Raw genomic sequence first — 57,671 nt, forward strand, 5'->3', positions numbered from 1 at the left:
GCGTCGCTCACATCGCTGGGGTATCCTTGTCTAGGCATTTTCTACTCTTGCGTTCTTTATCCCCTTTTTCCCTCTTTTGAGGCTTTCACCCCCCTCTTCTTTATCTTTTCTTCACAGATACCCTCTAAGCTTTCATCTGAACTAGAGATCTCAATATAAGTCATCTTTATATTTTTATGAAAATACAAAACTGCGTTCAAAAAAGTTAGTTTATATTGCACAAAGCTTCTTTATCCTGTGGAATAAAAATAGCTCGCATCTCGTCTAAAAAATACACGGTAATTTTTCTCATAGCACATTTCATAAAGGTGAGAACAGCAGAAATTCTGCTGTGAAAAATTTTCAGAATTTTATGCGTACTTCATGTTTGTGAAAACGGCTATATGCTCTTAACAACAATTTGAATTGAATCAAAACCGATTAGAGAAGAATTTTCTATATTGCAGCCCTATAGGTGATTAGGTGAACAACTTCAGTATACTGGTTCTGCCAACTAAACATCCAGGCTTTTTAGGATTAACTTAATATTTCTTAATGTAATCATTCCTAGACGATGCAGATCCCTCTCAGGCAACTACTCGATATTCTCTGCTTGACTCCTGAGCGAAAACAAACTGTCGAGTTTGCTCTCGTTCTTTAATCCCACCTTGAATTTACAGAAAAATGTTGTCCTAATAATTCAGAAAGTGTCCTTGCCGCTGCCTGGGCAGCAGCTTCTGCTACCCTTAAAGCCTGCTCAGTATCTATGCCAGATGTTACCTCATAAATAAAATAGCACTCTCCATCACAAGGAGAAGCATAATTTAAGCTAATTAATGCATCTGTAATTTCAGTATTAGCATCTGAAGTAACGACTGTTGCAAACCCACACACATCGCAAATGTAACCATTTTTATTGCGTGGTGCAATTTCTTTATCTTTCTGTGCGGCTTTTTTTGCTTCATCCTTCGCCTTTATCAGAGCTTTTTTTACCTTCTCAAGAACTTCGCTAGAAGGAATTTTCGGTGATATATATGAAAAATTTTTCAAGGGTAAATCATCCAAACGAATTGCTGATGAACCACTTAACTGCCGATCAATTTCTTCTAAAGACACCACTACCGTATTTTTGAAGTTTTCGCGATCATAAGTGGAATCATAAATATTTACTCGCGCATCGTAATGGGTTTTCATTGAGTTGAGAAAGTCCTCTACTTCCCATACTTCTTTTACTATTACAAGAATTTGGCTCAGCTTCAGATTTTGACTCTCTACCCATATAGGGAAGCCAGGAACCTCATGATTTTCTTTAGTATCAGCCCATCTCCACTCACGCTCATGAGTCCAATCTATCCACTTATTTTTATCCAAATTCATTGCTACATAGCGATACTGCTCATTTAGTGCTACGCCGCAAGAGGAGGCTAAACATCGAAATCCTTTTTCAAAATAGGAATCACCGCTAAATGCTTCTTTGTGATTTCCAGATAACCCATATATTACAGGTCTGCCACCAGCTTTGAATAATTCTTGCTTACGCAAAGCAATACCGTAAGCCTCAACTGAAGAAGGATTATTTCTTTTAGATGCATATGCAAGAAGGGCATAGAGGGGCATTTCAGTAAAACATACAGCCGATCTTGGGCCATAGATACTGGCTCTTCCTCGCCGAAATGACCACCCCGATTTTATATAGCCATCAAATAAAATTCTTTTCAATACAGAGTATGCACGTGCATTAGCATCTAACCCATATGGATGATCAAGACTATTTTCATAAATCAGTTGATCGTCATAAGCAGTTTCATCTAAGCTATGAATTAAAGGCTTTCCCAGTCTGTCGAAACAAAATGGCAAAGGCAAATTCACATCTTTAGGGTAATGGTTTAGAGATCTATCATGGACAAAGTGAATTACCCACTCGGATAAATCAATACGATCTTGATTCATTAAAGACTCCATAATGCTGATTTTTGGTTATGCTACCCAACTTCATTAAACCTTAAAGACCTTGCAAATATGCTGAAACACATTCTTTCGAGAGTGAAATCTGTAGGTAACGTTATTCTCCGGTTAACCCCCCAGCTAAAACAAACTGAGATTAAAGGCAACGGTGGCGCGGGTGATCCCTTCGCGGCTTTCCGTGGTCGTGAGGGAGAACGATCGCACCCGCTCCAAAATCGGTTTCCCCGCCACTTCTAACACCTTCAGGACAGGAAATTTTTGCGTGATCAGGGGGCGGACTTGGGGCCAATTGAGATAAACATAGCCACTATTGGGGGTGGGAAGAGGGGCGATCGCCTTTTGCCATTCTTGGCTTTTGCTCAGATTTGCTGTGGGTGAACGGAATAGATTGCTGATCACATTTAAGGAATTAGAAATCACCGTATAATCCCCAATTTGCGTATGCGCTCCCCGCACTTGGGCGCTAATTTGTCCCCCCGTTGCCGCCAACTCTGCCCAAGCCGTAACGGGTTGTTCTTGAATCATTAACGTCGTGGTATTTAAGGCTTGGGCTTCCGCCAAACGATCCAACTCCGTTAACGCCTTATCCGTTGCCGGACTATGGCGCGTCACAAACACCCAATCCCGATTGGGTAAGAGGGAAAAAGCATAGTCCGCCGTTACCCAAGGAAAGATCTGAGCCGGTAAATCCAACTCAGGGCTGAATTGCCCTAACACCCCTTGGAGGAATTGGGTCACGGGACTCTCTGCCCCTAAACGGGTGGCGATCGCCGTCCAAAATTGCTCTAAATCCTCACCCGCCACCACAAAACTCGTTTTCGGGGGCAGGTATTGGAGGGCCGGAACCGGAGCAGTGAGTCGCCCTTCCGTATTAACGGCACTGGCTAAACCCGTGACCGCAGTATCAGCAATCAGACCCTCAGGGCTGAGGGTGAGGGCAAGGGTGACAGCGGGAGCGGGGGCCGTGGGTTCCGTTGCAAAGCCGTCGGCGAGGGCGAGGAGATTGACATAGGCCACACCGATGCGGGGACGGGTGATGGGGGCAAGGGCCTGCTGATAGGTTTCACTGGCCGCCAGATTCAGACTGGGGACTTGGACATTGTTGATCGCATCCCGGAGCACCTTGGGATGATTGGCAATCAGGACATAGCGATCGCCCACCACCGCACTGGCTAAACTCGCCCCCCCCTGCCGGCCCTGGCGATAAATTAAATTCACCCCTTTATATTGCTCAAACACTAAATCCGCTTCACCGGCGATCGCCCCCTTCGCATAGAGCAACTGTAAAAACGTGCGGGCCGCCGTTGCACTCTTCGCTTCAGCCGCCAGGAGATAACCCAATTGCGACCCATTTTCAGGATTGCGATCGTAGTCCAAACTGGTGATCGCCAGCGTGATTTCCTCCCCTAACCAGGGCTGAATTTCCGAGCGATAGGTTAAATTGACTGGCGATAATAACCCGGCTTTCAGTTCCCGCAGTTCCCGTTGGGTGGCGGGGCGATCGCCTAAGGGTGTGGCCCAGGTGAGCAGGGATTCGAGGCGATCGGGGTTGACCAAAAGGGACACCATCAGCGGAGCCTGCTTCGGCACAAACATGGCAGCGGTAGGCGTGGCATTCACGCCCCCATCCTTGAGATTGAGGGGGCTTTGAGCCAAAACCCAAGCCACACCGCCCCCGGCCAACATCAACAGGGCCAACGCCCCCGCCAGTAATATCGTTACAAATCTACGCCACTGCATCGGCAACCCTCGGTCAACTTGCTTCCATTATTCCACGGCCTTTCCGCAACCGTTAGAAATTTTCCCCGGAGATAAAGGGATCAGCGGGCGAATCCGCCGCTTCCCCCACGGGTGGCTCATGACGATGGATGCGAATGGTTTGCAACCTTGGCCCCTGGGCATCCCACACCGTCAGTTCTAAATTGTCATAGGTGAGGGTTTCCCCCTGTTGGGGGATTTTTTGGAAATGGTAGAGGAGAAAACCGCTCAGGGTTTGGTATTCATCGGTAAAGGGCAGATCTAAACCTAAGAGATCATTCACCTCTTCAAGATCCAACTGAGCCGGGACTAAAAAGGTTTGATCATCCACCGGATGAATGCCCGCACTTTGATCCTCCGGTACGCCCAAATCATCGCCAATAATTTCCGCAATCACATCATTGAGCGTCACCAGGCCCGCTGTACCGCCAAAATCATCCATGACCATCACCATTTGCAGGTGCGATCGCTGCATCAGTGTTAACAGTTCATTGAGGGGAATGCCTTCCGCCACAAAGCGAGCAGGCTTCACCCAAGGGCGAATCGCCATCTCCGGGCTGAGGCCATTTTCCGCTAAAGGTAGGGCTAAATCTTTAAAATCAATAATCCCCACAATGTCATCGAGGGAATCCCCGGTGAGGGGATAGCGGGAATAACCCGTTTTCACCAACAGATCGAGCAATTCCCCAAACGTGGCGCTGTGGTGGAGGGCGGTGAGTTGGGTGCGGGGAACCATCACCTCAACGGCGGTGACTTCCCCAAAGGCAAAGACGTTTTTGAGCAATTCCCGCTCTTCCACCTCTAGGCCCATGGATTCCTGCTCGGTGGTGATGATCAGTTGTAATTCCTCCGGCGTGACGCGGTTATACCAGCCTTGGCCGCTATATTGCACGCCCCCCATCCGCAGCAGCCAACGGGTGGATTGGTTGAGAATCCAAATAAAGGGGTTGAAGAAGCGGGCGATCGCCAAACTCGGCGGCGCTAAAAGGCGGGAAAGTTGTTCCGAATAGCGCAGGGCTAAGGATTTCGGGCAGAGTTCCCCTAAAACAATTTGCAGATAAACCAAACTGAAAAATGCTAGGGGGGTGGCGAGGGAATGGGCCAGCATCCCTTGGCCCCAGAGGGGCAGGGGGAGCCGACTAATCAGATAGCGTAAAAAGAGGGCGATCGTTCCTTCGCCAATCCAGCCCAGGGCAAGGCTGGAGAGGGTGATGCCGATTTGGGTCGTGGAGAGAAACCGCTCAATACGATTTTGAAGGGCCTGCACCATCCGCGCTTGCAAATCGCCGGATTCCGCCAGTTGGGTGATGCGCGATCGCCGCACCGAAACGATCGCAAATTCCGCCGTCACAAAAAAGGCATTAATCGCAATCAGCAAAGCCACCGATAGTAAACGCAAGCCCAGACCCTCCGTCGTTAGGGGGAGGGTCACAGTTGAAAAACTGATCAAAGGTAAGGTCATTACGCTAATGGGAAAAGGCCATCATTAACGAATCACCGGAATAGCAGCAACCGTTAACTGGAGGTTTTGATCAGGATAGTCCGTCAACGTCAGCGTCAGCGTCTCCGCTTCATCGAGGAGGGCGCTGGGAATGCGGATCGTGCCGTTGAATGCTTCCCCATTGGCGGGGAGTTCCCCCGGTAAACCATCGGTAATCGCACTGAGCGATCGCCCCTGTTGATCCCGAACTTCCAAAAAACTGTACAAAAATTGTACTGCTGCACTACTTTCGTTTTTCAAGTTCACATCTAAAACTAAACCGCCATCCCGTTGGGCCGCATTGGTCACTGCTAGGGTAATGCCCTGATCTGCTCCGGTGATCGGCTCAAAATCCGGAGCCGCTGTTGTATCGTCGGAATCGTCTGCTTCCGGTTCGGGGGAGGCTTCTGGTTCAGGGGTGGGGGGTTCAGGAACTTGGTTATCGCCTTTGATAATCTCTTCTGCGGCTTTGATCAACTGCGCTTCATCGAGGAGCAGGCTGAGTTCAGCTTCGGGATTGCCTTCTGTGTCTAGGGTTTCTGGGTTGGGGTTGGTGAGTTTTTTGGCAGGACTCACATCCGGTTGACTCACCCCCTTGAGGGCAATATCCCCCAGAACATAGGCAAACCACCCTGAGGCAGTACCCGCCCCGGCCATGAGCAATAACAACACAAGGGTCAGGATAATCGTCGGTTGAATTTTCATGATCTTCCTCCGAGCAATCCCATCCCCTGATGGGTCGGGCGGGATAGGAGTGGCAATTGAGTGGGGTTAAATCCCTCCGAAATTGCCCATTCCATAGCCATAAGCGTCGTCTCCTGGATCTGTATAACGTGAGGTTGGTCGGATTGGGGGGGCGATCGCCCCAGTTTGCGGCAAAAATTCTAACCCTAGTTCTGGTGAGCTAAGGCGAAATTGACCCCATTATAGCGATTACTGTGGAGATACTGTTAGAAGTTACCACTGCGGACTTCAGTGCGCTCCCTCGCCCCTTAAGCATCGCCGGATTGCGGGTCAGGTCTTGGATAACTGATGCCGGCGATCGCACTCAACAGCAACCACCCCAACACATTCCCCCGCAGGTCAAACAGCGACACATCCAAAAGGTTAAACACCGTAGCGGCCCCAAAGGCGATCAGGATTGTTAGGAGGATTAGGCGATCCTCCCCCTTGAGGTGCATCGCCCGCCGTACCCCTTGGGCGACAATCCACCCCACCCACAGCGTCATCAGGATGGCAATGGGGATGCCCCATTCCACCCCCCAGAGCAAAAATAAATTGTGGGGATGGGCGACCCAATGGCCTGTTGCGGGTTCGTAGAGGAATTCAAAACTGCGATTCCCCCAACCGAGCCAGGGGCGATCGCCCATTAAATCCAGGGCAAATCGCCAAATCGCCGTCCGGGAAAGGGCATCGGGCAACTCATACATCTTCCCCGCCAAACGGCCCCAAAGGTGAAAGGGAACCACTGCCCGCAACCCCGTCCCGCCCCATTGGGGCAAAAACGCCGCCCACAACACCGCCCCCCCCAACCCCGCCAACATCCCCAAGGGGAACCACCACCGGGCGATCGCCATCAGCATTACGATCCCCACCACCGCACTCGCCCAACCATTGCGAGATTCCGTCATCCACAGCGTTGAGGCATTGCCCAACAGGATCAGCCCTAAACCCAACCCCCGGATCAATAGCCCCTGCTCATGGGTGCGCCGCCAATTTCGCCAAGTCAGCAGCCCCAGCCCAAAGGTTAAACACAGCACAATCACAAGATAAAACCCGTAGGTGTTGGCATACATAAAACCCGCAGCCGTTCGCCCCCAAGGTTTCCCCTGAGCCACCACCGACCACCCAAAAAAATTGTTCCACCATACCGGCGTAGTCCAATTCCCAAACATTTCCCCCCAACCGAGGACAATATGGGGAATAGAACCGAGGGTGATTAACCAAGCCAGGCGTTTTAACTGGTGCGGCGTGCGAAATAATTCAGCAAAGGCGACGCAGAGCAGATAAAAGGGGGCAAAATTGCCCACACCAAGGAGGGCATCCAGGGGGCGATCGCTCCCCACCACCGTTAACAGTTGCAGGAGCAACAAACCCAGCAAGGCTTGATTGAGGGGCCGTTGGCGAATTTGGGGCCATTCCTGTTTCAGCATTCCCACGAGGGCAAGGCCCAGGAGCAAAAAGCTCGGGCTGGGAAAGATGAAAAAGAGCAAGATCCCCCACTGGAGAATCCACCATTGCCATTCCGGTTCGGGGGAGCGGTGTTTAAGAGGTTCAGGTGCAAGGGGGAAAGCCATTGGGAGGGAGCGAAGAAGATTGCCGTTCTGTACTATAGCGATCCGTGATCAATTATGAAACTTCTGAGGTCAAACCGTCGCGCCGCCAGAAGCACAATGCTCATCCTGCCTTCCCAGGGTGTGCTCCCCTCCTTTAATCGACCCGCTCCAATTGCCAGAGAATTTGATTCCCCTCCCGACGCACCCGGGAAATTACCCAATTGCGCCAAGACCAATGATCGCCACGGCTCGTCACCGCGCTGGCATTGACATCCATCAAATCTGCAAGCTCAGAGCTACTGATTAAATATCCTTTGGTGGCCACTTCTTCGGCAATGCGGAGCGTTTCAATCAGATGACTCAGTTGCATCATCCGGGTTTCCCGGGGCAAGAGTTGGTCATCCACTATTCCGGAGTTGAGGTCATTCATGATCGATGGCATGTCAAACAGATGAGTTTGTATCTCTTTGTAAAGTATCGTTAACGGTTGCAATCTGTCTGATAAGCCTGCTACCGGATTTTCACTGATTTTCTGGCCAAATTGTAACGAAGTTTTCCGGAACGTCACCGCGTAATTTCGGTTTTCGCCCCTGGGCAAAGGCGGAAGCGATCGCATCGGCGGCTTCATTGCCGACAACGCCGCGATGGGCAGGGACGTTCTCCCATTGCAACGGGGGGGATTTTGCCTGTAACTCTACCAATTTTTGCCAGAGGTCTTGATTGAGCACTGGTTTCCCGGCTGCGGTTTTCCAGCCCCGTTTTTGCCAGTTTTTCACCCATTGAGTGATGCCTTTTTTGACATACTCGCTATCGGTGTAGAGGGTGGCGGGGGTGGTTTGGCCGCTGCGTTGCCACAGTTCGAGGGCGGCGATCGCCCCTTGCAATTCCATGCGGTTATTGGTGGTTTGTTTTTCACTGCCGCCCAATTCTCCCACAGAGCCATCGCTAAAATAGACAACAACCCCCCAGCCCCCAGGGCCGGGATTCCCGGCACAGCCGCCGTCGGTATAGAACGATTTAATCTCCGCCATGGTTTTTCTGTCTGTTTTTGCCTTTCCGATCCGCGTTAGCGTACCTATCCTGCCACAGGATGGGCGATTACCATGATGTTTAATGTTTGAGAAATGTTCAAGGCCGGAGGGATCTCCGCCGATTGATCTTATGTTATCACTGAACAAAGTTCGCCCCATCGTCCAACAGTGATGATTGTTCCCCAACAACCTCAGAACAGTTTACCCTCCTTCGCCACAAATCTAGGGGGTCGCTATAGCCTCACCACGGCCTTGGGTCAGGGGGGGATGGGTCGCACCTATGGGGGGCAGGTGATGGCAACGGGGCAACCAGTGGCGATTAAAATTGTCTCGCTTCATCAGAGTCGAGATTGGAAAGTGATTGAACTGTTTGAGCGGGAAGCGAAGATTCTCGCCCAACTGGATCACCCGGCGATCCCCAAATATCTTGATTATTTTGAATGGGAGGAGGGGGGCGATCTGCTTTTTTGTTTGGTGCAGGAATGGGTGCGGGGGGTTTCGTTGCGGCAATGGGTGAACAAGCGGGGGCCGATGTTAGAGGCGGATATGGTGGCGATCGCCCAACGCATCCTCCCCATTTTGTCCTATCTCCACGGCCTCAATCCCCCAGTGATTCACCGGGATATCAAGCCCGATAATCTGATCCTGCAACCCAAGGGCGACCTCTATCTTGTTGATTTTGGGGCGGTGCAGGATGTCTATCGCAATAGCGTCAGCTATGCCAGTACGTTTGTGGGAACCTTAGGCTATATGCCCCTAGAGCAATTGCGGGGCCACAGCCGCCCCACCAGTGATCTCTATAGCTTGGGGATGACGCTTCAGTTTCTCCTCACGGGCAAAGACCCTGCCCCCCTGGTTTTGGATCGACCCCTCAGATCCCAGCGCCTCCCCCTTTCCCCCGAACGTCAAGCCTGGTTAATGCGTCTCATCGCCCCCTCCCCCGAAGACCGTTGGCCCTCAGGGGCGATCGCCGCCCAACACCTCAGCCCCGATTCCCCCCTATCCCCATCCCCCTCAACTCCACCCCTGCTCACCTTCAAATTTAACTGGAACTTCTCAGGACAAATCCTCAGCTTGCTCATCTACGTTTTAGCAACCATGATGATTATTTATCGAGAAAACGCCCCAGATTCACGTACTCTTCAACATCTTTTTCTGTTGTTGAGTGCTTTAATTTCAGCGATTTGTTTACCCTTTTTTTACCATTGGAACACCCTGAATTTAGAAAAGGATCACTTTATTGTTTATGACCATTATGTTTTTTTTACCCGCAAACATCGCGGCCGCATTGAGGATATTTTTAACCTTGAATACCGTTTAAAAAAAATTAAGTCTAAGGGGGGGCCTAGTCGGCTAGAGCATTATGTGGTGTTGTGGGAAGGGGTGAAGCCCTATTGGCTACGTTGTGAAAGTGAGGCCGTTGCCCAGGAAATCATTGCTCAAATTGAGCCTATATTAGAGGAAAAACGCAATGGTTGAGCCGAATGAAATGATCCATGCTAATCGAATCCAACCCAGTGAACAGATCGGGAGTTGGGTGGGTCAGGGCGAAAACCGTTATCAGATTCGGGATATTTTAGGTCAAGGAGGGATGGCGACCACCTACCGGGCTTGGGATCAACAAACTCAGCAATGGGTAGCCATTAAAGTGATTTCCCTGAAAGGCAGTCGCAACTGGAAAACCGTTGAACAATTTGAGCGGGAAGTTAACGTTCTCAAACACATTGATCATCCCGCCATTCCCAACTATTTAGACTATTTTGAACGAGATACCCCCACAGATCGCCGCTTTTATTTAGTGCAGGAATTAGTCGAAGGGTCATCCCTCGCTGACCTCATTGCCCAAGGTTGGCGACCCGATGAATTAACCCTTCAAGATCTCGCCCGTCAGGTTTTGGAAATCCTCGACTATCTCCACACCTGCCACCCGCCGATCATTCACCGTGACATCAAACCCCAAAACATCATCCGTCAAGAGAATGGCCAGGTTTATCTCGTTGATTTTGGCGCAGTCCCCGATCTATACCGTCGCACCCAACGCTATATCAATACCTTTGTTGGCACATTGGGCTATATGCCCCCGGAACAGTTGGCGGGCCACAGTTATTTCGCCTCCGACCTCTACGCCTTGGGAACAACGCTCCTCTATGTCCTCACCCATCGCTCCCCTGCTGAACTCCCCCAAACCCACCTCAAATTTAACTTTCGCCCCCATGTCACCCTCTCCCCCGCCTTTGCCGACTGGTTGGATAAACTGATCGAACCTTCCCTCCGGGCGCGGTTCCATTCCGCCTCTGAAGCCCTTCAGGTGTTGGCAGCGAAAACGATGGTTTTACCGGCTCGCGTTGAGCCTTGCCATCGGCCCCTCCCCAAGGGCAGCCGCATCCGGGTTCACAAGACCACCCAGGTCTTGACGATGTATACTTCCTGGGGCATCAGGGGGACATTATTCTTTATCCATTTCCTGCTTTGGGTGGTGGCGATCAACTGGGGGCCTGAGCTGTTGAGTTCGCCGTGGAGCTTGCCTTGGGCTATCCTGTGGATACTGGCGATCATCATCACGTTTCCCATTAAAGCCCCCGAAACCATCACGCTCACGGCTTCCCCTTTTCGCCTCAAGGTGGTTTGGCCACATTTGCGGACTTGGGTCATTGAAGGGGGGGCGATCGCCCAAATCGTTGCGATGGATTCTGAACTGTCCAAACATTCAGGCTATATCCGCTGTAAATATCGGGTCAGGCCCCGCCCACCGCTACCACCGGAGCGCAGAGAATACTCCATCGACTGGGCAGATGCGCTCGTCATGGATGCGGTCGAGAACCATGAATTTCTAGAGTTTGGCCACCATCTAAGCCGCGTTGAAGTGCAATGGCTCGTGAGGGAATTGAGCCAAACCTATCGCCGTTGGCGGGGTGAATTGGTATCTAATCCCACCGAGGATGATCCACAACTCCCCCCCGTGGCTTAGAAGGGATGGCCCACCAACACAAAGGCCGCCCAATATTGGGGATGGGCAAAGGGCGGCTCTTTCGTTTGCGCCGCCTCCCCCTGTTGGCGCATTTGGTTGGCTAAGGCGGTTAATCGTTCGCCATAGGTGTTGGGTGTTGCTTCGAGATCCTGGGCGCGATCGAGATACCACCGCACCAACTCGTTATACGTCACCGTGCGTAACCATAACTGCACCTGCTTATGGGCCACTAAGGGAGAACTCCCTAAGGTAATCCGGCGATAGAATTCAATCATGAACAGGTTGCGGGCTTGGGGATCCACTTCCCACAGGGGATGAAGCACATAGGTCACGCCCTGACTCAGCAACGCCGTCACACCGCTGACATGATCCGGTTGATAGGTGGGGTAGGGGGTGGTGGACTGTTCCGGATAGGCAAAGCTAATTAACTCGCAATCCGATAATGCTAAAGATCCCAAATCGGCAAACGTCAGTTTGTTGTGCTGGCCAAAGGCCAAAAACGATTGGGCCGGCTGTTTGGCGTTTTGGACAATGGGGCTGAAACAATGCCAATAGCGATAGCCGGCCCCTAGGGCTTGGCGACTGGTGGTGAGGCTGGTGACATTGGTATTCAACCGCTGCACCTTGGCAAATTGATGGCCAATCACCGCTGACTCCAGGGCTACATCTAAATGTTGATCCAGATCCGCCTCTAAACAGAGCAGCGAGAGGGCGGCAAGTTCCGGGGTGGGAATATCTGCCAAACCGAGGGAGAGCCAATCTTCATCGGCTTCTGATTGCAACCAGGGATCGGCGGCGGGGGTCGCGGGGGGAGAGGCCTCGGTACTGGGGAGGCTGGAGGGTTGGGCGAGGCGGAGACTGGGGAGGTAGCTGGTGGTGAATTGGTCGGGAAAGAGGGCGTGGAGGGGGATGCAGTGGAGTGCCTGGTGGGGAACCAAGATGAGATGGTTAATGGCCCGATCCTTGAGAATTTTGAGGATGTCGCCAATGCCCAAAATCTGATCCAATTCCCGGAGATGGTTGGGAATTTCTGCCCGCAGGGTGTCGCCGTCTTGGTTTTGCCAGGTTTTAATCCAGTGGTGGAACGCTGCGCTCCGGGCCTGGGCGGTGGGGGCGGCGGGGGGTTCTGGTTCTTGGGTGGGGGTTCCGGGGGTGGGGGTGAGGGGGCTGTTCTGCTCTTCTAAGCCCAACAATTCTAAAAGAATGGCGAGGGAGGCCTCACTATTTTGTTTTGCCAATTCCACCCGCGATCGCAAGGCTGGACTCAGCACCACATTCAGCACCACATTGGGGGTATGGCCCAACACCAACGGCTCGGCGCTTTGGGACGTAATCACAAACGTGGTTAACCCCGCCGGGCTGCAATGCCAGTAGAGAATTGCCGTTTGCTCATCGAGCCGTCGCTGAATTTCCGGCCAGCGTAAGCTGCCTTCTTGGAGGGGGAGCCTTTCCCAGAGCCAGGCGATCGCAAAATTGCGCCCCAATTCTGCCAATTCCAACGCTGCCGCCAGTTCCCCCGCTTGGATCGTCGCATCTACATAGAGATGATTGAGGGTGGCCATGGTTAGGGCCAGTTGCCGCTTTTGCCCCCAAGGAATATCGGCGCGATCGCTCAGGGTTTGGAACAGTTCCCGACCGGCGCGATAGCTGGCCTGGCTCTGGGGGAACTCCTCTAGGCTCAGTTCGGTGAGCATTTTGCTCTGAAGCAGTTCCAAATAGGTGCGGGGGGATTGCTCTGGATTGAGGATCCCTAAACCTGCTTGGTAGTGTTCTAGGGCCTGCCGCCATTGTTTAGCCGGTTCTTCATCATTGGCGGCGGCGTTGTGGTAAGCGTGGCCTAATTGTTGCTGAAGGCGGGCCCAGGCTTCTGGGTATTGCTGGGGGGAAATTTGGCTTAAACCGTATTGGAAGGTGGCCAGTTGGCCAGCATGGCCCCGTTGGTTTAAGGCGGGTTGTGCTTGGGCGAGGCTGCTGAGGGAGGTGAGCAGCAGATCCGGGCGGGGGGATTGTTGGGCGGCTTCGCCGCGTCCCTGCCAAGCTTGCCAGCGGTGGGTTTGCAGTTGGATGGCTCGGTCGAAGGAGGCGATCGCCTCCTCTACCCGCCCCAAGGCCTTCAGGGTTTGGGCGCGATTCACCCAAGGGATGGGAATATTCGGTTCCAGTTGTAACGTATGGTCATAGCAATCGAGGGCTTCAGGATAGTTGCGTTGCTGCTCCAACGCCTCCCCTAAACCATGCCAAGCGAGGGCAAAATTGGGGTCAAGCTCTACGGCCCGACGGTAGGCGGCGATCGCCTCCAGTTCCCAACCCAGGGCCGCTAGGGCCTGGCCCCGATTGCACCACACCGTCGCATCTTCAGGATGTTGTTCTAAAATCAGGTCGTAAACGCTGATGGCCTGGGCATAGCCCCCCGCTGCGGCGAGGGCCTCCCCCTGTTGACGCAGCAGGACGGGATCATTGGGCTTGAGACTGAGGGCGCGGGCATAGCTGCTCACTGCCTCATCGTAGCGACTAAGGGCAGTGAGGGCTGCCCCCCGCTGTTGCCAGACATCGAGGTCATCCACCTTAAATTGCAACGCGCCGTCATAGCTGGCCAGGCTCTCCTCGTAACGACCCAAACGACTCAGAGCGTTGCCCCGGTTTAACCAAGCCTTATGGAAATCCTTTTTCAGTTCAATGGCGCGGTCATAGGCGGCGATCGCCCCTGTCAAGTCCCCCACCTGTTCGAGGCTATTGCCGCGACTAAACCAAGCTTTGGGAAAATCGGGCCGGACTTCAATCACCCGGTCATAGGCGGCGATCGCCTCACTGTGGCGGCCCAACTCATCCAAGGCCAGTCCCTTGTTATACCAAGCCTTATGGAAATCCGGTTTCAGTTCAACGGCTTTGGTATAGGAGGCGATCGCCTCCTCATAGCGTTTGAGATTTTTTAACCCCAAACCCCGATTGCCCCAAGCTTGGTAATAATCCGGCTTCAGTTGAATCGCCCGATCCCAACAGGTAATCGCCGCCTCAAACCGTCCCGCCTCGTAAGCCTGGACTCCTTCATTAAACACCTGCTCCGCCGCCGTATTCCCCACCACCGGCTCATCCACCGGCATCGGCACTGGGGTCGGAACCGCCGCCGCCGCATTCCGTTCATTAATCTGCCGTACTAATTCTTGAATGATTTCCTGGGGATCTTGGGTATCTAACCCCAGTCGTTGCGACACCTGCTGCACTAAATTTTCATCCCCCTGCAACCGCACCAATAGCTCATCTAGGGTAATCGCAGTGGGGTCAGCATGGGCAGCCACCGCCTCTAAGGGTGGAGTTTCCACACCAGAAGGCTCCAGTTCCGTCGGCAGTGGCGGGGCTGGCTCCTCCTCCACCAAGGGCGGAGCGATGGGCTGGGGTTTTTCCTCATACTGCCAAGTATCGGTGTCTTCTTTGCGCTCCCGCGCCAACAGGAGCCGACCAATACCACTAGCCGTTTCCCCCAACGGTTTTAAATCCGGTAAACTGCGGGTTTGCTCCCCAAGAGCAACCATGCGCCGCGCTAGGGTGGTGTTGGGAGCCGAGGACGCAAGAATTTTTGCGCCGTAGCGTTGGAGCCATTCGCTCCATTGGGCGATCGTGCCACGGGGAGCAAGGGTTTCAAAAAAGCGTTGGATCCTGACCGGTTGCCAGCCGTGGGCAATCCCTTCCAAGAGTTGGGTGAAGAGGAATTCGTAATCGCGATCGCTCAGGGGTTGGTTGGCTGTTGCCGTCTCTGAGGTCAAGGTCTCTTCCGACCCAGACGTAGATCCGGTGTTAATCCGTTTTGAAAGTGTTTTCAGCCATTGCTGCAACATGGGTGTTTTTCCTCTTGGCCCTTATCCACTGGGAATTGATTCCTTGCCAACCTACTGGCGTTGGGTTGCCTACTGCCCAAAAGTGAAGGCACAAGGAAAGTCGAGATCTCACGCCTCACTTTTTGCAGGTAGGTTAATCTTAATCACTCAGCAATTATAGGCTAGTTGCCTCTGGGAATTGACCCAGATTAATTTGATCTCCGTCAGGGGGGCAGATCTTCGGGCTAACAGACATGGGAAGATGGGGAGTGGGAAGTGAGAAGTGGGACGTGAGAAGTGAGAATCTAGCTAGGATCATCTGTCTACTGCTTAATCCCTACCGCCCATTCCCCGTTCCCCACTCTCCCCACTGCCTACTTCTTACTTTCTACTCTATGCCCCCTCTGCCTGATGTTCTCACCGCTACGCCGGACTCCCTTACTCCCCGATGGCGCGATCGCCTCGCTCAACTTCACCTTAGCCCAGAACAGTTATTGTTTCCCCAAACGGTTGAGGAATTAGGGGCGATCGCCCGCCATTGCTACACCCACGGCCAAACCTATCGCCCCTGTGGAGCAGGGACAAAACTCCCTTGGGGGAGAGAGGGTGCGCCCTTGAATTATTTGGTGAGTATGGCTGCCCTCAATGGGATCATTGATCATGCCGTTGGGGATTTAACGATTACGGTGGCCGCCGGAGCCACCTTAGCCACCGTTCAAAGCCACCTGGCCGCTAGTGATCAATTTCTTCCCCTTGATCCCAGTTATCCCCAAACCGCCACCTTGGGGGGGATTGTGGCCACAGGGGACGCAGGTAGTTGGCGGCAGCGTTATGGGGGGGTGCGAGATTTGCTGTTAGGGATTGGGTTTGTGCGGGCGGATGGAACGGCGGCGAAGGCCGGCGGGCGGGTGGTGAAGAATGTGGCCGGTTATGATTTGATGAAGTTGCTCACGGGTTCCTTTGGGACATTGGCGACGATTACAGAATTGACGTTCCGCACCTACCCCCGGCCGGCCATGGGGACAACGCAGATTTATACAGGTTCCTTAGCAGCCATTACCGCCGCCTCTGGACCGCTCCTCAAAATCGCTCCGGTACGGTGGGATCTTTGCAATCGCGAACTGTTAAGGCAGTGGGATTTGGGGGGAGAGTTGGGGATGATCCTTGAGTTTGCGGGGATGCCTGCCACGGTGAAGATGCAGCAGGATCAAGGGGGGGCGATCGCCCAACAGGCCGGTTTAAAGGTGACTTCTCCCGGTAATCACCTCTGGGCCAGGGTGGGGGATCAGTTGCGGCCAGGGGATGGGGCAATGATGGGTCGTTTTGGCGTGTCACCGGCTGCTTTGGGGGAAATTCTCACCACCGTTCCGCCGGGCATCGTCGCCCTAGGCCATCGCCAAAGTGGCCTTGGGCAATTCTGCTACACCCGTTCCCCGCGTTTGGATGAATTGCGCCGTTTCCGCCGCCGCTGCGAACAAAATCAAGGTTTCCTCACTCTCCTCACCGCCCCCCCTGAAATCAAAGCTCAGTTTGAGCCTTGGGGCTATCCGGGCAATGCGGTGGGGTTAATGCGGGCGGTCAAAGCCCAGTTTGACCCACAAAATTTGTTGAGTCCGGGTTGCTTTGTGGGAGGAATTTAGGGGAATGGGGAATGTTGGGGGTTGATGGGGGGCGAAAAATTTTTCGCCCCTACAAAATGAATGCTCCGCCACCTGCGTTCCGCGAGGTGGGGGTGTCTACAAGGATTTATCCCTCGTGACAGGTGGCATTCTCACCGTGTTGCAGGAACTTTTGCCCGCATACACCCCTAAGTCGTTTCCGCTTAGGACTGACGAATAGCTTTGCCCTGAGTCTGACGTTGATTAACCGACTACAGAGGACTTATAGGTCGTTTTACCTTTCTCAACCAATCGTGTCTCTGGGGAGTTCGGGTTCTATGCCCGCCCATTACCGTGCCAGTTAAGATATGGGGATTATACCACAATCTCCGCTCCTTGACCCCCACCTGGGAGGGTGCGAGGTGGGGGAGTGCGTCGCTAATTTTGTTCAAAGGAGAGAGGAAAAAGGAGAGAGAAACGAGCAGATCAATTGTCGCAACTTCTCCCTTCCTACTCCCCCCCCAAATGATGCAAAATTTGCTGCGTAATCACCTCTGGGGCTGCGGTTCCATCTAAAGGTAAAAGTTTCCCCCGTGAGCCGTAATATTCGAGGATGGGGGGGATTTGTTCGCGGAAATGTTTGAGGCGACGGTGGAGGATTTCGGGGGTGTCATCAGGACGCGATCGCCCCAAGGATCGCTCCAGCATCACCGCTTCGCTCACATCTAGATAAAGGGCATAGTCTACGCGATGATGAAAATCATCAAGGACAAAATCTAATTCTTCGGCTTGGACGGTGGTGCGGGGGTAGCCTTCGAGGATCCAACCAGAATCTAAATGGGGTTGCAATAATCCCAGGCGAATCAACTGCACCATGAAATCATCGGGAACGAGTTCGCCTTTTTCGACGTAGGGCTTGGCTTTTGTGCCGAGAAAGGTGTCATTGGTGATCGCCTCTCGTAAAATATCCCCGACGGAAATCCCCACAATTCCCAATGGTTTTTGGATCACGGCCAACTGTGTCCCTTTGCCGGAACCGGGCCCTCCTAAAATAATCAGTCTCACGCGCCTTATGCTTCCATCGCTCACTACTCCTACTTTAGCGGTTTCGGTAGCCCGATTACTGTCATCGAGAGGAAAGAGGATAGAGTAGTGAGAAGAGAGGGAGGTCTAGCATTCTTCCCCACTTCCTACTTCCCACTTCCCACTCCTTCCCCCAATGCGATCTATCCCCCAGTTCCCCAAGTTATCCCCTTGGCTCTCCTGCACCGCAGGGGGGGCGATCGCCCTCACCTTGGGCTTAACGCTGACGCTCCGGTTTGGCAACCATTGGGCGGGCCAATTGCTTCAGGGTTTAGGGCTACAAACTCCGCCGCCTAGGGTTGATGTGGGTAGTTTAATCCTCACCCAAATCCGCGAAGCCAGCGAACTGACGACGGCCATTTACACCCTAGAAACCGTTGTCCCTACGGCGCAATCTCGTCAATGGGCCGGTATCACCATCGGGACGACGAAACTGCTGTACATTGCCCATGGGGAAGTGAAGGCGGGGATTGATTTAAGCCAATTAACGGAGCGTGATATTCAAGTTTCCGAGGCGGGGATTACGATTCATCTCCCAGCGGTGCAAATTTTGGATCGCAAAATTGATGTGGAGCGATCGCAAGTCTACGACTATAATCGCGGCTTTCTCGGCCTTGGCCCTGATGCTGCCCCCCAATTGCAAACCCTTGCCCAACGGGAAACCCTCCAGCAGATCACCACGGCGGCCTGTGAGCAGGGGATTCTCACCCAAGCGGGCGATCGCGCCGAGATCACCATCATCCAACTCCTCACCTTGGCGGGTCACAACAACATTACCGTCACCACTGCCCCCCCGCCCGATTGTGCCGCGTTGGTTTCAATGGGAACGACACCGGAAAGAAGGGCGAAAAATTTTTCGCCCCTACGCCCACCCATCATTCAAAGGGGGCAATGATACTATCTGGGGGAACGATCTGCGGTTGTGGGCTAGGGGTAAATTGTTGATGGGGGGCTTGGATTTCACTGGGCGCGGGGGAATGCCAAGGCAATAAGGATTCAATGGCATTGGCATTTAGCCCCGCTGCTACCCAACCGTAGCCGCCAATCATGCCGGCGATCGCCACCGTGTACCCCGCATAAACCGCGAAGGGCGTTGGCTCATGGAGGGCGTGACGACAGCGATCGTGAAGCAGCGGATTATACCAGGAAGGCATGACGTTATCAGGGAGCGTTTTACCTGGGCGTTGGGCTAATTCAAGCAATTCTAGGGCTTGACCAATGCGTCGAATAAACCCTTGAAGATAAATCTCTTCTGGCAAAACCTCAATTTCTCCCGCTTCCAATGCCTTAATATGCACCACCGGAATCAGCGTGCGGCGGGCTAGTTCCCCTTGAGTGATGCGGCGGGCTTGGCGCACCCGCTTAATCTGTCGGCCAATCTGCTCATATTCCTGGCGGATCGGATCCACCGGCTCCGGCTCGATGGGGGGCAGTTGAGGACGCGGCGGCGGCGGCGTAGGGGCCGGTTGGTTCGCCAAATAGGTTAACGTTGTTTGCACCGCTTCATGGTTTAATGCCCGCAGGAGTGCATGGATCACCTCTGGCCGCTCCCCGGTCAAATGTTGTAAAGCCGTCAATGCCCCTTGATAGATCTGGCCTTGGGTTAATTGTGTTTCAATTTGGCTAGAGATGGAGGTGGTCAGACTCCCCGTTTGGCCCGTCGTTGGTAATTCCATAGGATGTATTGTCAATGAACAATCAAAAGTAGGAGAGCGATAGGTACGCTAATGCGGATCGCCCCATCACCCCCACCACCACCGCTAAACCCAAACCAGATGGAGCGATGGCTGATCCTCAAAAACCCACCCTTTGAAACAGAGGTTAAGGTTTATTGTGGTTTTCGAGTCAGCCGGCGGGAAGTCCGGAATTTTTTTTAAACGTCGAAAAAATTCAGTGCATTGGCCAGGGGAACAACCCCAGGGATAATTCCTGAGCAAATCGTCATCTTAATGACGTACCCGATAACTCCCGATAAGGATAAACCATGACCGTTGTACTCAGCACCATTAATATGAAAGGGGGGGTAGGTAAAACTACACTCACCGTTAACCTCGCCGCTTGCTTAGTGCGGGATCATCACCAACGAGTCTTAATCGTTGATCTCGATTCACAAATTAGCGGCACATTAAGCGTGATCTCCCCCCAAGAATTTGGCCGCTTGCGACGGGGACGACGTACCATTAGTTATTTAATTGATAAAGTCGTGCGGCCCTACATTGCCCGAAAATTGTCAACAATAGATATGATTTTACCCGGCGTTTGTGATTTACCGGGCTTAGATTTATTAACGGGAGATATTGAGCTATACGATGAATATACCGTTACAGAGGCTCTGTATAAAAAATCCCTAGAACCCGAACAAAATCAAAAATTTTCCACCACTTGGCAGGGGTTTGAACAGGATTTAATTTCCTCAATTTTAGAACCGATTCGGGGCAATTATGATTATATTTTAATTGACTGTGCGCCGGGGTATAACCTACTGACTCGGAGCGCCATTGTTGCCAGTGATTTTTATCTACTCCCGGCTCGACCGGAACCCCTTTCTTTGGTGGGGATTCAATTGCTTCAGCAGCGCATTGATAAGCTCCAAGCGCAATATCAGCCGGAACTGGCCCTAAAACTTTTAGGCATTGTGTTTATTCAATCGGGGGGCTTTTTAAACAATCGCTACTATAACCAAGTGATGCAGCGCATTAAGCAGGATTTCAACCCAGGGCAACTGTTTCAAACGACAATCCCCCTGGATGTCAATGTGGCGAAGGCAGTGGATAGCTTTACCCCAGTGGTGCTCAATACCCCCAATACCGCCGGGTCTAAGGCTTTTGGAAAATTAACCCTAGAGTTCTTAGAAAAAGTTGTTGCGAGGTAAGGCTCTATGTAGGGGCGAAAAATTTTTCGCCCCTATGCCCAATTGGGGATTGAGAGGATTAAACTACAAACAAAACGCTCGTCGTGTAGACTTTCGTTCACTGACCGTTAGGGGGGAAAGCTGTAGTACAATATTCAAGCTGTATTGCTTGGAATGGATAACAGACTGTGATTGAACGCTACACCCTGCCGGAGATGGGGCAATTGTGGACAGATGCCTATAAGTTTAAAACCTGGTTACAGGTGGAAATTGCAGTCTGTGAAGCCCAGGCGGAACTGGGCTATATCCCCGTTGAGGCAGTGGAGGAGATCAAAGCCAAAGCCAACTTTGATCCAGCCCGGATTTTGGACATTGAAGCAGAAGTTCGCCATGATGTGATCGCCTTCCTGACGAATGTTAATGAATATGTCGGGGATGCGGGCCGCTACATTCACCTCGGCATGACCAGTTCTGATGTGTTGGATACGGGCTTGGCGTTGCAGATGGTGGCTAGTTTGGATCTGATCCTTGAAAAAGTGGAGGAACTGAGCCAGGCAATCCGTTACCAAGCCCAACAGCACCGCTATACGGTGATGGTGGGTCGTTCCCATGGGATTCATGCGGAGCCGATTACCTTTGGGTTTAAGTTAGCGGGTTGGTTGGCCGAAGTGTTGCGGGGGCGCGATCGCCTCGTCCATTTGCGGGAAGAAATCGCCGTGGGGAAAATTTCCGGGGCAGTGGGAACCTATGCCAACCTTGATCCCCAGGTGGAGGCATTGGCCTGTCAAAAATTAGGGTTAACCCCCGATACTGCTTCTACACAGGTGATTTCCCGCGATCGCCACGCCCAATTTCTCCAACAATTGGCCCTCTTGGCTGCCTCCCTCGAACGGTTTGCTGTGGAAATTCGCAACCTCCAACGCACCGATGTTTTAGAGGTGGAGGAATTTTTCTCCAAAGGACAAAAAGGCTCCTCTGCCATGCCCCACAAACGCAACCCGATCCGCTCGGAAAGGCTCACCGGCATGGCCCGCATTGTCCGGGGGAATGCGATGGCGGGGTTAGAAAATGTCGCCCTCTGGCATGAGCGGGATATTTCCCACAGTTCTGTGGAGCGGGTCGTGATGCCCGATAGCTGCATCCTTACCCATTTCATGCTCAATGAAACGACGCATTTGATTCAAAAGCTGTTAGTTTACCCGGAAAATATGCAGCGGAATATGAATGTTTACGGCGGCGTAATTTTCAGTCAGCGCGTCCTTTTAGCCCTGGTGGAAAAAGGGATGAGTCGAGAGGAGGCCTATCGCTTGGTTCAGGGTTGCGCCCATAGTGAATGGAATGTGCCGGGGGGCGATTTCCGCGCCCAAGTGGAGGCGAACCAAGAAATTGGTCAACTCCTGAATATCGAGGAGATCGCCGATTGTTTTGATCCCCAGCATCATCTCCGTTATTTAGATGAAATCTATCAACGGCTGGCGATTTAGCACGGTGAGACTGGGCAATGGATGGAAAAATCTGTTATCACAGGGGGGCGATCGCCTCCAGTTAGCCATGCAGTCGTAGAGCGATCGCCTTGATTGTTACTCAACAAACACCAATGGTTTTATTGCAGAGTATTGTTAACACCGTGCCACTGTTGCGGGTTATCCCTTGGGGGTTACTGCATTTGCTGATCTTGGGGGCTTGTACCGTTAAGGTAGATTTAGGGGAAACGCCCTCCCTCTCCATTGCTCCGGGTACAGGTGAAGAAGTGGCTTCCCCGGCTCAACCGGCTACCCCTGCCCCCACAGCGGCCAATCCCTCGCCGGCCAATTCCCTGACTACAACCGTCGCGGCTACCCCCGACGATAGCCCCCGCTTGTTAGCTGATGGCATCACCCTTTCTCCTTCCAACCGTTATCAAAATCAATCTCTTTCCCCAGCCCTCTTTGAAGAAATCCCTTGGTGGGGGGAAGCTTGCAAAATCTATCCCGCTCAGGTCGTCGTGGCCAGTGTTTGCAACTATAAGCGGGAATATCAATTTGTTGATGGCGTGCTGGAAATGGTGGCCTATGGCACGGAAGGGGCTGGGGCCGTATTTCGCCCCGATCAACCGATGACGGTACAGGCTGCTAAGGATCTCGGCTGGATTCTCTCAAGGGGCCAAGTGAGCCAGAACAATATCACGGAAGAAAATGATCAGTGGTTGGTCTTTGAAGACACCGATCACAGTGGGGCAGGAGCCAATCTCACCCTTGAATTAAAGGGGGGTGAAGTGGTGCATATCGCCTTCCAAGTCTGGACACCTTAGGGGATAGAGGGGCGATCGCCCCCTCAAAAATCCGGTTTTGGCATTAATCGGCATGGGGGCGAAAAAATGAAACCTTTCGCCCCTACTGAATACAGTTCAGATCAGGATTTCCACCAGGTTAGCGATCGCCCACAGCGGCCCCGGCTTGGGGGCTAAAAATTGCCTCGGCGTGACAGTAATATTTAAATTCCAAGAGGTTATAAAAGGGATCTTCTAAAAAGAAGGTGCGATGCTCGGTGAGTTGACCGGGAAAGCGGCGTTTTTCTGGTTCCCGAAACTGGAGATCATGGCTTTGAGCGCGGCTTAAAATGGCCTCCCAATCCGCTTCAACGGGAAAAATTAAGCCAAAATGGCGGGGATAAATGCCCCGTTGGGGGGTGAGGGGTTCGTGGGCAACATGGGCCACGACTTGATGATCCCAAAAGTTCAAAATCATTGCTTGGGGGGATTCTCGCCCGACGGTACAACCAAGCCCCTCAACATAAAATTCTTTGGCTTTGGCAATATCATTGATCGGAATGGCCAGGTGAAAGAGGGGTGCAGTCATGGGTTTATGGATGCCTAAATGTTCTTAGTCTACTATTTTTGCGGGAGTGGGAAGTAGGGGCGAAAAACCTTTCGCCCTCCCCATCGTAGGGGCGAAAAATTTTTCGCCCCCAAGTCCATCCAGGGAAAAACGAGATCCCCCCCCTCAAAACAAAAAGCGGAATAAAGAGGTGACGCTTCCCAATAGCTGAAGCAGTTGAATCCCCAGGCCATTGCCGCCGCCAGAACCTTGGCGTTTTTTGACCTCTTCAATCAGGCCCACGGCCACCGCTTCCCCCTCTGGGTTTTCCTGCTGTTTAAAGAGGGCTGCCGCAATTTGCGCATCCTGCACCGCCCCCGCTTCATCGGTGAGGCGTAAACGCACCAAAGCACGACCGAGATAGGCCGGGGCAAAATCATTTTGCAGCGTTAGGGCTTGGTTATATTGGGCGATCGCCTCCACATAGTTGCGTTTATTGGCCGCCACCACCCCCAACGCATAGAACTGTTCCGGGGTTTGCAACGAAGCGGGCAGGCCGATGGCTCCTTCAATCCAAGCCTGATCTAAACGAGTCCCCCAAAGATTGGCATTGACTAAATAGGATTGGCGCAAATCTGTCCCCAACAGATTCGCCCCCAACAGCGTTGCCCCCATTAAATTGGCACTGTTGAGGGATGCCCCCGTTAAATCAGCCCCCGTTAAATCAGCCCCCGCTAGGTTCGCTTGGCTCAAGTTCGCAAAGCGCAGATCTGCCTCCCGCAGATCCGCCCCCTGAAGATCCGCCATCACCAACCCGGCCCGGCTTAAGTCACATTGGGCGCAGGCTTTGGTGGAAAGCAATTGCCGCGTGTGGTTGATGTTTTCCGCTTGTATGGGGATAGCGGTGAGCGTTGTCAAAAGGCAGGTGGTGATGAGAGTCTTATGCATAACCCCCCTGGGGTGTGAGTCGTAGCTCCATTCTACAAACCTATGCCCGAAAGTTCTGTGATTCGATTTCCACCCCCCTTGGTACGGGGCGATCGCCTTTGTGCCATTGCCCCCAGTGGCGCACTGAAGGAGCGCGATCGCCTCAAAGCGGGGTTAGCGGTGTGGAGGGCGCAGGGCTACAGCGTCGATTTAATCCCGGCCTGGGATGCCCAGCACAGTTATCTCGCGGGAACCGATGACCAACGGCGACAGGCCCTCGCCCAAGCTTGGCAAAACCCCGATTATCGCGGCATTCTCTGCGTTCGGGGCGGCTATGGGGGGGCGCGATTGCTGGAGGATTGGCAATGGCCAGCGGGGGAAAAATGGCTGATTGGCTTTTCCGATGTGACGGCGTTGCTCTGGAGTTTGGCGCGGCGGGGGATCGGCTCCCTCCATGGGCCGGTGTTGACCTCTTTGGGAACTGCCCCCGATTGGGCGGTAGATCGACTCATCGCAGCGGTGGAAGGGCGGCCCCTGCCGGTGTTAACGGGGGAAGGTTGGGGGGGCGGTATTGCACGGGGCATCCTGTTGCCAGGGAATCTCACCGTAGCCACCCATTTACTCTTTACACCCCATCAACCCAACTTAGAGGGGGTGATCCTCGCTTGGGAAGATGTCACCGAGGCCCCCTATCGCCTAGATCGGATGATTACCCAATGGCGGATGAGTGGGGCATTAAAGGGCGTGAAGGCGATCGCCCTTGGTCAGTTTACGGATTGTGTCGGGAATCCGGGTACATGGTCAGTGGGGGAAATGTTGCGCGATCGCCTCAGCGATTTAGGCATTCCCATTGTCGCGAATCTCCCCTTTGGCCATGAACCGGGCAACGGTGCGCTACCCGTCGGGGCAATGGCAGAAGTCGATGGCGATCGGGGTACATTGACAATGACCTAGGCCCCAGTCCCCAAAGCACAAACGTTACCTAGGGCGCAAGCATTGCGCCCCTACTACCCACTCCCTCCCATGCAAGACCCCAACGCCCCCCTTCGCAGCGTCCACACCAACTATGCTAAACTTTACAATCTAACAAATACGATTTATAATAGACATCATGATATATAAATAGATGTAGGAAGTGCAAGCAAATTGATTAGTATGCATGCGAGCATGTTATCCCATTATGTTGAACACACTAAGCTCTTTGGTAAAAAGCAAAAAACCTAACTAATTATCATTATACGTTAGTCTTTACTGTATTAGTACTTTAAAATAATTACATTGTCTCCTTACCCAATATCATCATAATTTCTCTAAAAAAATGAACCTTAAATACATTGAGTTTGCAAATTATAAAAGCTTTTCGGAAAGGCAGAAAATTGAGCTAAAACCAATTACATTATTGATTGGAAAAAATAGTTCAGGGAAGAGTTCTATTTGTAAATTGTTTACCCTTCTTGAAAATTCTCTTTCGGGAGAGATTGATGAACCGTTGTTACTAAAAAACAAAGGAGTTGAATTAGGAGAAGATTTTGACAACCTATTTTTTGAAAACAACCCTGCGGGGATTTCTCTGGATTTGAAAATGTCTTTCGAGAATAATATTGAATTAGAAATAAATTTGCTCAAAGCAGACAGTAGGTATGGTTTACAGATATTAAGTTGGAGTTATAAAAATGGAGTAACAGATGTGGATATTGATCTTAAACTTCAAGGAGCCAATTATATTGATCAAAAAACTCAGGACTTACAGGACTTATATGAATGTAAATTCAAAGGATTTATTCCGATAAAAATCGTCGAAAAACAATCTCAAAGGGATTTATTGAAAGAAATCGATCTGCCTAAAATAGATGTTGATTATATCGGTCCATTTAGAATATTACCAGAGCGATATTTTTACTTAACGGGACAAACTAATTTTAAAAACACAGGAGTTACAGGAAAAAATGCTTATGCTATGCTAGGGATTAGTAAACTACAGGATACTAGCCTGCACAAAGAAGTAGGTGGATGGTATCGGGATTCCTTTGATGGATGGGAGCTACAAGTTGACGACAAACATAAAAAACCGTTGATTCAGATTTTGTTGTCCAAAAATAATGCCAATATTAACATCACAGATGTTGGACAAGGTATGCATCAAGTATTACCTTTAGTTGTACGTGCTCATGTTAATAATAAAGAAAACTCCTTAATCGTTGTTGAACAGCCAGAACTTCACTTACACCCCATAGCACATGGTGATATTGCTGAGTTATTTGCTAAATCTGCAAAAAAAAATAACCAAGTTTTTATCATAGAAACTCATTCGGAAAATGTATTATTACGTCTTCGTAAACTAGTTGTTGAAAATGACTTTGGTTTTACATCCGACGATCTAGTAATTTACTGGATTGAGGATGCTGAATTCAAAGGCAAGGAATTACGTAAGATCACAGTAGATGAGCAAGGGGTGCTAGATGATTGGCCTCAAGGTGTTTTTAATGAAAGTATGAGAGAAATTTTAGAAATGCAGAAAGCTATTCGACGTAAAGAGGAACAGGCAAAATGATTGTATCGTTTAGTCTAACTATTTTTGATGAGCAAGACTGTACCATTCAGGAGTGCTTGGCCGATATTCTCGTCTTACTACTTGACGACAAACATTTGATCGACATGCAAAGTATTAGTTTGATTTTTTTTAATGAGGAAAATTATTATATTTTTAGTGATCACCCTATTGCACAAGAATATATGTCAAAACGTAACAGAGAACTTTTAAAAAATTATATTCAAAATTACAGACAACAAATTACAAGATTATTAAAAAATTATTTGAGTTCTATGACAATCGGAATGAATTATGAATTGGGTGAAATCACTCCACAAGATGCCTATAGGATAATAAAACATGAGTCTCAAATTGTGTTGGAGAATGAAATTACTGATTGGAAGTTCATTAAGTGTATTTGTGAAAAATATGCTAATGCAAGAAGGCTTAAGCGCAACTCAGTTTACCAATTAATTAACAAATCTCTCACCAATGAGTTGTTGATTCCTCATCATTCTGGAGGAATTGGCGAAATTCCAAAAATAGTAGATAGCATTAAAGATAGTCAAAAGTATAAAAATGTTTATAAATACAAAATAATGGCTCTTTTTGACAGTGATAAACCTGGGGATCAAAAAAATTCTCCCAGCAATATCATTGCACTATTAAAGTATTTTAAGCAGAAAGAAATTAACGATCAGACTATTCAATCGAGTGATTATGAATATGACCCTGGATCTGATTTGATAATTTGGCATATGCTTTACAAAAGAAAAATTGAAAACTATGTCCCATTGGATGTTTTATTTTATAATTTAACATCAGTAGATGATACAAAAAAGAAACAACTGAAAGATATAAGTCCATCAGAATTAGACTATTTACAATATGATCAACATAATGTAGGAATTGGAAAAAGTAAAATAAAGCAACAGTTTCCTGATTTTTTTTTAAAACATTTCTCTTATGAGGAGTTAGAAAAAAGATGTGAACACCATAAAATTCAGGACGTAATTTCAGGTGAGAGGATTTCTGAAATCGAGCAAATACTACTAAAAATAGCGAGAATAGTATGAACAATCAAATCAACGTAAAACCAGATACTACATTTCTTAATGATTTGCTAAATGACATTGCTAAAGGCAAATATAAAATACCTGTTTTTCAAAGAGAATTCATTTGGAAATCTTCCCAAATGATCGAGTTATTTGATAGTATCTTAAAAGGATATCCCATTGGTAGTTTGTTGTTTTGGAAAACACAAGGATATAAAACAAAAAATACTATTGGTCCTTATCTGATTGATCAAAAATCTAGTGAAATTAACTACGTATTGGATGGATTTCAGCGGATATCTACACTTTTTGGTGTTTTGATGAATCCTAGAGATTTTTCAACAGATCCAGAAAGTGATTACAAAAAATTTGTAATTTATTTTGATTTAGAAAACACTACATTTAGCTCTGTTAAAACCAAGAAAGATAATGATCTTTTGATAATTCCCCTGTCTAAAATTTATGATAATCGTCAACTATTTGACGTACTCAGGCAATTAGACAAGGAAAAAGATATACCAGAGACACAAAAAAATATGTATATAGAGAATGCTAGAAATCTCCAGTCTATTTTGACTCATTATAGAATTCCCTACGTTGAAATACAAGGAGGAGATATAAGAAGTGCTGTTGAAATTTTTTCGAGAACTAACTCGACAGGGACAGAAATTTCTGAGGATTTTATGCTATCCGCATTAACCTATAATGCAGATACAGGATTTTTATTAAGCGATTCAATTACTGAATTTTTAAATGAAATCAATATTTATAATTTTGAAAATATTAAAAGAGGTGTTATTTTAAATTGTATCTCTAATACATATGGAATGGTTCACTTAAATAAAAAAAATTATTTTGATGTTCCTATAGAGGCTTTAAGAAATAATGACTTCAATTTGGGATCTTTTTCACAAGATGTCTATATTCATGTCCAAAAATCGATCAATTTTTTGTATAAAAAATTGTTTGTAATTGACGCTCAACTACTACCCTATCCTTCTCAATTGATCTTTATTTCTGAGTACTTTCGAGTTAATCCAAATCCAACACCTGAACAATATGCCAGCTTAAAGAATTGGTTCTGGATCACAACTTATTCTAATTATTTTACTTTGTACTCATTAAGCCAGCAGAGAACCGCTTATCAAATATTTTGTGAGTTTGCAGCGGGAAAGCACCATGATGGAATTTATAGGGTAAATGAAAATGAATTTACAACAGCAAAATATCCAGATAAATTGACCTATCAGGGAGTTAGGCAAAAGGCATTGAAACTCTTTTATTTAAAATCAATCATGGATGGTTATGAAGTTCAAGAAAAAGAAAGTATTAAAGAGATTTTTGTTGCGTTCAAAAAAGATAAGGCTCCAGCCAATATTATTTTAAGACTGTCTTCTGAATTTGAAGAAAAGCCAAAAAATAAAAAAGTGGAAAACTTTATAAAATCAACAGATATTAAAATTTTGCAAAAGCATTTTATAACCGAAGAAATGGTAGAACTATATCAGAACGGAAGAATTGATGATTTTCTTGAAAAAAGAGGTGAGCATTTGAAGCGTAAAGAACAAGAATTTGTTCAAAACCTCGAAATTCGTTTTGAGTAGGACAAAGAATAAATAGTTTCAAAAAGTGCTTTTCATACCCATGCAAGACCCCAACGCCCCCCTTCGCAGCGTCCACACGACCAATTTTGCCGATATCCTCAATCAATTGGGGATTTCTTTGGTGATCTCCACGTACCAAGCCGGGAAAGTGATTTTTGTGCGGGCTGATGGTGATGTGGTGAATACCCATTTTCGCGTTTTCCCTAAAGCCATGGGGCTAGCAGCGGATCATGAAAAAATGGCCATCGGCTCGACGTTGCAAATTTGGCAACTGCGTAACGTTCCCGCCGTTGCCGCCAAACTCGATCCGCCGGGTAAACATGATGCTTGTTATTTACCCCGCCAAAGCCATATTACCGGCGATATTGATATTCATGAAATGGCCTATGCGGGATCAGAACTTTGGTTTGTCAATACCCGCTTTTCCTGCCTTTGTACCCTCGAAGACCCCACCTGTAGCTTTGTCCCCCGTTGGCGGCCCCCCTTTGTTTCTGCCTATGATTTGAGCGATCGCTGTCACCTCAACGGGTTAGCCGTCGTTAACGATCAACCCCGCTATATCACCGCCTTGGGGGCCACCGATACCCCCGCCGGTTGGCGCAAACATAAAGCCAGCGGCGGCATTCTTATGGATGTGCAAACCAATCAATTTGTGGCCCAAGGGCTATCCATGCCCCATTCTCCTCGCTGGTATGATCAACGGCTTTGGGTTTTAGAATCGGGGAAAGGTTCCCTCGCTACCGTAGATCCTGCGAGCGGCAAAGTGGAAACCATCACCTATTTACCCGGCTTTACCCGTGGCCTCGATTTCTATCAAGGTTTCGCCTTTATTGGCCTTTCCCAAGTGCGAGAAACTGCCGTGTTTAATGGTTTGCCCATTACCCAACAAACGGAGCGCAATGCAGGGGTTTGGGTGGTGCATTTAGCGACGGGGCAAATTGTCGGCTTTTTGCGGTTTGAAGAGGCGGTGCAGGAGATTTTTGCGGTGCAGGTGTTGCCGGGGATTCGCTTTCCGGAGTTGCTCAATGATAATGAAGAATTACTCGGCAGTTCCTACGTTTTACCCGATGCAGCCTTAGCCGATGTTTATCAAGGGCCGATGGAATTTGATCACGATGAAGAAGCACAATTTCAATTCCGGGCGGGAAATGATCGCTATAACAGTGGCCAGCTTGACGCAGCGATTCAACATTATCAACAATGCCTCAAGCTTAAACCCGATTTCCAACTGGCCCGCTATAACTTGGGGGTAATTTACCGTGAGCAAGAACGTTGGGACGAAGCGGAAACGGAATTTAAAACGCTCCTCGCCGTCGAACCTCATAACCCCGCTTTGTATAACAATTTGGGGATTATTGCCCAAGGTCGCGGCCATTGGCGGGATGCGCGAGGGGATTATGAGCGGGCGATCGCCCTTGACCCCCAATTTGCGATCGCTCACTTTAATTTAGGAATGCTTTTGTTGCGGTTGGGGGAATATCAACAGGGTTGGGCTGAAGCAGAATGGCGTTGGCAAACGGCAGAATTTACCCCCTTTGATTGCCCTCAACCCCGTTGGCAGGGGGAAGCGATCCAAGGCAAAACGCTGTTAGTGCATACGGAACAGGGGGCCGGCGATGCGATTCAATTTAGCCGGTTTATCCCCTTAGCGGCCCAAAAGTGCGATCGCCTCATCCTCGTTTGCCTTCCCACTCTCATGCCCCTCTTCCGCAACATTCCCGGCATTGCTGAACTGTTGCCCCCTGGCCCCCTCGCACCGGATAGCTTTGATCTCTACGCTCCCCTGATGAGCCTCCCCCACTGTCTCGGCATTACGCTGGAGAACCTCCCCACTGAAGTTCCCTACCTCACCCCCACCGGCACAGCCCCTCTAACGCTCCAGGGTTCAGGGTTAAAGGTGGGCATTGTCTGGGGGGGCAGTCCCACCCATAAGCAGGATCATCACCGCTCCACACCCTTAGCGGCTTGGTTGCCCATCCTCCAAATTCCAGGGGTGACGTTTTTTAGTTTGCAAAAGGATGAAGCGACGGGGAACCGCCGGGCCGAATTAAACGCGCTCCCACCAGGGATTGTTGTGGAGGATTTAGCCCCCCACATTCATGATTTTGGCGATACGGCCCACCTGTTACAACAATTAGATCTGCTCATTGCCGTAGATACCGGCATTGCCCATTTAGCGGGGGCGCTGGGGTTGCCGGTGTGGGTGCTGTTGGCCCAGCGGGCAGATTGGCGCTGGTTGGAGGATCGCCACGATAGTCCTTGGTATCCGACGATGAATCTGTTTCGTCAACAGGATTTAGGGAATTGGGGGCCGGTGATCATGGAGGTGGCGATGTTGTTGCGGGAGAAGGTGCTCAATCCTGCGTAATGGGTGGGTGTGGGGCGAAAGATTTTTTTGCCTCCGGCAGGCTTACGCCAACGCCCCTAGGGGTTGCGGGCGGCGGAGCCGCGTTGGGGTCATGCCATGGGCCTAGCCATGGCATGAGATTAAAAGGGTGCTTAGACTTCAGCGGCAGCGCGTTCGATCAGGCGGCGGGCTAGGGTTTGGATGCCGGTGTGTTCGTAGTAGTTGGTGGACATATCGAGGAATGCGGCTAGGTAATCCAGTTTGCTATCGGAAGCATCAATGAAGTTACTCAGATTTCCCGTCACTTTTTCAACGGTGAGATCATGCTTTTGCACCAATCCTCCCATCCAACCCTTCACACTATCAAAACTTTCACCGATAAAGCTTAACTGACTAGCGGCATTGCCACCAGGAATCATGCTTTTAATTTGGCTAAAACCGGGATTATCGGTTAGGTCTTGGGGGCTAAGACTGCTCAGTTTGGCTTGGGTGATTTTGATGAAGTCGGGGCCAAGGGGGATGAGGGCATCAAAGGCGACGAGGGCGGCCATGCGCATCAAGGATTCTCCCCCATAATTGGCGAGGGATTTAACGAAATCGCCAATACTATCCCCCGGAATGCCGTTAATTTGGCAAAAGGCGACGACTTCCACGACGAGCTTTAAGCAGAGGTCGATGGTTTGGGCTTTGTCGGCTTTGGGGGTGAGTTTGCTCATGAAGCCGAGAAGGGGGATTTTTTCCCCGACTTTGTTGGCGAGGGCGGCGGTTCCCAAGGCTGTGCCGGTGCTGTCGATGGTTTGGTACAACCAGAGGGCGCGTTGATAGCCTTCGGATTTGTCGTTAAAGAGCCAGATGGCGCGATCGCCGATCGCTTTAATTAACGCCTCATCGGTTTCCCCCGTTACGGTGCGGATCGTGTTTTTAAACCCGACTAAATTGTTCCATTTTCCCGGTACGACAAAATCTAGGGTTTTGAGGGCGCGGATCGTCAAATTCTGTTCGGGGAGTTCGTCAACGAGTTCAAAGATGGGTTTGGTCATGGGGAGTTAGGGAATGGGGAATGGGGGGTTATTGGGCGAGGGCGGCGATGCCGTTGATGTCGAATTGTTGGAGCCAGTCGAGGCGATCGCCCTCTGTGAAGCTCTCGGCGCGGGATTGGATTTTAACTTGGAAGCGATCGCCCACCAGTACCGCCGTCCCTTGATTGCCTTGGGCAACGACGGGAAAATCATTAATACTTTGGGTGCTGTCGGCGAACTTATCCGCCGCGCTGGGGTTACTGCTAATGTCCGAAATCGACAACACCGCTACTTCTTCGCCCCCTCGGATCAGCTTCGCTTGCGCAAACCCGGTTTTTTCCTGGGCATAGACCAGATCATCATCCCCCGACGTTTTGGGGAAAAAGCGGTTAAAACTGCCGCCACTGACCGCATCTTCGGCCACTGCACTTGCACCCCGCTCCGTACTCTCCCGCTGGGCTTGATCAAACTCCGAAGGAGGAGCCGCAGTGCAGGCCGTCAGCAGGAGGAGGAACGTTAAGCACAGCGCCGTTAGTCCTGTGCGGAGTTTACTCATGTTCATCGGAAACACTCCCGGTTGGATGGGTGAAATACCCCCATTGTGGGCCATGAATTGGGGGGTGTGTTTTTCTCTTAAGGAATATTTATGCCCAATTTTGTACGATAGAGGGCAGGATAGAGTATCAAGGCTCTATTTTTTTGGGGAAAGCTCATCTTGACCGATTGAGCCATTTTGCCATTGTGGTGCTATCTATCCTGTCTTGATATGGTTTTAAATCCTTCGCCTGTGCGATCGCCACCCCCCCCTTGCCATCATGCGTATCCTGATCTACTCCTATAACTATCACCCCGAACCCATCGGCATCGCCCCCCTCATGACCGAACTTGCCGAAGGATTGGTGAAGCGTGGCCATCAGGTGCGGGTGATCACCGCTATGCCTTGGTATCCCAACAGCGCCATCTTCCCCCCCTACGAGGGCAAACTCTACTGCACCGAAACCCACAAAGGCGTAAAGATCCAACGGTGCTATGTGCGAATCACCAAAAATCGCAACTTAATCAATCGGGGTCTCTTTGAACTCAGCTTTATGGTGTTGAGTTTCTTTCAGGCATTGCGGGGATGGCGGCCCGATGTCATTTTACTCACAGTTCCGGGGTTGCCCGTGGGGATTCCGGCAGCCCTGTTAGGGGCGCTCTACCGCTGCCCCGTCGTGCTAAACCTCCAGGATATTCTCCCCGATGCCGCAATTCATGTCGGCTTGTTGACCAATAAAATTGCGATTTACATTTTTACCGCCCTCGAAAAATTCAACTACCGCATTGCCACCAAAATCTCCGTCATTTCCGAAGGCTTTACGGAAAACCTGCTCGAAAAAGGGGTCAACCCCGACAAAATTGTGCTAATCCCCAACTGGGTTGATGTTCACTTTATCCAACCCCTCCCCCGTGAAGATAATCAATTCCGCCGTGACCATGGCTTAGAAGATAAGTTTGTCGTGCTCTATGCCGGTAACATTGCCCTCACCCAACCCCTCAATAAAGTGATTGATGCAGCGGGGTTTTTAACGGATCTGCCGGATGTAGTATTTGTGATTGTCGGGGAAGAAGATGCTTTGCAACCGTTGCGCCAACGGTGTCGGCAAAAACAGCTTGATAATGTGCGGCTGTTGACATTCCAACCCCGCGAGCAGTTGCCGGAGATGTTAGCGGCGGCCAATGTGGGGCTAGTGGTGCAGAAGAAGAATGTGATTTCTTTTAATATGCCTTCCAAAATTCAGGTGTTGTTGGCCAGTGGTCGGGCGATTTTAGCGGCGGTTCCCAGTAAGGGGACAGCGGCGATGGCGATTCGGGCCAGTGGGGGCGGGATTTTGATTCCCCCCGATGATCCCCGTGCTTTAGCAGAAGCGGTGAAGTTGCTCCATGCCCACCCGGAGGAGGTGGAGCGTTTGGGGGAAAGGGGCCGCCGTCATGCAATTAGTACCTATGCTTTCCAGCACGCGCTGGATCGCTATGAAATGTTGTTTAAAAAGTTGGTGCAACCTCAGCAAACTTTAGCCGCAGTGGGGCATCAGGCGGAAGGAGTGAGGAGTGAGAAGTGAGCATGAGGAGCGAGAAGTGAGAGTGGGGAGTGGGGAGTGGGGAGTGGGGAGTGGGGAGTGGGAAGTGGGAAGTGGGAAGTGAGGGGAAAATTTCAATTTCACTCTTTTCTCCTCTTTTCTTCCCCCCACCAAGGGAGATGTACCCCCTAACCGGCGAGATCAATTGGCGATCGCCAATTCCCAATTTCCATCGGCTTGTTATGATCAGGGGGATGTTTTTAAAATCCTGAGTGCATGACCCAATCCCCCGTTTCTCCCCCACTGATTCCCGATACCCTAGCGGCAGACCCTGCGGGCCAATTGGCTTGGACGGCGGCGGTGGCTGCTGATGAGCGTAAGGCTGTTGATATTACGTTGTTACGGGTGACGGATGTTTGCTATTTGAGTGATTATTTTGTGGTGGTGACGGGGTTTTCGCGGACTCAGGTGCGGGCGATCGCCGATGCAGTCGAAGCCCAAATGGAAATCCAATGGCAACGCTACCCCTTACGCACCGAGGGCAAGGCGGAAGGCAGTTGGGTGTTGTTGGATTTTGGGGAGGTGATTATCCATGTGTTGCTCCCGACAGAACGGGAGTTTTATAACCTTGAGGCTTTTTGGGGCCATGGCGATCGCCTCGATTTCACCCCTACCACCGTTGAGGCCTAGGATGGCTCCCGATTCCGCTGCTTTTTGTCCCGTCCCGGAGGATCAGCAGCCCCTCAAGGAGTACGAACAAATGCGGGAGGCTTGGCTGTTTAATTGGCCCGTGCAACCCCGCTGGGTGTATCTGCGTAAATTGGCTTGGGTGTGGGCCTGGAGTTGGCTGATTGCGGGGCCGACGGCAGCGGCCAGTTTTGCGCCGGAGCGCTGGCCGCTACGCTTCGCGATCTTGGCCAGTGAGGGGGCGCTATTTTTCCTGTTCTTGCTGGTGGTGCGCTTGTATCTCGGTTGGCGCTATGTGGGCGATCGCCTCCAAAAACCAGAGGTGATTTATGAAGAATCCGGTTGGTATGATGGCCAAAAATGGCCCAAACCCCCAGAAGTGCTGATGCGCGATCGCCTCGTTGTATCCTATCAAGTACAACCCATCCTCCAGCGGTTACAAAAAACCCTCCTAGGGATGGCGATCGCCGCCACCTCTGGCCTGGTGCTTTGGTGCTTGGCCGCAGCCATTGCCCCCCTTCCTGCCCCGTTTTAACCCAACCCCCAGCAAAATTTTTCAACCAAATTCCTATGAGTCGTAGCCTACGCAACACCACCCCAGAACTTGAAGTCCAACTGTTGCGGGAGGGCATCCTAGAATCCACCCACAAAGTCACCGCCGTGATCACCGACCATCGGGGCCGGCTCCTCTCCCAGGCAGGCAATGGCGAAATGAGCACGTTCATCCGCTCCGCCCTTAAACCCTTCCAAGCCCTCGCCGTCACCAGTACCGGCACATTAGAGCGGTTTGGCTTGAGCGATCGCGATCTCGCCATCATGTGCGGTTCCCATCAAGGCACAGTGGAGCAATCCCGCCAAGTCTTCCATATCCTCTGGCGTTGCGACATTGACCCCACCGCCCTCCAATGCCCCACGCCTAAGGGCCAAGACAGCCCCCTCCAGCACAATTGCTCCGGCAAACACGCCGGAATGCTCGCAGTCTCCCAACAGCGGTATTTCCCCCTCGAAACCTACCTCCACCGTAGCCATCCGGTGCAAAAGTTAATCATTAGCAAAGTGAGTGAACTTTTGGGGATGCCCGCTGAAGAATTCATCCGCGCCCGCGATGACTGCGGAGCGCCCACCTATTCCATGCCTATGATCCAGATGGCGCGGCTCTATGCCCAATTGGCATCGGGGGATAATCTCGATCTGGAACGGATTTTGCGGGCCATGACCCATCATCCCCGCATGGTGGCCGGTGAAGGGGCCTTTGATACAGAGTTAATGCGCCTCACGGAGGGAGAGTTAGTCAGTAAATCCGGGGCTGAGGGGATTCAATGTATTGGCCGGGTGGGCCAGGGCCTCGGTTTGGCGATTAAAGTCCGGGATGGGGCGAAACGGGCCAAATATGCGATCGCCATCCACCTATTGCGCCAACTGGGTTGGCTTACGCCCCCTGTTGCCGAAGTCTTAGCGGATCAATTTATGAAAATCGACGACCACAAACGGTTAGAGGTGGTGGGGGAACTGACGATGGTTTAAGTTCTTCCCCCAACCGATCCCACTTAGCCCAGGATCAGCACCATGGTTAATCCAACTTCAACAATTTCAGAGCCGGTCAGCCTCGCCGAATTTCTCACGTTGCCGATGGGGGAGGCGATCGCCGACCGTGCTGAACTGATCGAAGGCAAAATCATCCCCAAAATGACTCCCCAACGCTTTCACTCCAAAACCCAACGGGCAATCCTCCGCATCCTTGAGGATTGGGGCGAAGACCGGGGCGAGATTGGTGTGGAATGGTCGGTGGTGCTCCAACGTCAGGGAGAGGATTGGGTGCCGATCCCTGACGTTTTTTATGTGGGGAGCGATCATCTCCCTCCCCGTCCCCTAGAAGACGAACCCTGTCCCGTCCCCCCGGATCTCGTCGTCGAAATCATTTCCCCCGGCCAACGGTTTGGCGATATGGCCGCCAAAGCCATGGACTACCTGATCAGCGATGTCCTAAGGGTTTGGGTCATCGATCCCCGCGCCCAAACGATCACCGTCTTTCACCCCGATGCCATGGCCATCACCTATCGGGGCGATACCCCCCTCACTGACCCTCTCTTCCCCGGCCTCACCCTCACCCCCACCCAACTCTTCCAAAAAGCCGGTTTGTGAAACCTTATCCGGAATCCGGTTGTAGCGTTGATCTGCGTAGGGGCGTTGGCGTAAGCCTGCCGGAGGCACAAAAATGTTTCGCCCCTACATCATCTACAGCTTTGTACTGTCTGATTAAGCGGATTCGATATGAATAGAGGAATTTAACTTTTTTGAAGCCCATCCTGACATTTTTGAAGGAAAAACGGTAGTTTTTATTGATAATGTCAGAGTTCTTGGTTATCGTGAAGACAGCAAAGAACTCTAAGTAGCAATGGCGACTAACATTCTCAACAGTATTGATTTACGAAATTTAGGAGCGCTCCTACAGCAAGCTCGGAAAAAAATGGGAATGACCCAAGCCGATGCTGCTAAAGTCATTGATGCGGCACGGACTACCGTTGTTGCGATTGAAAAGGGAGAGCGACGACTTAAAGCTAATGAATTAATCAAATTGGCTCGTGCCTATGGGCGATCTGTCAGTGATTTTGTTGGGCATTCCACCCCTGTTAGTGAACCTTTTCCGGTTCAATTCCGCGCTGCTTATCAACGCAATGAGCAAGACGAAGCACAAATCAGCCCCGTTATTCAGCGCTTTGAAGAACTGTGCCGCAATTACTTGGAGCTTGAGCAGATCATGGATGCTCCAATTTCCCGTAACTATCCGCAGGAATATGATGTCAACAATATGCCGATAGAAGCAGCAGCGGAAAGTATGGCGATCGCAGAACGGCAAAGACTTGGCCTAGGAGATAGCCCCATCCCCATGCTGCGAGACATCTTGGAGCAAAGTGTAGGAATTCGGGTGTTTTACCTCAATATGCCCGGAACATATTCAGAGATTTATAGCTATGATGAACAACTTGGTGGCTGTATGGCCATAAACCTGAATCACTACGAGGAACGTCGGCGTTGGTCAATGGCCCATGGCTATCTTCATTTTCTGGCCCATCGACAAAAGCCTGTCATTGATTTTGTTGATCTAAAGGGGCAATACAAAAGGGTTCCAGAAAGTGAAAGACTAGCTGAAGCTTTTGCCAAGTATTTTCTCATGCCCACCAGTGGCTTGCTGAGTCGATTTAATGATATGTATCGAACCCATGGCAAATTCACGCCCACTAATTTGTTTACCCTTGCTTATTATTATGGAGTATCCATAGAAGCTCTGGTTTATCGGTTAGAAGATATTGAACTACTTCCCTCCGGGACTTGGGATCGTTTGCGAGATCGAGGCTTGAAAGTTAAGAAGGTACAACAGGAGCTAGGTCTACAAGAGATCAATCAGCAAGCTGATCAACTTCCAATCCATTATCAGCACCTTGCCATTGAAGCATTAGATCAAGGACTAATCACAGAAGGACGCTTTGCAGATTTTCTAGGAGTGGATCGCCTAGAAGCTCGACGCATTGCAGAATCATTGCGTGAACATTCGAGTGGGATGTTGGCAGAATTTGCTGACTTAGATTTGCGCCAGGTGGAAAACATTGGGAGATAAATCATGGAAATCAAAAACTCCCATGTCGTTCTTGATGCTTGTTGTGTCTTGAACCTCTGTGCTTCTGGTCATTTACTTAAAATCATACAGTCCATACCGGCGAAAGTCGTGATCACTGAGGTCGTTAGAGCTAGAGAATTACTGACGCTTCAACGCCTCGTTAATGAAAATAATCAGGACATCAATCCGTTTGAATCAGCAATAGAAACAGGCTTACTAACTGTTGCAGATTTTAATTCTGAAGCTGAGGAAGAAACTTTCGTGAACTATGCTTCTCAGTTGAGGGATGATGGTGAGTCTGCAACCTGTGCTATTGCAATGCATCGAGACTGGGCGATCGCCACCGATGATAAAAAAGCAATCGCTTTTTTCCAACAAGAAGCACCGCACCTACAAATTTTTTCAACCTTAGCAATGATTAAAAACTGGTCAGAAGTCGAGAATATTTCCAAAGAAACTTTACGATCTTCACTCAATGCCATCAAAACATGGGGCCGCTACATCCCACACCGGGGCCATCCTTTACTCCATTGGTGGGAAAACCTGCTCCGGTGAAGATAGTTTTCCAAGCGCTAAGATAGAGCCAGACAACGAGGCTCCAAACCAATGCAGATTCACCATCTCCAGTTTTATGTCCAAGATGCTGACTATTGGCAAGGGTGGTTTGTGCAGAAATTTGGCTTTATTCCCACCCATCGCCAAGAAGATGGGGAAACCTTGCGGCGGGGGGTGGCCCGTGGGGCGGTGTGGCTGGAATTTGCTAGTCCTCAAAGGGGGAGTAGTCCTGTGGCGCAATACCTAGACCACCACAGCCCCGGTGTGGCGGCTGTTGCCTTTACTGTTAGTGATCTAGAGGCAACCGTTCGCTTTGCTGAAACCCAAGGGGGCCGCCTTGATCTCACCGCTTCCCAACCCACAATCATCACGCCTTGGGGGATGCGTCATCCCCTCTACACCCAAAGCCAACCTGCCCTACGCCATCAAACGCTTACCCTTGATCATCTGGTGCTGAATGTGCCTAGAGGGGAACTTGTGCCGGTGGTGGCTTGGTATGCAGCGGTGTTTGGCCTGATTCCCCAACAGCGATTTAAGATCCATACCGCTGATTCTGGCCTCGATTCCCAAGTGTTGCGCCATCCCCACAGTGGGCTACAACTCCCGATCAATGAACCCAGCACGCCCAATTCTCAGATTCAAACCTTTCTGGATCACAATGGTGGCTCTGGGGTGCAGCATATTGCCTTGGCTCCAGGGGCGATTTTGCCTTTAACCCAACGGTTACAGGCGGCCGGGGTGGCGTTCCTCTCGCCCCCCCCGGATTATTATCAACAGTCTAAAAAGCGCTATCCCCATTTGCCTTGGCGCGATCGCCCCTGGCGCAGTCTCCAAGCCGCTGGTATTCTCATCGATTGCCCCCAACCCGATGCCCTGTTATTACAGATTTTCACGGAGCCAATTTTTAATGCACCGACGTTTTTTATTGAATTGATTGAGCGGCGATCGCAGGCTGAAGGTTTTGGGGCGGGGAATTTTCAGGCTCTTTTTGAGGCCATTGAACAGCAACAACGGCAATTACCTCAACATTGTTAAACCCGATCAAAAGCAAGCCTTTTTCTGTCATGCAAACTTCATTATTTGACCTATTACCGCCCAATTTACCCAAACCTATTGCCAAAATCTTTACTTTTGTTGATTTATTTGCGGGTATTGGTGGTTTTCGGTTGCCCTTGTCCCAATTAGGGGGGCATTGTTTAGCCTATGCTGAAATTGATCGAGAAGCGATCGCCACGTATCAAAACAACTGGAATAGTCCAGAACTCGCACCGAATCTAGGGGATGTTTCGCAAGTTGAGCAATTACCTCTCAACCTGGATTTAGTCGTGGGGGGAGTTCCCTGTCAAGCTTGGTCAATTGCTGGCAAAACTCTAGGATTCGCAGATCCACTCGGCAAACTCTGGTTTGATGTTTGTCGATTAATTGAACAGAGCCAACCCAAGGCTTTTTTATTGGAAAATGTGAAGGGCTTAACAGAGCCGCGTCATCGGGGTAGTTTTGATTGGATTTTACACCATTTACGCAACAGCGGTTATTGTGTCTATTGGCAAATTTTGAATAGTTATGATTTTGGCTTACCCCAAGATCGGGATCGTCTTTTTTTGTGGGGTTTGCGGCGAGATTTACCTAATTGTAATCAGTTTAAATTTTTTCCACCATCCGTTAAACCTTGTCATCTTTATGATTTTCTTGAAGATTTACCCAATCAACCCGTTAAAAAACGTAAATTTTCACCGCAATTGCTGTTTGGAAATCGTATTCCGGCTTCCCGTGGCCGATTTCAGCGGAGTGATGAACTCAATGATTTTTTCCTGTTTACCGATGTGCGCGATGGTCACACAACAATTCATTCTTGGGATTTGATGGAAACGAGCGATCGCCAAAAACTGATCTGTGAAACACTTTTAAAGAATCGCAGAAAGAAAAAATATGGTTCAAGGGATGGCAACCCCCTCAACTTTTCCCACTTGCAAGCCTTGATTCCTAATTTGCAGAGATCAGAACTGAAACAACTGGTAGATCAAAACATTTTTAGAATCACCGCTGATCACTTATTTGATTTTGAAAATTCTAAAATTTCGACAGGTATTAATGGGGTTGCTCGAATTTTTTTACCCCATGCCCAGGCAATTGGTACTTTAACTGCGAGTGGAACCAAAGACTTTATTGCTACAGCAACGCTTCCGGATGCTGAACCCCAAGAATATAAACAAAATTTTATTAAATCGATTTATCTTCCGGGTAAATTCCGCGCTCTCACCCCTCAAGACTATGCCAAACTACAAGGATTCTCTGAAGATTTTGCAATTCATCCTAACCCTGCCATTGCCAAAAAACAATTTGGTAATGCAGTTTCGATTCCCATCGTTTACCATTTAGCTCAACTGATCATCCAATACTTCTCTCTTGAAATTTCTGCGCGGTTCAGAGATCCCCCTCAATCCCCCTTTAAAAGGGGGAGGTAGAGTTCTCATCATTGAAAACCCTATATCCAATGGAGTCAATTCCATCGTATTGACTGAAGACCCTCACAAACCAAGAAGAGCCATCTTGCATGAATTGGGATTGGGGCTAATTTTAAGGACGGGTTAAGTCCCGGAGCATTTGGGCCAGTTGGGCGGCACTATCGGGGACGGCTAGGGTTCCTGCCTGTTGGGCCATAGTGGCTAATTTTTGGGGATCTTTGAGGAGGTCGAGGACGGTGGTTTCGAGGGTGGCGATCGCCAAATCCTCCTGGCGGAACACAATCCCCGCCCCGGCATTAACCATGGCCATGGCATTATAATACTGGTGATCCTCTGCCGCAAAGGGATAGGGGATCAACACCGCTGGGGTATGGGTAATGGCTAACTCTGTTAACGTTCCCGCTCCAGAGCGGCCAATGGCCAGCGTCGCCCGCTGCATCAACCCCGCCATATTTTCACAAAAAGGGAGGGGGAAATAATGGGGGTGCGTCAAACGATCAACATCGGGATCGCGATCGCCCGTCAAATGGACAAGATAGGCCCCCGTCGCCAACCAAGCCGGGGCGCAGGCCCGCACCAACTGATTCACCCCCACCGCCCCCTGAGATCCCCCCACAATCACCAACAGGGGAGCATCCTCCGGAATCGGAAAATCTAAAGGTTGAGGCGTAAGGAAATTTTCTCGCACGGGTGTACTCGTCCAGCGGGTTTTACGACGAGGCAAATATTGCGCCGCATCGGGCAACCCCACCGCCACCTGAGTACACAAACGGGCCAACAACCGCGTCACCTTCCCCGGAATGGCATTGGATTCATGCAACACCACCGGAATCCCCGCCCAACGGGCCGCCAAAATCGCCGGGGCAGCAATGTATCCCCCCGTGGTGAATACCGCTTCAATGCGATGCTCCTGGATTAATTGCCGGACGCGCCGGGTGGCGAAGATCAGCCGTTGTAAAATTTTTAAAGAATGGAGGCCCGGCCGCCCTTGAAAGCCGCTGACGGTAATGGTGTGGAGGGGATAATGGGGGCGAATTAAAACCTGTTCGAGGCGATCGGGAACCCCTAACCAATGAATTTCCCCCTCGGTCAACTGTTGGGCCACGGCCAGGGCCGGGAAAATATGCCCGCCGGTGCCACTTGCGGCAATCAATAGGTGCATCAGTTATAGTGAGTTTGTCGGAACTCCAGTTACTAAACGTACCATCAATGGGAAACTTTGCCTTTCAGCGTGTGGTTTTATCGGGACTCTTCACCCTGGGCTTGCTCACGGGCTTGCCCCGCCTGAGCCATGCCCAAACCCCGCAACCCATCCCCCCAGAGCTACAAAATACCCTCAATCAACTGGAAGCCGCTGCTAATCGCCAAGATCTTGATGCGGTGATGCAGTTTTATAGCCCCACGTTCACCACCAGTGATAATTTAGCCGCCCGTGCTTTAGCCCAAGGCCTAGAAGGGTTATGGCGGGAATACAACGGCTTGAGCTATGACATTGAGGTACAAAATTGGCAAATGGAGGGGGATGACCTGATTGCGGAAACCCTGACCCAAGTTTCCGGAACCCGTTTTGAAGGACAGCAACCTGTGAGACTGCGCTCAGAGGTGCGATCGCGCCAACGGATCAACCCCCAAACCCAACAGATTAACAGTCAAGAAATCCTCACCGAGCGGACGCTAATTTTTATCGGCGAACGGCCCCCCAATGTAGATATTAATTTGCCCGAACAGGTACGGGCGGGGGAAAGCTTTGATTTTGACGTGATTGTCCAGGAACCCCTCGAAGGAGATCTCTTAATGGGGGCCGCCTTGGAAGAATCTGTTACCGCCAACTATCTCAGCCAAGCCAGCTTTGATTTAGAACTGCTCCAAGCGGGGGGCATTTTTAAACGGGGGCGGGAGGATCCCAATGGGGGCGATCGCTGGTTTTCGGCGGTGCTAATCCGGGGCGATGGCATGACGATGGTGACACAGCGGGTGCGGGTGGGGGATTAACCCCCTCAGCCCTTGATCGATCACGGCTGCGCGGGGAACCGCAACAGCGGGAAGCCAAGCCTCGACTGTGGTAGAATGGACAAGCTAAATTCATTCCATCACCAGTGTTTGCTGGCGACAAAGAGCAGTACCCACTGCTTTTTGCTGTTTATTGCCAGTATTTGCTAGCCTGTGACCGCAACGGAGTTTTTTCTATGGCTTCCCCCGAAAATCGGATTGTCCCGACAGATTTACGCAACGAAATGTCGCGGTCATACCTAGAGTACGCCATGAGCGTGATTGTGGGTCGGGCTTTGCCCGATGCCAGAGACGGCCTGAAGCCAGTCCATCGGCGCATTCTCTACGCTATGTATGAATTGGGACTCACCCCCGATCGCCCCTTTCGTAAATGCGCCCGTGTGGTGGGGGAAGTTTTGGGGAAATATCACCCCCACGGGGATACAGCGGTTTATGATGCCTTGGTGCGCATGGCCCAAGATTTTTCAATGCGGGATCCCTTGATTCAGGGTCATGGCAACTTTGGCTCCGTGGATAATGATCCCCCGGCGGCAATGCGATACACCGAATCTCGCCTCCACACGCTGACGGTGAACGCCCTGCTTCGGGATATGGAAGCGGAAACCGTCGATTTTGCTGATAACTTCGACGGTTCTCAACAGGAGCCGGTGGTGATGCCGGCCCGCATTCCGCAAATCCTCCTCAATGGTTCATCGGGGATTGCGGTGGGGATGGCGACAAATATCCCCCCCCATAACCTAGGGGAATTGGTAGATGGGTTGGTGGCTTTGGTGCATAACCCGGATCTGGAATTGGCGGATCTGTGCAAAATCATTAAAGGCCCCGATTTCCCCACTGGGGCGCAAATCCTCGGCTATGGCGGCATTCAAGATGCCTACATGACCGGGCGCGGCTCGATCACGATGCAGGGGGTGGCGAATATTGAGTTGATGGAGCATCCTGGCCGGCCCGATCGCGAGGCGATCATTGTTACTTCGCTCCCCTACCAAACCAATAAGGCGGCTTTGATCGAAAAGATTGCCGATTTGGTCAATGACAAGAAAATTGAGGGCATTTCTGATATTCGCGATGAGAGCGATCGCGATGGGATGCGGATTGTGATTGAACTGAAACGGGATGCGATCGCCCGCGTTGTCCTCAACAACCTTTACAAACAAACCCCGATCCGCAATAACTTTGGGGCGAATATGTTGGCCCTCGTTGATGGGGAACCGCAACTGCTTAACCTCAAGCAATTCCTCACCGTTTTCTTAAGCTTCCGCGTCGAAACCATCACCCGCCGCACCCGCTACAAACTTCGCAAAGCCCAAGAACGGGATCACATCCTCCAAGGCTTCTTAAATGCCCTAGGGAATCTTGATGCTGTCATTCACACCATCCGCCAAGCCGCCGATGCTGCCATGGCTAAAGAGGCGCTGATGGAGGGTTTCAGCCTTTCCTTAGCCCAAGCCGATGCCATTTTACAAATGCAACTACGCCGCCTCACGGCTTTAGAAGCGGACAAAATCGAAGCGGAACATTTAGAATTACTAGCCACAATTACGGATCTCGAAGATATCCTTGCCCGGCGGGAACGCATTGATGAAATCATCATCGAAGAAGCGGAGCAAATTAAAACGATCCACGCCACCCCCCGCCGCACGGAAATCCTCGCCGCTGAAGGGGATCTCGATGAAACGGATTTAATTGCCAATGAAGCGGTTTTAATTCTGCTCACGGAACAGGGCTACATTAAGCGGATGCCCGTGAACACGTTTGAGGCACAGCACCGCGCCACCCGGGGCCGGGCGGGGGCGAAGATTAAACAGGATGATGCGGTGGAGCATTTCCTCACCTGTTGTGATCATAATGTGGTGCTATTTTTTAGCGATCGCGGCGTGGTCTATTCCCTCAACGCCTACAAAATCCCCACCGCCTCCCGTCAAGCCCGGGGCGTGCCGATTGTCCAAATGCTCCCCATTCCCCGCGATGAAAAAATCACCTCAATCATTGCGGTGAGCGAGTTCACCGATGAAGATTTTCTCGTCATGCTCACGAAACAGGGTTTTATTAAAAAAACCGCCCTTTCCGCCTTTAGCAACATTCGCACCAATGGCCTGATCGCCATTTCCCTCGCTGAAGGGGATCAACTCCGTTGGGTACGATTGGCAAAATCGAGCGATAGCATCATCATCGGTTCCCGTCAGGGGATGGCGATCCATTTCCGGGCCGATGGGACGCAGTTGCGCCCGTTGGGTCGGGCAACGCGGGGGGTGAAGTCGATGAAGTTGCGGGCTAAGGATGAACTGATCGGTATGGATATTCTGCCGAGCCAAATCATTGCCCACCTTGCCGAAACCGATGGTGAGGAAGAGGATGATTTAACGCCCAGTGAAGAGGTGCTAACGGAGGTGGGGGATGGCCCCTGGGTGTTGGCTGTCACTTCACGGGGCTACGGCAAGCGGGTTCCGGTGGATCAGTTCCGGCTACAACGGCGGGCCGGTTTGGGCCTGCGGGCGATTAAGTTTAAGTTTGATAATGATGAATTGGTGGCCTTGGGGGTGGTGAATCAGGGGGATGAGTTAATGCTGATCACCCATCGGGGGATTATTATCCGCCAAGTTGTCGATGCCATTTCGCCCCAATCCCGCAGCGCGACGGGGGTGCGGGTGCAACGGTTGGATCAGGAAGATGCGATCGCCGCTGTCGCCCTCGTTCCCCCCACGGAAGGGGAGGAAGAGGAGGAATTTAGCGGCGAGTAGCCAGGGGTTCGGCTTGGGCTTCAAATTTTTGTTCCCAAGCCTCATGGTTGGCTTTGGCATCTTGGACAATGGGGGAAGCGGCGACGAGATGACAGGCGAGCCAATTAACGAAGGAAAGGGGAAACCGCAAGGGCCGCATCACATCCAGGAACAGAACGGCCCGATAGCCTTCGGTGTCGTTCCACACCTCATGATCATAGGTATCATCAAAAATCAAGCTCTTGCCCTCTTCCCAGATTGCGACTTGATCGGCGATCTGAATGCGGCATTGTGCGCGGGGTTCGGGGACTTTGAGGGCGAGGTGATAGCGGATGAAGCCTTTATGTTTGCCGCAATGGCGGGGGATATGTTTGCCGGGGGCGAGGATCGAGAAGAAGGCCACCTTTAAGCCGGGGATGGTTTCGAGGAGTTTGGTCGTTTGGGGGCAGCGATCGCAATTCTGTTCAGCCCGAAAACTAAAGGCCCAAAAAAAGTAAGTTTTCCAACGGTCATCATTGGCAATACTGTATTGCCGTTTGGAAATATCTTGGAAGTTGGGCAGGTCTTCCACCCGTTCGAGGATTTGATCCAGTTCTTGGCGAATCACAGTCCAATTGGCTTCGAGGGTTTTGGCCCAGGGAAATTGCTCGGTGGTGAAAAAGACCGATTCCCCCACTTTGGAGAAGTACGGCACAATTTTTTCCACATAGGGGACGGCGGCTTCTAACCGTTTCACAAGCCAGTCTGTTAGACCCTTCATGATTGCATCAAGTTAAAAAACATTCAGGCTTCCGATTATACCGCTCTGAAAACCTGCCTTTTCCAGAGCCAGGGGATCTCGCTTCGTTGTTAGGCTAACGATCCCCCCGGCTGCGCCGACCCCCTTAAAAAGGGGGTTAATTTCCGGAAACCCCCCTTTTTAAGGGGGGCAGGGGGGATCTTGCCACCTCAAAGCCGCCGCTACCTGTTCGGGGGTTAAACCCAAGGCCATGAGACGGGCGATCGCCCCCTCTTGCGCCTGCACCTGGGCCGCCTGCACCGCCGCTAGATCCGCCACCGCTTGATCGGCCCGTTGCCTTTCCTGTTCCGCCCGTTCCTCCGGTGTGGGAACCCAAACCCCCTCGGCATCATACCAGCGCAACCATTGGCCCATCACGCCATCATAGGCTCCCTGCCAAATCCCCAAGCCCAAACCGAGGCGTTCTAACCACAGTTTCGACTCCGGCAAATCCAAGGGTTGATAGCGTCCCCCCGTTAACTCAAAGGCCCGCAATGTATAGGTATAGCGATCGTAAATCACATAGTAGGGAATTTGAAGGATCTGCTCATAAACCTGCCATTTCGTCAGGGGGCGATCCACCACCCGGAGCGTTTGGCCTAAAGCCTCTGCCTCCGTGCCGGGAGAAAGCAACTCCACGACCAAAAAAGGCATCACCCCTTCCTGCCAGACCACATAACTTAAGCGCAACGCATCTTGACGATCCACCCGATTCGCCCCAATCACGAGAAACCAATCCGGGCGTTTATGCCAAAGGGGATGACGGGGATCGTAGTAAAGATTCAAATCTTGGGCGGTGAAGCAATCCTCACGGGGTATAGCGGTGGGGCGACAGGTCAAGCTGAGGAGCGTGGGTTGAAAAGCGTGGAATTCGTCAGGCAAACCGGGTTCCTCCGGGTCTTCGCTGGGGAGGTCGTACATCGTCGGCAGGGGATGTTGCCAACGGAAGGGGAAAGGGTCTTGAACCATGGGGATCTGCCCTCAATTCAGAACGAGTTTATTATATTCAAAATTTTGCCATTCCTGAAGCTGGCCAGGGTGAGAAGATGGATCAAACCCTTGCCCTTGTAAATACCCGATGATTCCAACCACCCAAACCCGCAAGGCGGATCACATTCGCATCTGCCTCGAAGAAGATGTTCAATGCCGTCAACAAACCACCGGGTTTGAGCATTACCGCTTTAGCCATGCTTGTTTGCCGGAACTGGACTATGAGGAGCTTGATCTCAAAACCACCTTTTTCGGTAAAACCTTGGGGTTGCCCCTGCTGATCTCCTCCATGACCGGCGGCACAGCCCAAGCCCAGGAAATTAATCGGAATTTGGCGATCGCCGCCCAAACCTATGGCCTGGCCATGGGGGTGGGTTCCCAACGGATTATGGTGGAGCGGCCGGAGTTGGGGGAAACTTTTGATGTGCGATCGCACGCCCCTGATATTCTCCTGTTTGCCAATTTGGGAGCGGTGCAATTGAACTACAGCTATGGGGTGGAGCAATGCCGGGAAGTGGTGGATCGCCTCGCCGCCGATGCCCTGATCCTCCACCTCAACCCCCTTCAGGAATGTATCCAACCCAGGGGCGATAAAAACTTTAAAGGCTTGTTGCCGAAAATTGCTGAAGTTTGCCAAGGGTTGCCGGTTCCCGTAATCGTTAAAGAAGTGGGCAATGGCATTTCTGGGGCCATGGCCCAAAAGTTGTTGAATGCAGGGGTGGCGGCCATTGATGTGGCGGGGGCCGGCGGCACATCCTGGGCCAAGGTGGAAAGCGAACGGGCGGAAACCCCCTTACAGCGGCAATTGGGCCGCACGTTTGCTGATTGGGGGATTCCCACAGCGGATTGTTTAGTGAGTGTGCGCCGTTTGTTGCCACAGTTGCCCTTAATTGCCTCCGGAGGCATTCGCGATGGTTTGGAGGTAGCCAAAGCCTTGAGTTTGGGGGCGGATCTTGTGGGTTTAGCCTTCCCTTTTTTGCAAGCGGCGGCCATTTCAGAAACGGCGGTGGGGGAATTGGTGCAACGCCTAGAGGCTGAAATCGCTACAGTATTATTTTGTACAGGCAATCGCACCGTAGCGGATTTGAAACAGTCCCAAATGCTACGACGGTTAAAGGATTAATGGGGAAAGAATCATGCTGAAATTGCGGGATGTGTTGGCCAGTACCTTGGGGGTAATTTTGGCCTTGGTGTTGGCGGGGGTGGTGAGTGGTGGGCTGTTGTTGTTGTTGATCGTTGCCTTCGGGATTAGTGAAGAGGAAGAAATGGTGGTGCGCGATCGCAGTGTTTTGGTGTGGGATCTCTCCACCCCGATCCGCGATACCCAACCCTTGGGGGAATTGACCACGGTTTTTTCCACTGAAACCGGAAACCTCACCTTACGCCAAGCGATCGCCTCCCTAGAAGCAGCAGCAGAAGATGACCGGATTGTGGCCCTGTTGATCGATGGTCGGCAGGGGGAAGCGGGCCTCGGTTTTGCCATGTTGCGGGAGTTGCGGCCTGCCCTCGAAGCGTTCCAAGCATCGGGGAAAAAAATCGTTGCCTACGGTGTGGATTGGGGTGAAGGGAGTTATTACCTTGGCTCCATTGCCGACCCAGTGGTGATTAACCCCCTAGGATCGATGGAAATGAATGGCTTGAGTGCCGAGCAGTCTTTCCTAACTGGGGCTTTGGATCGCTTTGGAATTGGGGTGCAGGTCTTGCGGGTGGGAGAGTATAAATCAGCGGTGGAGCCGTTCACAGAAACAGAATTCAGCCCGGAAAATCGGGAGCAACTGACCGCCCTTTTGGGGGATCTGTGGGGGGATTTCTTAACGGTGGTGGGGGGCGATCGCGACAAAACCCCCCAACAATTGCAACAAATTGCTGCGAATCAAGGAATTTTATTACCAGAAGCTGCGTTAACAGCGGGTTTAGTAGATGAGATTGCCTATTTTGATGAAATAGCCGTTCAGTTGCGGGAACTCACAGAAGAAACCGAGGAGCCAAAACGGTATTTTCGACAAATTAGCCTCAGTAATTACTATCAAAATGATGTCAGCCTTGCCAGCAGTAGTTACCATAGCCAAAATGTTGCCGTCCTCTATGCCGAGGGGGAAATTGTCTATGGGGAGGGGGAAATTGAGCAGATCGGCAGCGATCGCCTGATTCGGCAATTGCGGGAGTTGCGCGACGATGACAGCATCAAAGCAATTGTGTTGCGGGTTAATAGTCCGGGGGGGAGTGCGACGGCTTCAGAGTTGATCCTGCGGGAATTGCAACTGACCCGCGAGGAAAAACCGATTGTGATTTCCATGGGCAATGTGGCGGCTTCTGGGGGCTACTGGATTGCCATGGGGGGCGATCGCATTTTTGCCGAAACCAACACGATTACCGGCTCTATCGGTGTATTTGGTCTGTTGCTCAATCTTGAAGGCATTACCAACAACAACGGCATTACCTGGGATACGGTCAAAACTGCTCCTTTGGCGGATCTTGATACCATTTCTCGCCCTAAAACCGATGCTGAAATTGCCAAAATTCAGCAATTTGTCGATCAAATTTACACCCTCTTTTTAGAAAAAGTGGCTAAGGGTCGCGACCTCCCCCCGGCCCAAGTGGCGGCATTAGCCCAAGGTCGGGTATGGTCGGGGGCAGATGCGTTGAGCAATGGTTTAGTGGATGAAATTGGGGGTTTGGAGCGGGCGATCGCCTATGCAGCGGAGCGGGCAAAATTGGGAGAAGATTGGGGCGTGGAGGAATACCAAAATGAACCCAGTTTTGAAGAATTACTGATGCGCACGTTGTCTGTGCAAAACCCTAGCCCCCTCACCGCCCAATGGTTGCAACTCCAAACGCAACTGCGGCAACTCCAAACCTGGAACGATCCCCGCCAAGTCTATGCCCTCTGGCCCAGGCTCGAAATTCGTTAGGCAAATCCACCAGGCGGCAGAGCCGCCTGATGCCCGTACCATGGCAGAGCCATGGCACGAGATTACAGAAGGGGGAACTTTCGAGGGATTGAGCAAAAAGCAGGGTTATAAAAGCGAATAGAGTTATCTTGCATGAGTTCAGACTATGGCGATTCGAGAAGGACGGTGGGATTGCCCCACCTGTGGCACAACCGGATTACTAGGGCGGGATACAAAATGCGGCAATTGTGGCGCAACCCGGCCCGAGGGGATCAAGTTTTACTTACCCGAAAATGCCCCGGCTGTTGCCAATGCGGCACAATTGGCGATCGCTAATTCTGGAGCGGATTGGATTTGCGATTATTGCGGCTCTAGTAATCGGGCGGAAGCTCCCGCCTGTAGTGATTGCGGTGCGCCCCAAGGGGAAAAACACCAAGCCATCCAGTCTGTAAACAACGCCACCCTAGAAACGCCGACTCCAGTCAAACCGCCGACCAGAAAATCCCGGTGGCAACTGGGCTGTTTAGGTTTGATCGGGGCCTTGGTTGCGCTGCTGATTTTTTGGTTTCAACCTCAACAAATCAATGCGACCGTTACTCAAACGTCTTGGCAGCGGTCGATTGAGATTGAGCAACTGACAACGCTGGTAGAGTCAGACTGGTCGATCCCCGCTGGGGGCCGTCTCCTCAGTCAACAGGAAGAAATTCACCACTACGATCAGGTTTTAGAGCGATATGAAACCCGCAGCCGTGATGTGTCGGAACAGGTGCAGGTGGGTTCTGAAAGTTATGTTTGTGGCACAGTGGATCTTGGTAATGGCTTTTTTAAGGATCGAATGTGCGATCGCCCCGTTTATGAAACTCGTACCCGCACGGAAACCTATGAGGAGCCGATCTATCGAGATGAGCCGGTGTATCAACCCAAATACACCTATGAAATTGATCGCTGGCTGGTGAATCGCACGCCCCAAACCAGCGGCAACGATCACAATCCTTATTGGCCTCAAATTGTCCTTGGCCCCCAGGAGCGCCAGGGGGCCAGTGAGGAAACCTACCATGTGGATTTTAATGGGGAGAATGGTAAGAACTACCGGATTACAATGCCCCTGGCCCGCTGGTTGGATTTTGACCTGGGCAGTCAACACCAAATTACCGTGAATCGTGCGGGTAAGGCTTGGTTGCCGGATGAATAAACTACCCCGTGATTTACAAACCCTGTTGATCACCCCTGAGGAATTTAGCGATCGCTCCGGCCTCATGCTCCCCTGGCAATTGCCCGGTACGGAAGGGCAACGGGTGCGATCGCTCCTCTTCGGTTTAGGGGGCAGTTTCCTCCTGTTTGGATTAGCCCAATGGGGGATTGGTGTGCCGGGGTTGGATATTACCTTGGGATTGTTGCCCTTGGTGGGGGCGATCGCCTGGTTGTTGCGGGGGGATTTGCGCCGTTGGCGGGGGGAATCGGTGGGTTATGGGGATTTAGACCTCCAAGATCAGGAGGAATTGGATCGCCTTCAGGCTGAAGTCGAGGCCTTTAACCGGATTGTGCGATCGCTCCACCTCAATGATCAACTGCAACAATTAGGCAATCCGGGGTTAACTCCCGCAACGCGACGGCAATTATTACAGGCGTTGAAGTTAATTCGTGAGGATTTGGTGAAGGCGATCGCCACCGCCCGACTTTTACGCGAAAACCGCGACCTCCTCACCGAAATCGCCCTCAACCCCGAACTTTTCACCACTAATCTCGCCACCGTCCAACGCCTCGAACAGGCCAACACCGCCACCGATCTCGCCCAATATCTCGCCCCCGCCCTCACCCTTGCCCTCGATGTCCATCGCCATCTAGAGGCATTGCAACAAGACGAATCTCACCCTTCGTAGGGGCGAAAAATTTTTCGCCCCAATTTTTCGCCCCTACGCCACTGCCCCCAAGATCGAGAGCATACGCTAACCTAGGGAGTTAACATTTCTTTACCATACTTTCATTTTTAACGATGACCGTTACCTATCCCCGCAAAACCCACTACGGCATGGATGCCCGCGCCATCCTTGAGCAAGTCATTCAAAACCGCGAAATCCATATGGTGACGCTCAACCGTTACCGCTTCAACGAGCAACACAGTTGCAAAGACCTCACCGAATTAATTGAACTCCTCAACGGCGAACCAAGGGAATTGGTGCGGGATCTCGCCCGTCATGTGGCGGATGAAGCCCGCCATGCCGTTTGGCTGACGGATTTGCTCTATGAATTGGGGGAAGATTTGGGTACGCCTCCCGGTGTTTCCTATATTGGCGAATTTGAGCGGTTGTTAGGGGATGCTTCCGCCAATCCTGAAGAGCGAGTGATTGAGGCCTTAGCGGCGATCAATGTCACCGAAAAGCGAGGCTGTGAGTATTTTTCTGCCCATATTCAAGCCCTAAAAGCTGCCCCCAGTGAGGAAAACGACAAAATTCGCGCCACGATTGAGCAGATTTTCCCTGAGGAAACCGGCCATGTGCGTTGGGGCAATCGCCTCCTGGCCCAAATGGCCAAAAAGAGCGATCGCCATCGTCAAAAAGTCACCGCCGCCAAGGAAAAATACAGCCGCATCGAGCAAGCCGCCTATGAAGCAGGCATGGATATCATGGCGGGGGCAGAACTGCGCCGCCTCAATGATTTAGTGGAAATCACCAACAAGCTCCCCTTGTGGGATCGGCCTCAATATTTAATGGAGCGATTACCCCAAACCCTCCTCTCTCCCCAGTTGCAAATGACCCGGCTTCATGTGGCGAAAAAAGCCTGGGATCGCAACCCTCAAGACTTCATGGAGAAGTTTGTGCCGATGTTCCTCAATGGGATTCAACCGGCCCCGAAAAAAGCTAAACAAGCCTAAAAATTTGTCGGCGTTAAAACTCTTTTAACTCCTGCATTTTAGGAAGATGAGGACTAAAGTCCTCACTACAAACAGGCGTAGGGGCGAAAAATTTTTCGCCCCCTTCCCCTAGGGTTAACGGACAACCCTTTTACCCCATCCCTAGGGGCAACCAATGGAATCGTGATAATGGTAAGGGGTGCAGGCGTAGAAGAGACCCCCCACAAACCCAAAGGCGGCGGCAATCACGAAACTGCCGTTAAGGGCATGGCCATCACCAAATGTTGCTAAGAAATTGACGACAAAGTTTGAGGCTTGATAACCAATGGCGGTGAGGCCCGGCAACCAATGGACAACCGTTAAGCTCCCCAACAGGCTGCCAATCAACAGCAACGGTAGGGTAAAGCTGAAGATTGCTGTCAACAGAAAGGATTGGACGTGCTGAAAGGAAAAACGCATGGCTAGACTCCTAATTCCGGATTGCTGAGGGAAAGGGTTTAACGCCATCCGCTTGAGCAATGGGTTCTGGTGAGAACTTGACTAATACAATAAGGGGATTGCTCCCAAACTGGGGGATTATTGCGCAAATCTTAAAACTTTATTAAATTTGTTCGCAAAGTTAACCAAATCTGCCTTAAATCCGGGGCTTCACGACGAAGAATAGGGGTGAGGGCGGGAAACAGTGATGCGATCGCTCAGTTGAATTAACGTTTGATTGAGTTTTGTATCCTTTTGTCGCAGTTGGGCAATTTTGTCACAGCTATAGAGAACGGTTGTATGATCCTTGCCGCCAAACTCTTCACCAATGCGGGGTAGGCTCAAATTGGTATGTTGACGCATCAGATACATCCCCACCTGGCGAGCCAAGCTAATTTCCCGACGGCGGGAATTGCTTTTGAGTAGCTCAATGGAGACATCAAAGAGGGTGGCGATCGCCCCTAAAATCGCCTCCGGTGTCGCCGCCACCTTTTCCACTGGCGGATTGAGCATTGGTGCGATATGCTCCACCGCCATGGGTAGGCCAGAAATGGAGGTATAGGCGATCGTGCGGATTAACGCCCCCTCCAGTTCCCGAATATTAGAGGTGTAGTGGGTGGCGAGATATTCCTTCACCGCCCGGGGGAGGCGCACATTTTCATCATCCGCCTTCTTTTCCAGAATCGCCATCCGCGTTTCAAAATCCGGAGCCTGGACATCAGCAATCAGCCCCATGGAAAACCGGGAACAGAGCCGCTCCTGGAGTCGGGGGATCTGGTTGGGGGGGCGATCGGCCGCGAGAACCACCTGCTTACCGGATTCGTGAAGCGTATTAAAGGTATAGAAAAACTCCTCTTGGGTGTATTCCTTGCCCTCAATAAACTGAATATCATCAATCATCAACACATCCGCCGCCCGGTAATGCTCCCGAAACTCCTCCATACTGTCTTGGCGAATGGCGGTAATTAAATCATTGGTAAACTTTTCTGTTGAAACATAAAACACCTGGGTTTGCGGTTCAATTTCCAAGCGGTAATTACCGATCGCCTGCATCAGGTGAGTTTTCCCTAACCCGACCCCCCCACAGAGAAACAGCGGGTTAAACTCCCGCCCCGGAGATTCCGCCACCGCCAACGCCGCCGCATGGGCCATGCGATTATTCGCCCCCACCACAAAGCGAGAAAAGATGTATTTACGGTTAAAGGGCGTTTCTGTGGGCCGTTGGGGGTCATCATTGCGTTCGTTGCCCGCCAAGAGAGATCCTTCGAGATGCCAACTTTGATCCCGCATTTCCCCCTGGGCAGTGGTGATCTGTAACTCCAGGGGATGGCCGAGAATTTCAATAATCACCTCGCCAATGGGTTGGAGGTAGTGCTTTTGGAGCCAATTACAGGCAAACAGGTTCGGAGCCTCCAGGACTAACATATGCTCCGTCAAAGCCTTGGCTTGAGTGGGTTTCACCCAAGTTTCAAACGTGGGGCGGGTCAAACGGTATTCTAAACGGGTTAAGACCTCGTGCCACAGTTGTTCAGGAGCCATGGAAATCTGGGAGCACAGCATGGGAGGATGAGCTTTGTATCTTATCCCGATTTTTAGCGGGATGGCTAGCGCATTCCCAGATCGGCCCTGACCCCGGTGTGAGTTTGCCAATGGCCAGTGCTTAGAATGGAGAAAGACACAAATGTCATGCGATCCCATCACTTCCCCACTAGAGGGGATCAAGCCAGATCAACCCGGTGCATCTCACAGACGCTCGTCATCAGGACTTTAGTTGTCAGAACATTAGTCCTCAAACGTTTGTTGTCAGAGCATTAGTCCTCAAGTTCGTAGTGAGGACTTTAGTCCTCTGTCTCCGTACCGGATCAACCCTTGAGGATCGCGATCGCCCCTTAACCCCATTTCGATTGTTGCCCTTGATTTTCCTGCCATGCACCACGACAATATCACCCACTACGCCGACCTCCTTGCTGCCCTAGGGACTCCTGCCCGCCTCACCATTGTGCGCCTGCTGGTTAAAAAATATCCCCATGTCCTAACGGCGACAGAGCTACAGGCGCGAATTAAAATCCCCGCCCCGATTTTGCATCAACATCTCAATAAACTTTGCCAACAGGGTGTACTCCATCGGGGGGAAGATCCCGTTACCTATGGGGTTGATGTTAATTTATTGGAGGATTTATTAGCCTTTTTCTATGCAGAATGTTGTGTGCGGCAGCGGGTCATTGATTGGGGTCGGGTCAATGATAAAAAAGAGCAATGGTTGACGGCTTCAGAGGTGGCGACCGTTGAACAAGAAAGTCTTGAGAACTTTATTGATGCTCCCATTTATGATCGTTTAGGGGGCAAAGTTTTACAGGCATTACTTTTGGCCCAATCAGAAGCGATTCGCACGGGTCACGATGCCATTGCGGCAGAACATTTGTTATTGGGTTTAATGCTGGAAGGGAGTGGCCTGGCCACCCATCATCTTAAGGAATGGGGCTTGACCGTGCTGCG

At 51.1% G+C, this 57,671-nt stretch carries 48 protein-coding genes (1 of these 48 running past the window's edge); 29 read left to right on the plus strand and 19 right to left on the minus strand.

Annotated elements, in window-relative coordinates; all coding sequences use genetic code 11:
• Positions 1-636 precede the first annotated feature (636 nt).
• The 7 genes from VB712_RS04510 to rnhA all read right to left on the minus strand — a co-directional run bounded on the left by VB712_RS04510 (position 637) and on the right by rnhA (position 8,489).
• Positions 637-1,929 carry a hypothetical protein gene (locus VB712_RS04510; RefSeq protein WP_323252565.1) on the minus strand — a complete coding sequence of 431 codons (1,293 nt, stop codon included), beginning with the start codon at positions 1,927-1,929 and terminating at the stop codon, positions 637-639.
• Positions 1,930-2,064: 135 nt separating this feature from the next.
• Positions 2,065-3,684, minus strand: coding sequence for a DUF3352 domain-containing protein (locus tag VB712_RS04515; RefSeq protein WP_323252567.1), 1,620 nt, complete (start codon positions 3,682-3,684; stop codon positions 2,065-2,067).
• 52 nt (positions 3,685-3,736) lie between these two features.
• Positions 3,737-5,164: a hemolysin family protein gene (locus VB712_RS04520; RefSeq protein ID WP_323252569.1), complete on the minus strand. Its 1,428-nt coding sequence runs from the start codon at positions 5,162-5,164 to the stop codon at positions 3,737-3,739.
• A gap of 24 nt (positions 5,165-5,188) precedes the next feature.
• Positions 5,189-5,887 carry a hypothetical protein gene (locus VB712_RS04525; RefSeq protein WP_323252571.1) on the minus strand — a complete coding sequence of 233 codons (699 nt, stop codon included), beginning with the start codon at positions 5,885-5,887 and terminating at the stop codon, positions 5,189-5,191.
• A gap of 287 nt (positions 5,888-6,174) precedes the next feature.
• The gene (locus VB712_RS04530; protein ID WP_323252573.1) at positions 6,175-7,479 is read right to left on the minus strand and encodes an O-antigen ligase family protein; all 1,305 of its coding nucleotides are present in this window, start codon (positions 7,477-7,479) and stop codon (positions 6,175-6,177) included.
• Between the two features lie 133 nt (positions 7,480-7,612).
• The gene (locus VB712_RS04535) at positions 7,613-7,888 is read right to left on the minus strand and encodes a hypothetical protein (RefSeq protein WP_323252575.1); all 276 of its coding nucleotides are present in this window, start codon (positions 7,886-7,888) and stop codon (positions 7,613-7,615) included.
• A gap of 91 nt (positions 7,889-7,979) precedes the next feature.
• A complete protein-coding gene (gene rnhA, locus VB712_RS04540; RefSeq protein WP_323252577.1) occupies positions 7,980-8,489 on the minus strand; it encodes a ribonuclease HI in 510 nt (169 codons plus the stop codon).
• A 171-nt stretch (positions 8,490-8,660) separates the two neighbouring features.
• Here rnhA and VB712_RS04545 point away from each other — a divergent pair, with 171 nt between their 5' ends.
• Together VB712_RS04545 and VB712_RS04550 are read left to right on the plus strand one after the other, a co-directional pair.
• Positions 8,661-9,968, plus strand: a complete 1,308-nt coding sequence (locus VB712_RS04545; RefSeq protein ID WP_323252579.1) for a serine/threonine-protein kinase — start codon at positions 8,661-8,663, stop codon at positions 9,966-9,968.
• Positions 9,961-11,457 carry a serine/threonine-protein kinase gene (locus VB712_RS04550; protein WP_323252581.1) on the plus strand — a complete coding sequence of 499 codons (1,497 nt, stop codon included), beginning with the start codon at positions 9,961-9,963 and terminating at the stop codon, positions 11,455-11,457. Before VB712_RS04545 ends, VB712_RS04550 begins: the two co-directional genes overlap by 8 nt.
• On the opposite strand, the gene VB712_RS04555 is transcribed toward VB712_RS04550, so the two are convergent.
• The gene (locus tag VB712_RS04555) at positions 11,454-15,290 is read right to left on the minus strand and encodes a CHAT domain-containing protein (protein WP_323252583.1); all 3,837 of its coding nucleotides are present in this window, start codon (positions 15,288-15,290) and stop codon (positions 11,454-11,456) included. The genes VB712_RS04550 and VB712_RS04555 overlap by 4 nt on opposite strands.
• A 374-nt stretch (positions 15,291-15,664) precedes the next feature.
• On the opposite strand from VB712_RS04555, the gene VB712_RS04560 reads away from it, so the two are divergent.
• A complete protein-coding gene (locus VB712_RS04560) occupies positions 15,665-16,909 on the plus strand; it encodes an FAD-binding oxidoreductase (protein ID WP_323252585.1) in 1,245 nt (414 codons plus the stop codon).
• A gap of 468 nt (positions 16,910-17,377) precedes the next feature.
• Here the strand turns inward: VB712_RS04560 and VB712_RS04565 are convergent, their stop codons facing one another.
• Entirely contained in the window at positions 17,378-17,932 is a 555-nt protein-coding gene (locus VB712_RS04565; protein WP_323252587.1) for a nucleoside monophosphate kinase, read from the minus strand.
• A gap of 154 nt (positions 17,933-18,086) precedes the next feature.
• Here VB712_RS04565 and VB712_RS04570 point away from each other — a divergent pair, with 154 nt between their 5' ends.
• A complete protein-coding gene (locus VB712_RS04570) occupies positions 18,087-18,845 on the plus strand; it encodes a DUF4230 domain-containing protein (protein WP_323252589.1) in 759 nt (252 codons plus the stop codon).
• On the opposite strand, the gene VB712_RS04575 is transcribed toward VB712_RS04570, so the two are convergent.
• On the minus strand, positions 18,826-19,626 hold the full coding sequence (locus VB712_RS04575; protein WP_323252591.1) for a helix-turn-helix domain-containing protein: 801 nt from the start codon (positions 19,624-19,626) through the stop codon (positions 18,826-18,828). The genes VB712_RS04570 and VB712_RS04575 overlap by 20 nt on opposite strands.
• A gap of 308 nt (positions 19,627-19,934) precedes the next feature.
• Between VB712_RS04575 and VB712_RS04580 the strand changes: the two genes are divergently transcribed.
• The 3 genes from VB712_RS04580 (at position 19,935) to VB712_RS04590 (ending at position 23,091) form a co-directional block, all read left to right on the plus strand.
• On the plus strand, positions 19,935-20,822 hold the full coding sequence (locus tag VB712_RS04580; protein ID WP_323252593.1) for a ParA family protein: 888 nt from the start codon (positions 19,935-19,937) through the stop codon (positions 20,820-20,822).
• Between the two features lie 167 nt (positions 20,823-20,989).
• A complete protein-coding gene (gene purB, locus VB712_RS04585; RefSeq protein ID WP_323252595.1) occupies positions 20,990-22,285 on the plus strand; it encodes an adenylosuccinate lyase in 1,296 nt (431 codons plus the stop codon).
• 113 nt (positions 22,286-22,398) lie between these two features.
• Entirely contained in the window at positions 22,399-23,091 is a 693-nt protein-coding gene (locus tag VB712_RS04590) for a hypothetical protein (RefSeq protein WP_323252596.1), read from the plus strand.
• Between the two features lie 118 nt (positions 23,092-23,209).
• On the opposite strand, the gene VB712_RS04595 is transcribed toward VB712_RS04590, so the two are convergent.
• Positions 23,210-23,638 carry a VOC family protein gene (locus VB712_RS04595; RefSeq protein WP_323252598.1) on the minus strand — a complete coding sequence of 143 codons (429 nt, stop codon included), beginning with the start codon at positions 23,636-23,638 and terminating at the stop codon, positions 23,210-23,212.
• A gap of 144 nt (positions 23,639-23,782) precedes the next feature.
• Positions 23,783-24,544 carry a pentapeptide repeat-containing protein gene (locus tag VB712_RS04600; protein ID WP_323252600.1) on the minus strand — a complete coding sequence of 254 codons (762 nt, stop codon included), beginning with the start codon at positions 24,542-24,544 and terminating at the stop codon, positions 23,783-23,785.
• Positions 24,545-24,586: 42 nt separating this feature from the next.
• Between VB712_RS04600 and VB712_RS04605 the strand changes: the two genes are divergently transcribed.
• From VB712_RS04605 to VB712_RS04625, 5 genes are all read left to right on the plus strand, one after another.
• Entirely contained in the window at positions 24,587-25,477 is an 891-nt protein-coding gene (locus tag VB712_RS04605; RefSeq protein WP_323252602.1) for an LD-carboxypeptidase, read from the plus strand.
• Between the two features lie 364 nt (positions 25,478-25,841).
• Positions 25,842-27,074 (plus strand): DUF3696 domain-containing protein, encoded by a 1,233-nt coding sequence (locus VB712_RS04610; protein ID WP_323252604.1) that lies wholly within the window; start codon positions 25,842-25,844, stop codon positions 27,072-27,074.
• The gene (locus VB712_RS04615) at positions 27,071-28,129 is read left to right on the plus strand and encodes a hypothetical protein (protein WP_323252606.1); all 1,059 of its coding nucleotides are present in this window, start codon (positions 27,071-27,073) and stop codon (positions 28,127-28,129) included. Before VB712_RS04610 ends, VB712_RS04615 begins: the two co-directional genes overlap by 4 nt.
• Positions 28,126-29,712, plus strand: coding sequence for a DUF262 domain-containing protein (locus VB712_RS04620; RefSeq protein WP_323252608.1), 1,587 nt, complete (start codon positions 28,126-28,128; stop codon positions 29,710-29,712). Before VB712_RS04615 ends, VB712_RS04620 begins: the two co-directional genes overlap by 4 nt.
• A gap of 40 nt (positions 29,713-29,752) precedes the next feature.
• Positions 29,753-32,080 carry a TIGR03032 family protein gene (locus tag VB712_RS04625; protein WP_323252609.1) on the plus strand — a complete coding sequence of 776 codons (2,328 nt, stop codon included), beginning with the start codon at positions 29,753-29,755 and terminating at the stop codon, positions 32,078-32,080.
• A gap of 131 nt (positions 32,081-32,211) precedes the next feature.
• On the opposite strand, the gene VB712_RS04630 is transcribed toward VB712_RS04625, so the two are convergent.
• Together VB712_RS04630 and VB712_RS04635 are read right to left on the minus strand one after the other, a co-directional pair.
• Positions 32,212-33,099: a hypothetical protein gene (locus VB712_RS04630; RefSeq protein ID WP_323252611.1), complete on the minus strand. Its 888-nt coding sequence runs from the start codon at positions 33,097-33,099 to the stop codon at positions 32,212-32,214.
• 28 nt (positions 33,100-33,127) lie between these two features.
• The gene (locus VB712_RS04635; RefSeq protein WP_323252613.1) at positions 33,128-33,640 is read right to left on the minus strand and encodes a hypothetical protein; all 513 of its coding nucleotides are present in this window, start codon (positions 33,638-33,640) and stop codon (positions 33,128-33,130) included.
• A gap of 253 nt (positions 33,641-33,893) precedes the next feature.
• Here VB712_RS04635 and VB712_RS04640 point away from each other — a divergent pair, with 253 nt between their 5' ends.
• The 9 genes from VB712_RS04640 (at position 33,894) to dcm (ending at position 42,458) form a co-directional block, all read left to right on the plus strand.
• Complete coding sequence (locus VB712_RS04640; protein ID WP_323252615.1) at positions 33,894-35,177, plus strand: glycosyltransferase family 4 protein; 1,284 nt, start codon at positions 33,894-33,896, stop codon at positions 35,175-35,177.
• 234 nt (positions 35,178-35,411) lie between these two features.
• A complete protein-coding gene (gene rsfS, locus VB712_RS04645; RefSeq protein ID WP_323252617.1) occupies positions 35,412-35,825 on the plus strand; it encodes a ribosome silencing factor in 414 nt (137 codons plus the stop codon).
• Between the two features lies 1 nt (position 35,826).
• Positions 35,827-36,357 (plus strand): CGLD27 family protein, encoded by a 531-nt coding sequence (locus VB712_RS04650; protein ID WP_323252619.1) that lies wholly within the window; start codon positions 35,827-35,829, stop codon positions 36,355-36,357.
• A gap of 35 nt (positions 36,358-36,392) precedes the next feature.
• Positions 36,393-37,346 (plus strand): asparaginase, encoded by a 954-nt coding sequence (locus VB712_RS04655; RefSeq protein ID WP_323252621.1) that lies wholly within the window; start codon positions 36,393-36,395, stop codon positions 37,344-37,346.
• A 42-nt stretch (positions 37,347-37,388) separates the two neighbouring features.
• Positions 37,389-37,964, plus strand: a complete 576-nt coding sequence (locus VB712_RS04660; RefSeq protein WP_323252623.1) for a Uma2 family endonuclease — start codon at positions 37,389-37,391, stop codon at positions 37,962-37,964.
• 253 nt (positions 37,965-38,217) lie between these two features.
• Positions 38,218-39,438, plus strand: coding sequence for an XRE family transcriptional regulator (locus VB712_RS04665; protein WP_323252625.1), 1,221 nt, complete (start codon positions 38,218-38,220; stop codon positions 39,436-39,438).
• A gap of 3 nt (positions 39,439-39,441) precedes the next feature.
• Positions 39,442-39,993: a hypothetical protein gene (locus tag VB712_RS04670; RefSeq protein WP_323252627.1), complete on the plus strand. Its 552-nt coding sequence runs from the start codon at positions 39,442-39,444 to the stop codon at positions 39,991-39,993.
• A gap of 51 nt (positions 39,994-40,044) precedes the next feature.
• Complete coding sequence (locus tag VB712_RS04675) at positions 40,045-41,028, plus strand: 4-hydroxyphenylpyruvate dioxygenase family protein (protein ID WP_323252629.1); 984 nt, start codon at positions 40,045-40,047, stop codon at positions 41,026-41,028.
• 29 nt (positions 41,029-41,057) lie between these two features.
• Positions 41,058-42,458 (plus strand): DNA (cytosine-5-)-methyltransferase, encoded by a 1,401-nt coding sequence (gene dcm, locus VB712_RS04680; protein ID WP_323252632.1) that lies wholly within the window; start codon positions 41,058-41,060, stop codon positions 42,456-42,458.
• Between the two features lie 112 nt (positions 42,459-42,570).
• Here dcm and murG read toward each other — a convergent pair whose 3' ends face one another.
• Positions 42,571-43,623 carry an undecaprenyldiphospho-muramoylpentapeptide beta-N-acetylglucosaminyltransferase gene (gene murG / locus VB712_RS04685; RefSeq protein WP_416236251.1) on the minus strand — a complete coding sequence of 351 codons (1,053 nt, stop codon included), beginning with the start codon at positions 43,621-43,623 and terminating at the stop codon, positions 42,571-42,573.
• A 44-nt stretch (positions 43,624-43,667) separates the two neighbouring features.
• On the opposite strand from murG, the gene VB712_RS04690 reads away from it, so the two are divergent.
• Together VB712_RS04690 and gyrA are read left to right on the plus strand one after the other, a co-directional pair.
• On the plus strand, positions 43,668-44,450 hold the full coding sequence (locus VB712_RS04690) for a nuclear transport factor 2 family protein (protein ID WP_323252636.1): 783 nt from the start codon (positions 43,668-43,670) through the stop codon (positions 44,448-44,450).
• A gap of 194 nt (positions 44,451-44,644) precedes the next feature.
• Positions 44,645-47,209, plus strand: a complete 2,565-nt coding sequence (gyrA, locus tag VB712_RS04695; protein ID WP_323252638.1) for a DNA topoisomerase (ATP-hydrolyzing) subunit A — start codon at positions 44,645-44,647, stop codon at positions 47,207-47,209.
• On the opposite strand, the gene VB712_RS04700 is transcribed toward gyrA, so the two are convergent.
• Positions 47,196-47,948, minus strand: coding sequence for an aspartyl/asparaginyl beta-hydroxylase domain-containing protein (locus VB712_RS04700; protein WP_323252639.1), 753 nt, complete (start codon positions 47,946-47,948; stop codon positions 47,196-47,198). The genes gyrA and VB712_RS04700 overlap by 14 nt on opposite strands.
• Before the next feature lie 159 nt (positions 47,949-48,107).
• Entirely contained in the window at positions 48,108-48,935 is an 828-nt protein-coding gene (locus VB712_RS04705) for a Uma2 family endonuclease (RefSeq protein WP_323252641.1), read from the minus strand.
• A 109-nt stretch (positions 48,936-49,044) separates the two neighbouring features.
• Between VB712_RS04705 and fni the strand changes: the two genes are divergently transcribed.
• The 5 genes from fni to VB712_RS04730 all read left to right on the plus strand — a co-directional run bounded on the left by fni (position 49,045) and on the right by VB712_RS04730 (position 54,719).
• Positions 49,045-50,079 carry a type 2 isopentenyl-diphosphate Delta-isomerase gene (gene fni, locus VB712_RS04710; protein WP_323252643.1) on the plus strand — a complete coding sequence of 345 codons (1,035 nt, stop codon included), beginning with the start codon at positions 49,045-49,047 and terminating at the stop codon, positions 50,077-50,079.
• A gap of 13 nt (positions 50,080-50,092) precedes the next feature.
• On the plus strand, positions 50,093-51,868 hold the full coding sequence (gene sppA, locus VB712_RS04715; protein ID WP_323252645.1) for a signal peptide peptidase SppA: 1,776 nt from the start codon (positions 50,093-50,095) through the stop codon (positions 51,866-51,868).
• A gap of 145 nt (positions 51,869-52,013) precedes the next feature.
• Complete coding sequence (locus VB712_RS04720; protein ID WP_323252647.1) at positions 52,014-53,039, plus strand: Ran-binding zinc finger domain-containing protein; 1,026 nt, start codon at positions 52,014-52,016, stop codon at positions 53,037-53,039.
• Complete coding sequence (locus VB712_RS04725; RefSeq protein WP_323252649.1) at positions 53,032-53,727, plus strand: hypothetical protein; 696 nt, start codon at positions 53,032-53,034, stop codon at positions 53,725-53,727. Before VB712_RS04720 ends, VB712_RS04725 begins: the two co-directional genes overlap by 8 nt.
• A gap of 113 nt (positions 53,728-53,840) precedes the next feature.
• Entirely contained in the window at positions 53,841-54,719 is an 879-nt protein-coding gene (locus tag VB712_RS04730) for a ferritin-like domain-containing protein (RefSeq protein WP_323252651.1), read from the plus strand.
• A 141-nt stretch (positions 54,720-54,860) separates the two neighbouring features.
• Here the strand turns inward: VB712_RS04730 and VB712_RS04735 are convergent, their stop codons facing one another.
• On the minus strand, positions 54,861-55,157 hold the full coding sequence (locus VB712_RS04735; protein ID WP_323252653.1) for a hypothetical protein: 297 nt from the start codon (positions 55,155-55,157) through the stop codon (positions 54,861-54,863).
• A gap of 189 nt (positions 55,158-55,346) precedes the next feature.
• Positions 55,347-56,735 carry a chromosomal replication initiator protein DnaA gene (gene dnaA / locus VB712_RS04740; RefSeq protein ID WP_323252655.1) on the minus strand — a complete coding sequence of 463 codons (1,389 nt, stop codon included), beginning with the start codon at positions 56,733-56,735 and terminating at the stop codon, positions 55,347-55,349.
• A 367-nt stretch (positions 56,736-57,102) separates the two neighbouring features.
• On the opposite strand from dnaA, the gene VB712_RS04745 reads away from it, so the two are divergent.
• Positions 57,103-57,671, plus strand: partial view of an ArsR/SmtB family transcription factor gene (locus VB712_RS04745; protein ID WP_323252657.1) — the 5' portion only. It continues 277 nt past the right edge of the window; only the first 569 of its 846 coding nucleotides appear in the window; its start codon is at positions 57,103-57,105; its stop codon lies off the right edge, out of view.

Source organism: Spirulina sp. CCNP1310 (assembly GCF_034932185.1).
Taxonomy (GTDB): Bacteria; Cyanobacteriota; Cyanobacteriia; order Cyanobacteriales; family Spirulinaceae; genus Spirulina.

Excerpts from the sequence above, each read along its gene's own strand:
- VB712_RS04675 (WP_323252629.1), top strand. The coding sequence starts at position 40,045 with ATGCAGATTCACCATCTCCAGTTTTATGTCCAAGATGCTGACTATTGG.
- VB712_RS04600 (WP_323252600.1), bottom strand. The coding sequence starts at position 24,544 with ATGCATAAGACTCTCATCACCACCTGCCTTTTGACAACGCTCACCGCT.
- sppA (WP_323252645.1), top strand. The coding sequence starts at position 50,093 with ATGCTGAAATTGCGGGATGTGTTGGCCAGTACCTTGGGGGTAATTTTG.
- gyrA (WP_323252638.1), top strand. The coding sequence starts at position 44,645 with ATGGCTTCCCCCGAAAATCGGATTGTCCCGACAGATTTACGCAACGAA.
- VB712_RS04510 (WP_323252565.1), bottom strand. The coding sequence starts at position 1,929 with ATGAATCAAGATCGTATTGATTTATCCGAGTGGGTAATTCACTTTGTC.
- VB712_RS04635 (WP_323252613.1), bottom strand. The coding sequence starts at position 33,640 with ATGAACATGAGTAAACTCCGCACAGGACTAACGGCGCTGTGCTTAACG.
- VB712_RS04665 (WP_323252625.1), top strand. The coding sequence starts at position 38,218 with ATGGCGACTAACATTCTCAACAGTATTGATTTACGAAATTTAGGAGCG.
- VB712_RS04605 (WP_323252602.1), top strand. The coding sequence starts at position 24,587 with ATGCCCGAAAGTTCTGTGATTCGATTTCCACCCCCCTTGGTACGGGGC.
- VB712_RS04655 (WP_323252621.1), top strand. The coding sequence starts at position 36,393 with ATGAGTCGTAGCCTACGCAACACCACCCCAGAACTTGAAGTCCAACTG.
- VB712_RS04670 (WP_323252627.1), top strand. The coding sequence starts at position 39,442 with ATGGAAATCAAAAACTCCCATGTCGTTCTTGATGCTTGTTGTGTCTTG.
- VB712_RS04530 (WP_323252573.1), bottom strand. The coding sequence starts at position 7,479 with ATGGCTTTCCCCCTTGCACCTGAACCTCTTAAACACCGCTCCCCCGAA.
- VB712_RS04690 (WP_323252636.1), top strand. The coding sequence starts at position 43,668 with ATGGGAAACTTTGCCTTTCAGCGTGTGGTTTTATCGGGACTCTTCACC.
- VB712_RS04705 (WP_323252641.1), bottom strand. The coding sequence starts at position 48,935 with ATGGTTCAAGACCCTTTCCCCTTCCGTTGGCAACATCCCCTGCCGACG.
- VB712_RS04525 (WP_323252571.1), bottom strand. The coding sequence starts at position 5,887 with ATGAAAATTCAACCGACGATTATCCTGACCCTTGTGTTGTTATTGCTC.
- VB712_RS04625 (WP_323252609.1), top strand. The coding sequence starts at position 29,753 with ATGCAAGACCCCAACGCCCCCCTTCGCAGCGTCCACACGACCAATTTT.
- VB712_RS04555 (WP_323252583.1), bottom strand. The coding sequence starts at position 15,290 with ATGTTGCAGCAATGGCTGAAAACACTTTCAAAACGGATTAACACCGGA.
- VB712_RS04660 (WP_323252623.1), top strand. The coding sequence starts at position 37,389 with ATGGTTAATCCAACTTCAACAATTTCAGAGCCGGTCAGCCTCGCCGAA.
- VB712_RS04535 (WP_323252575.1), bottom strand. The coding sequence starts at position 7,888 with ATGAATGACCTCAACTCCGGAATAGTGGATGACCAACTCTTGCCCCGG.
- VB712_RS04650 (WP_323252619.1), top strand. The coding sequence starts at position 35,827 with ATGGCTCCCGATTCCGCTGCTTTTTGTCCCGTCCCGGAGGATCAGCAG.
- VB712_RS04725 (WP_323252649.1), top strand. The coding sequence starts at position 53,032 with ATGAATAAACTACCCCGTGATTTACAAACCCTGTTGATCACCCCTGAG.
- fni (WP_323252643.1), top strand. The coding sequence starts at position 49,045 with ATGATTCCAACCACCCAAACCCGCAAGGCGGATCACATTCGCATCTGC.
- dcm (WP_323252632.1), top strand. The coding sequence starts at position 41,058 with ATGCAAACTTCATTATTTGACCTATTACCGCCCAATTTACCCAAACCT.
- rsfS (WP_323252617.1), top strand. The coding sequence starts at position 35,412 with ATGACCCAATCCCCCGTTTCTCCCCCACTGATTCCCGATACCCTAGCG.
- VB712_RS04550 (WP_323252581.1), top strand. The coding sequence starts at position 9,961 with ATGGTTGAGCCGAATGAAATGATCCATGCTAATCGAATCCAACCCAGT.
- VB712_RS04630 (WP_323252611.1), bottom strand. The coding sequence starts at position 33,099 with ATGACCAAACCCATCTTTGAACTCGTTGACGAACTCCCCGAACAGAAT.
- VB712_RS04720 (WP_323252647.1), top strand. The coding sequence starts at position 52,014 with ATGGCGATTCGAGAAGGACGGTGGGATTGCCCCACCTGTGGCACAACC.
- VB712_RS04615 (WP_323252606.1), top strand. The coding sequence starts at position 27,071 with ATGATTGTATCGTTTAGTCTAACTATTTTTGATGAGCAAGACTGTACC.
- VB712_RS04570 (WP_323252589.1), top strand. The coding sequence starts at position 18,087 with ATGCGATCTATCCCCCAGTTCCCCAAGTTATCCCCTTGGCTCTCCTGC.
- VB712_RS04730 (WP_323252651.1), top strand. The coding sequence starts at position 53,841 with ATGACCGTTACCTATCCCCGCAAAACCCACTACGGCATGGATGCCCGC.
- VB712_RS04620 (WP_323252608.1), top strand. The coding sequence starts at position 28,126 with ATGAACAATCAAATCAACGTAAAACCAGATACTACATTTCTTAATGAT.
- VB712_RS04520 (WP_323252569.1), bottom strand. The coding sequence starts at position 5,164 with ATGACCTTACCTTTGATCAGTTTTTCAACTGTGACCCTCCCCCTAACG.
- dnaA (WP_323252655.1), bottom strand. The coding sequence starts at position 56,735 with ATGCTGTGCTCCCAGATTTCCATGGCTCCTGAACAACTGTGGCACGAG.
- VB712_RS04580 (WP_323252593.1), top strand. The coding sequence starts at position 19,935 with ATGACCGTTGTACTCAGCACCATTAATATGAAAGGGGGGGTAGGTAAA.
- rnhA (WP_323252577.1), bottom strand. The coding sequence starts at position 8,489 with ATGGCGGAGATTAAATCGTTCTATACCGACGGCGGCTGTGCCGGGAAT.
- VB712_RS04590 (WP_323252596.1), top strand. The coding sequence starts at position 22,399 with ATGGTTTTATTGCAGAGTATTGTTAACACCGTGCCACTGTTGCGGGTT.
- VB712_RS04610 (WP_323252604.1), top strand. The coding sequence starts at position 25,842 with ATGAACCTTAAATACATTGAGTTTGCAAATTATAAAAGCTTTTCGGAA.
- VB712_RS04545 (WP_323252579.1), top strand. The coding sequence starts at position 8,661 with ATGATTGTTCCCCAACAACCTCAGAACAGTTTACCCTCCTTCGCCACA.
- VB712_RS04575 (WP_323252591.1), bottom strand. The coding sequence starts at position 19,626 with ATGGAATTACCAACGACGGGCCAAACGGGGAGTCTGACCACCTCCATC.
- VB712_RS04515 (WP_323252567.1), bottom strand. The coding sequence starts at position 3,684 with ATGCAGTGGCGTAGATTTGTAACGATATTACTGGCGGGGGCGTTGGCC.
- VB712_RS04560 (WP_323252585.1), top strand. The coding sequence starts at position 15,665 with ATGCCCCCTCTGCCTGATGTTCTCACCGCTACGCCGGACTCCCTTACT.
- VB712_RS04735 (WP_323252653.1), bottom strand. The coding sequence starts at position 55,157 with ATGCGTTTTTCCTTTCAGCACGTCCAATCCTTTCTGTTGACAGCAATC.
- VB712_RS04595 (WP_323252598.1), bottom strand. The coding sequence starts at position 23,638 with ATGACTGCACCCCTCTTTCACCTGGCCATTCCGATCAATGATATTGCC.
- VB712_RS04640 (WP_323252615.1), top strand. The coding sequence starts at position 33,894 with ATGCGTATCCTGATCTACTCCTATAACTATCACCCCGAACCCATCGGC.
- VB712_RS04700 (WP_323252639.1), bottom strand. The coding sequence starts at position 47,948 with ATGAAGGGTCTAACAGACTGGCTTGTGAAACGGTTAGAAGCCGCCGTC.